The organism is Rhizobium sp. 10N414 (assembly GCF_056394785.1).
Genome location: NZ_JBFTIN010000039.1, coordinates 1 through 53232, shown reverse-complemented (window position 1 = coordinate 53232; position 53232 = coordinate 1). Strand labels below are relative to the sequence as shown.

The window sequence follows — 53232 nt, the reverse complement described above, 5'->3', positions numbered from 1 at the left end:
CAAGGAATCGATCCCGGCGCTGCGCCGCGTCGTTGCGGCGGCCCTGCAAGCCGGCCTGCCGGTTCCGGCGCTGACCTCGGCGCTGACCTATTTCGACGCCTATCGCCAAGGCCGCGGCACCGCGAACCTGATCCAGGCGCAGCGTGACTTCTTCGGCGCGCACGGCTTTGATCGCCTCGACAGCAAGGACTTCCACCACGGCCCGTGGGGTAGCGGTGCGGCGACGTTCTAGCTATCGGCGGGGGCAGGCGAGAGGGCGCAACAAGAGTGGCAACGGCGAAGACCTGCGCCAGCACGTGGTCAGATATGGAGGAATGGTTGAGCAGTTCCGCGAGGGTTCTGCCGGTGTTGCGCGCCTGCTTTGCGAATTCGGCCGCAACGTCATAGCCAAGCAGTGGAACGAGTGCGGTCGCCAATGCAGTGCCAGACATCAGATGTTTCTCGCACATATTGGCGTTCGCCGTGATACCTTCGATGCAGTTGATCCGCAACGCGATCCTCAGAGCCGATCGGGGGGATAGGCAAGCGTTGGCAAAGCCGCAGAGCCCCGTCGCCCGGATGATCGTATTGGCGACGCCTCGGCTCGTCAGAGTTCACCCAGAAAGAATTAAGTGACACCCACTCACGGATTTTGAGGTCGGAGCCGCCTGATCAACCGGGACGACGCATGCACCAACACAATGGTCATGCCGCCGATCAAAATCGCCAGCACTGCCTGAAGCGCGGATGTGGTCGTCCAATGCAGAACCCCCGTGAGATATGCCGACACGGCACCGACGCCGACTGCAATCGTGTCAATGAAATGTTCCGGTCCATGGAAGCCCAGTTGGGCCATTCCGTGGACGAGAATGCTGCCGCCCACCCAGAGCATGGCGGCGGTCCCAATCATTGCAAGGATGCTGAGAAACAAGGGGACGCCGATAACGAGGCCGCGGCCGAACGCTCTGACCAAGCCGACTGAGGAAGTAGCAAGCGCGAGCCCTATGTCGTCCGCCTTCACAATGAGGGCGACAACGCCGTAGACGGCCAAGGTGATGAGGATTCCGACGGACGCCAGGACAGCAGCTTGCGTGTAGATATTGGAAGCGGCGACGTTCGCGAGGGTTAGTGCCATGATTTCTGCTGAGAGTATGAAGTCCGTTCTGATTGCGCCCGCAACCTTCTGGTTTTCCAACGCGACCGGGTCGGATGTTCCCATCACTGCCGCCTCATGCTTGTGCGCATCGTGTGGGGCAATCGCTTCATAGAGCTTTTCGGCTCCCTCGTAGCAAAGATAAACGCCCCCGACCATCAGCAGCGGCGTGATCGCCCAAGGCGCAAAGTAGCCGAGAAAAATACACGCCGGCAGAAGAAAGAGAAGCTTGTTCTTCAAGGATCCGAGGGCTATCTTAGCGATAATTGGCAATTCTCGCGCGGGCGACAGGCCAACCGCGTATCTCGGTGTTACCGCTGCATCGTCGATCACGACTCCCGCCGCTTTCGCACCTGCTTTTGCTGTTTGAGCGGCGACATCATCCAGCGACGCAGCCGCAAGTTTCGCAATTGCCGCGACGTCATCGAGCAGTGCGAGAAGTCCAGTTGCCATAGGTGCTTTTCCATTCGTCCAGATACAGTGGGACTATCTAGGAGCAATTTCGGTTTGGATAGCCTACCGCAATGACTTTGTCGCAACGCGGCTTCGGAGGGGCTCCCGCCGCCGCAGAGGAGGCCAACGATTTGAAGTATTTCAGCTTTGTGGCGCCGGCGAAACCCGATACGTTAGCTGCCCATGGCGAAGTCAGACGAGACCCAAGTGTAATCGAGCCCCCGAGCAGCGTGTGGGAGACGCTGCCGGTATCGAACTGGCTCTCAAGCTGATTGTTGATCTGATAGGCGCGCATGTTCTCCGTCACCGCGGTCGTCGGCCAGCTGCCGTCCGTGTTGACGAGGATGCGATTGAGGGAATGTGCCTTCAGATCCGTACCGCGCGCGCATTCTGCCGGAATGTCAGACCATTGTCGCGGCGGGCCGCCGAGCCGAGATTGCTGAAAGGACCCCGCCTCTGGTCGCTTCACGAATACAATCAACTACCGATCTGCGGGACACTTGAATGATGCAAGCTTAAACTTAGTGGAGTATTTCTTCCGCTGGAGAGGGCGACCCCACCGTTTGTCTGATGAGGAAAGTCCGGCGGACTAGGGCCGTGGGCTCGCCCAGACACAAAATGTCGGGGAAGCCGACCTCCGCCGGTCGTTTGGGGAACGGGCACGGCGTGCGAGCATAGGTAAGGATTGCGAACGCACATTCCATGTTCGCAACGTGTAACGAGGCGCTCATGCCCTGGAACTTCAGACCTGACACCATTCGCTAACCGCTTACTCATGAGCGGTTTCCAGCTAACAGTCGGATGGGACAAATATCTTGAAATCGGAATCAGAAAGTAATACCTAATCAAAAAAAGGTATTACGAGGCTGCCCAGCATGACAACGACGGTAACAGCCAAGGGACAGGTGACAATCCCGAAAGCGGTGCGAGAACTGCTTGGCATTGTGCCCGGAAGCGAGGTCGACTTCCGTCGAGCTGCGGATGGTAGCATAGTGCTGACAAGGGCTGATAGACAGCAACCTGCCAGCCGCTTTCAAAAGCTTCGGGGGCATGCCGGAAAAGGGCTCGATACGGATGCGATCATGGCACTCACGCGTGGTGAAGCGTGACGCTTGTCGACACGAATGTCTTGCTCGACCTTGTGACCAATGACTCGACCTGGGCAGACTGGTCGGTCGAGCAACTTGAGACAGCCAGTCTTGCCGGTCCATTGTTGATCAATGATGTAGTCTATGCCGAACTTGCGGTTCGCTATGAGCGGATCGAGGAACTTGATGCGTTCATAGACGAAGCGGGACTGGTCGTCGCGCCTATTCCGCGAGCCGCGCTATTTCTCGCCGGAAAAGTATTCACACGGTATCGTCGAGCCGGTGGTTCTCGTACGGGAGTCCTGCCGGATTTTATCGTTGGCGCCCATGCAGCGGTTCAACAGCTCCCGCTGTTAACGCGAGATGTCGGTCGGTACCGATCTTATTTCCCAACTGTCGAGTTGATCACACCGGCTCAATGAGCCAAGTCCACGGCAGCGGAGGAACAACGCGTCTTCGAGCCCAAGTGAGGCGGCTCGGGCGTTCGTGAAATTGAGCTCAAATCCCAGCTGGTGAACTTCAAGCCGAATGCGGGCAGGGACCGCAGTTGACGCTCCTTCGCGGTCGACGCGATCCGAAGAATTGAGTGGATGCCTCCTAGGAACAGATGTGGCATCGCCCATCCAGCCCTCCTCTAGGCGCGCAAGCGGCGTGCCGATGGTATCGCAAGCGTCGGGCCGAAGGATGAAAAGGTCGGCGAGCCAACCGAAGTTGATTTCGCGAGCCTCATCGCCGACTGGAACAGCACCAGTCTGGCCCAAGCGATGTATGAATGTTGCCGACAGAGGCAGTGATTTCGACTTTCAACCCTCTGGAGCAGTGAAATAGAGGCTGTGTAACAACGGGGTCATCGGTTCGATCCCCTTCAAATTGGTTGCTCCGTTTTTTGGTCTCATTGCGGACGATGCCTGACAAGCCATGCTGTGCATAGATGCAACGCTGAGACTTCGTTTAGCCATACAGATAGGCTGGGAGCCAGAGCGTCATGCCCGGCCAGACATACATGATAACCATGCAGAGAATGACGATCAGCATATAAGGCATCATGCCTGCGAAGATCTGGTTGAGGGTGACGTGCGGCGGCGAGACACCCTTGAGGTAATAGGCCGACATCGCAACCGGCGGCGAAAGGAACGCCGCCTGCAGATTGACGAAGACGAGCACGCCCCAGAGGATCGGATCGATGCCGAAGTGTCGGAGCATCGGCAGGAAGATCGGTACGAAGATGATGATGATTTCGGTCCATTCCAGCGGCCAGCCGAGGATGAAGATGATCGCCTGCGACAGGATCATGAATTGGACGGGCGTCATGTTGAGCGACAGCACCCACTGCTCGATCAACGCCTGGCCGCCAAGAATGGCGAAGACTGCGGAGACGAGTGCCGAGCCGACGAAGAGCCAGCAGACCATGGCAGTGGTCTTCGCCGAGCCAGTCCCCGGTGCGGCGGTTCTCGTCGTACTCCTCGCCCCATCCCGCACCTTTCTCCATGATGAAGTAGCGAAAGACTTGCCCTTCACGGTAGTCGACGAGCGCGAAATGCGTGCCATTTGGAACGGGCTTGCCCGCCTTCACGGCCTCGATCGCTTCGCGCGTCGTCATGATGTGTTCGGTGACCTCGCCGCGCGTCACCGTGGTGTAGTGAACAAGCTTGCTGATATCAGGCATCGTGGCCTTGGTCGGTTCGGCATCCACCTGCCAGCCGATCATCACGATGCCGCAGGCTACGGCGACGAGAACGAGAAGACGTGGGGGAAGACGCGTCATTGCTGACCCTCCGCTGCTTGAGAGGAGTATTGGGCGTCGGTGACCAGCTCGAGCCAGTCGACGGACTTGCCATCCAAAGACTCCGAGAAGGCGATGTGCGTCATTCCATTCCTCGGAGATGCGCCGTGCCAGTGCTTCACGCCAGGCGGGATCCATACGGTATCGCCGGACCGCATCACCTGATGCGGCCCTTCCCACATCTGGACAACGCCCACTCCGCTCGTCACGATGAGCGTCTGGCCGAGAGGGTGGCTGTGCCACGCGGTGCGCGCGCCAGGTTCGAAGGTGACGGTCGCGCCGCCTACCGTAGCTGGCGGCGTTGCCTTGAAGTTGTCCTCCACTCGAACGGACCCGGTAAACCTATCAGAGGCGCCGACGGTCGCAGGCTGCGATCCGGCATGCGTGATGGTGATCGCTTCGCTTGCCAACGCGGGCGATGTCGACGCGAACGCCGCGGCCGCCACTGCAGAAGCCATTGTCATCTTCTTCTCGGTCATTCGGCGAAGACCTCCTTGGCGATAGCCACAGAAGACACCGCGCTCGGCCACCCGGAGTAGAACGCCATGTGCGTGATCGTCTCGACGATCTCGTCCTTGGTGAGTCCGTTCTGCAGGCCGAGCCGAATATGTGATTTGAGCTGATCAGGACGATTGAGCGCGATCAGGGCCGAAATGGTTACCAGGCTTCTGTCCCGCTTGGACAAACCGAGCCGCTCCCAGACGTCCTTGTAGAGTACGTCATCAGTCAGTTCGGCCAGTTTCGGGGCCGTGTCCCCCATCAGTTGCTGGGCACGAGAGGTCATTGGACTTTCCTTTGGTTCATTGACAGGCTGGGCGCAGACGACGCCGGGGAGCGCCGCCAGAACTATGCCGATGGTCAGAAACGCGTTCAGGAACAGGTGGCGCGTCATCGCTTCCTCCTCAGACCAGCGTCCGGTCGAAGAATGGCGCCAGCTTGCCCAGCGCCGCGTCCACGTACTCGGGAACCCAATAGGTCTCGATGTGCTTGGCACCCTCGATCTTGAAGAGTTCCTTGTCCTTCGTGCCCGTGGCCTTGGGGAACGCGTCTTCGGTCATGTAGAGGGTGTCGGCCGCAGTACCCGCGATCATCAGAAGCGAGACGTCGATGAGGCCGATTTCGTCGGTGGCATCCCAGCGCATCAGGTCCATCAGGCTGCTCATCGTGTACTTGAAGGTGGAGCCGGGATGAGCATTGGTGTGCCAGTAATAACGATAACCGTCCCTATAGAGGTCGAACGGAAGCGCATCGATCTGTGCGTCCGTCAGGTTGGCGTCGCCTGCATAGAGAACTTCGCCACCCGCGGCTTCCTGCGCACGGGCCGCCGAGGCCTGCTGCAGCCGTTTCTGGATCGTGTCCATTTGGGAATCCTGGAAGCCGTTCCGACGGACACGACCGGAATTGAACATGCTCAACGTCGCAACCGCCTTGAAACGCTTGTCGGTCTTGGCGGCAGCGAGAGAGTAGCCGCCCCCGCCACAGATCCCGAACAGCCCGAGGCGTGCAGTGTCCACGCCGGGGAAGACGCTGATGAAGTCCGCCATCCCGTGAATGTCCTCGATGCGGTACTGAGGCTTGTCGATGCTGCGGGGCGCGCCACCGCTTCCGCCCTGGTAAGCGGCGTCGGCCGTGATCGTGATGAAGCCGCGCTCCGCAAGTCGCTGCGCATAGAGACCAGTCGTCTGCTCCTTCACGCCACCGTTGGGATGGGCGAGTACGATCGTCGGATATTTTTTGCCAGGATCGTAGCCCGCGGGCGTATAGACGTTCGCCACGATATCGAGGTTGTTGAGCTTGTAGGTCACCGGGTGGATGTTCACCTTGCCTGGCTCATTCTTCGTGATCGCGCCGTCGTAGACCAGCGTGAATGGGTTCTGCCTGTAGTCGGCTGCCACAGCTTCGATGGTGGTCATTGCTGGAACTCCTATGATGGCACCTGAAATGATCAGCGCGGTCGCGCCCAGAAACTCGCGTCGTCTCCTGTCGATGACTTCCGTCATGTCGGGCTCCTGAAGGTCGGTGTTCGAAATGTTGGAGAAAAGATAGCCGCTCACAGCTTGGGCGATTAGACGGCTCGTGCCGCTAGAGCCTATTAGGGCTGCTTATTAATCACGATCACTTGATAAGCCTTGAAGGAATAAAGCCAGCGGAGCACGGAAGGCTCAAATTTCGTTTGCATTCGACAGCAACGAAGAACAGGGGGTATTTAGCCAAGGATTGGCTGAACGATGCTAGATGGACCCCAGGCCGATCGCGCAAGATCCGGTCACTCGCAATTCTTCGTCATTTCGACCATGGTCGCTTGGAAGCCCATTCGCTCGAACAATGCTTGGGCGCCTTTGTTCTTGTAGGCGGTCGACAGGACGATCCGCGGAGAGCCTCTTCCTGAAAGCATCGTGATGGCTTGTTCCAGCAAGCATCTGCCGACGCCTTCCCTTCGCCTCTGCGGATCGACGAAGATGACGTGGATAACCCCCGCAGGACCTCGGAGAGCCATGTAGTCGGCGCTCTCGATCGCACCGTAGACATAACCGATGATAGAATTCCGATGCTCGGCTACGAGGACGACGACGTCGTCGCGGGCGACCTGGCTCGCGAGCCACGAAGCATATTTGTCGGGTGTGGTTGGCCCGGCGGGAATGAACCGGGCTGGATCCCACTTGTTGTGCAGCGACATCAGCGCGGCGTCGTAGGATCCAAGGACTGCAGCGTCAGCGCGTACTGCGGGTCTTATGTTGATCGATTCGAGGTGCCGATCGGACATGTTGATACCGCGAGATAGGCACCGAAGGCCCGGCGATTGTCTTCGAGCTTCATAACGGTGCTCGCCGAGGGATCGTTCGTAATCTTGTGCGCCTGCTTGCCGTGATGCGGGGCGACGCGACGAGCGTCCTTCGTCGCGACAACCACGGGAGAGGTACCTCAACAGATCAATCGAGCTTCTTTTCAGTCAGGAACGTTGCGATTTGGTTGGCAATCTCGACGTTGTTCAGATCCGACATCAGGAAGTGGGTGCCGCCCTTGATGCCAATGTCAGGCAAGTGAATGAGCGTGGCGTCGCCGCCGTGCTCGTTTACCGCATCGACCCAGAGCTTCGCCATCGCGAGCCGAACACGCCAATTGTCCTGGCCGCGTTCGGCCGTCGGCTCCGTCGGGAAATTGTCACCGTAGTAGATGACGATCGGCAGCTTGGTGAGCTTCTCGAAATCGGCGAGGGGCACTGCGTCACCCTTGAGCGTTCCAGCGGCGCTCGGCATGCCGGCTGGAACCTCGCCTTCCGCAAAGATGAAACCGCTTCCCGGCTCAAGCGCGACGATGGCCTTCACGTTCGGATTCTTGATTGCGGTCAACCAGCCGGGGCCGCCAGCCTGTGAATGGGTGAAAAGGATCGCCGGACCGGTCTTGTCGAACAGCGCCGACATGGCATCGGAGATCACATTGGCGTCGAACGGCCCGGTGTTGGGCGTGACCGAACGGAAGAACTGGTCGAGTGCTGCGGGGTCGCGGGAGAACTGGGCGTTCGAGAAATACTCCGGCCATTTGCCGATGCGGAACTGGTCGAAGAAGAGCTGGTCGTATGGCGTCGGCTCGATCGTCGCCGCGACCGTGCTGTTGCCTGCTCGTCCGCGACGCGGTTGATCAACGAGATAGACTGGGTATCCGCGACGAAGGAAGATGGTCTGGAAACCTTCGCGGCCGTCGGGCGTCGTCTCCCAGCTTCGTGCGGACTGGAAGGCTCCGTGGAGCATCACGATCGGCAAAGGCTTGGGATTCGGCGGGATCTGATAGAACACGTAGGCGTGGTCGCCATGCAACGTCTGTCCTGCGGCGGTCGGAGCGTTGTTGTCGAAGGTTCCAGGCGTGCTGGATACGGTGCCGCCGACGGCGAAGCTTCCTTGCTCCTGAATTGTCAGCGGCTCCTGCTTCGAAGCGCCTTGCGCGCCGGCCACGCCCGACGACAGGAGCAGCACGGAAAGCGAAACGGCGGATAAGGTTCTGGCGAACATGTTCGGTACCTGCCTTGAAACGTTGAGCTGGCAGGAGATTACCCGAGCATCATTCAGATGATTAGGGACGTATTTCCGATTGAGGGTATAAGCGCTCCTTATCAATTCATCCTGTGGTGCTGCTTATCCTCTGTACCGAAGGGCATCCACGACGAGCTGAAATGCCGGGGAAGCGTGGCGGCGGTTCGGATAGTAGAGATGATATCCGGGAAACGGTGCGCACCAATCTTCGAGAACGCGTATCAGGCTGCCCCTGGCTAAATCCTCCGCCACAAGATCATCGGGCATGTAAGCCAAACCGAGACCGCGCCGAACCGCATCAAGACGCATGGCGATGTTGTTGAACACCATCTGTCCCTCGACCCGGACATTCAGTTCGTGGCCATCCTTCTCGAACTCCCACTGCAGGATGTTCCCATGCGTCGGCATGCGGATCTGGATGCAATTGTGTGCCGTAAGATCCTGGGGGACTTCCGGCCACGGGTGCTGGCGGAAGTAGGACGGAGCACCAACGACGGCCATGCGCATCACTGGCCCGATCTTGATCGCGATCATGTCCTTGGCAAGTTGCTCGCCAAGGCGGACGCCTGCGTCGTAACGCTCCGCAACGATATCGGTCAGACCGTAGTCGACGGTGATCTCGACATTGACGTCTGGATTGTCGGGAAGGAACTTGTCGAGGGAGGGCGCAAGGACCGAGATAGCGGCGTGCTCTCCCGCCGTGATCCTGACCGTCCCCGCTGGCTTGTCACGCATCTCGGTGAGGGCCGCAAGCTCCGCCTGTATCTCCTCGAAGCGCGGCCCGGCCGTCTGGAGAAGACGTTCGCCCGCTGCCGTCGGAGACACCCGGCGGGTCGTTCGTGTCAGCAAGCGGAGGCCCAACCGCTCTTCCAGTCCCCGGACGGTCTGGCTAAGCGCCGACTGCGAAACTCCGAGCTTCACCGCCGCCCGCGTGAAACTCTCCTCGCGCGCGACCGTCACGAAGGCGACCAGATCGTTGAAGTTTTCCTGCGGCATTCATTAGGCATCCTTATAGCTTCATCCCGATTACTGCCCCTAATCGATATGGTGAGCAAGAGCTATCTTTCCGTCATCGCAACGCAGCTTGCCGCGGAGGACGGTCGAGCAAACAGGTCAACGGGACTGAAATGTCTGACGTAAACAAAGCTACCTCGCCATCGAACAAGACAGCGATCCTTGCGATCATCCTCATCAGCTACGTGATGATCGTGCTCGACATCTCGGTCGTCCTCACAGGCCTGCCGAAGATCCATAACGAACTCGGCTTCACGGACGCCGGGCTTGCCTGGGTTCAGAGCGCCTACACGCTGACCTTCGGTGGCTTCCTACTGCTTGGCGCGCGTGCAGGGGACATACTCGGCCGCCGTCGGATGTTCGTCGTCGGCATGACGATCTTCACCGTCGCCTCCGTCGCCATCGGCGCCTCGCAATCGTCGGCATGGATGCTGTCGTGGCGTGCGATCCAGGGACTGGGATCCGCGATCCTCGCGCCAACGACGCTCGCTCTCCTGCAGACCACATTCGACGAAGGCGAAGAACGCGTCCGGGCTGTCTCGCTGTACAGCGCCGCAGCGGGGGTATCTGCGACAGTCGGTCTCGTCGTCGGCGGATTGCTTGCCGACTGGCTCTCCTGGCGCGTCGGGTTCCTGATCAATCTCCCGATCGGCATCGCCACGGTTATCGCGGCACGCATCTACATCCACGAGACAAATAAGCGGGCGGGAGTGTTCGATCTGCCCGGTGCGGTGACTTCGACATTGGGCATGGCCGCTTTCGTCTACGGATTCATCCGTTCCGCACAGGCGGGATGGAACGTTGTAACCCTGGCAACACTGTCGCCGCCGTCATCATGCTTTGCGCCTTCGTATTGATCGAGCGCCGTGCGAAGCAGCCGATCCTTCCACTTCGCCTGTTCGCTGACATCGAACGCTCGGGCGCCTATGGAGCCCGTGTCCTCTACATCAGCGCCATGGTCGGCTTCTTCTTTTTCACGACGCTCTATCTTCAGCAGGTCGCGGGTCTGCGCCCAGCACTGGCGGGCCTTGCCTTCGTCCCCGCCACGATGCTGCATGTCCCGGTCGCGGTGGTCGTGCCCCGTCTCATCAGGCGCTTCGGCCGGAATGCCGTCCTTATCGTGGGGATGCTGATCGGCATCGTCGCCATGGCCTGGCTCAGCCGGGCGGGAGTGGGTTCCAACTATTGGACGGCGGTGGCGTTGCCGATGGTGTTGATCGGCATCAGCCAGGGACTGACGCTCAGCCCACTGACATCGTCCGGCGTCGCTCGGGTCGATCATGCGGACGCAGGAGCAGCATCCGGGGCGGTCAACGTCGCGCATCAGATCGGCAGCTCGGTCGGCCTCAGCGTCCTCATCGCCATTGCCGCCATCGGATCCAATGGCCTCAACGGAGCCGGCCTGACAGCATACCGTGTTTCCCATGCGTTCGACGCAGGCACCGTCATGCTGCTGGCGACACTGGTGATCTCGCTTCTCACCATCGTTCCTGCCGCACGGCGGCAGTCCCAATCCCAGGAAGAAGTCGCGCCGACCGAATGCGCGGCCTGATCAAGGAGATGAAAATGAAGAAACGAATTATCGGAACGCTCGAGGTATCGACGCTCGGCCTCGGATGCATGGGCCTCAGTCACGGCTATGGAGCGGCGACCGATACGAAGGATGCCGTTGCGCTCATCCGGGCGGCTCATGACCGCGGTGTGACCTTCTTCGACACGGCACAGGTCTATGGCCCGTTCACCAACGAGGACGTCGTCGGCGAAGCTCTCCAGCCGATCCGGGACAAGGTCGTGATCGCTTCCAAGTTCGGCTTCGAACTCCCGAGCCTGGATGGTGGCCAGCACATGAACAGCCAGCCCGCCTACATCCGCCAGTCCGTCGAGGGATCTTTGAAGCGGCTGCGAACGGATGTGATCGATCTTCTCTATCAGCACCGCGTCGATCCGAACGTTCCGATCGAGGACGTCGCCGGAACCGTCAAGGATCTCATCGCGGAAGGCAAGGTCCGGCACTTCGGTCTATCCGAAGCCGGCGCGCAAACCATCCGCAAGGCGCATGCTGTTCAGCCAGTGACCGCGCTGCAGAGCGAGTACTCGCTGTTCTGGCGCGAACCGGAGAACGAGATCATCCCGACGCTTGAGGAACTCGGTATCGGGTTCGTACCGTTCAGCCCGCTCGGCAAGGGGTTCCTCACGGGCAAGATCGACGAAACGGCGACCTTCGGCCAAGGCGACTTCCGCAGCGTGGTTCCGCGCTTCCAGGCGGAGAACCTCAAGGCGAACATGGCACTCGTGGCGGCTCTGACGCAGATTGCCGAAGCCAAAGGCGTCACGCCCGCGCAGATCGCGCTCGCATGGCTGCTGGCCAAGAAGGAATGGATCGTGCCGATCCCCGGCACCACCAAGCTGCATCGCCTTGAGGAGAACCTGGGCGCCGCCTCGGTCGAACTCTCCGTCAGCGACGCTTCCGAAATCGCCGACGCCCTCGCGAAGATCGACATTGTCGGAGACAGATACCCCGCGCACCTTCAGGCACGCGTCGGAAAATAAGGCCAGCGAGCACAAGCTCCCAATTCAGACCAAGGATATGAAGATGACCACCACAGTACCCACCGTCACCCTCAACAACGGGGTCCAGATGCCGATCCTAGGTTTCGGCGTATTCCAGGTTCCCGATCCCGCCGAATGCGAGCGCAGCGTTCGCGACGCGATCGACGTCGGCTACCGGCTGCTCGATACCGCGACCTCCTACGGCAACGAAGAAGCGGTCGGCAAAGCTATCCGAAACCACGGGATTGATCGGAACGAGCTGTTTGTTACTACGAAGCTATGGATCGAGGATGCGACGTACGAGGGTGCCAAAGCTGCTTTCGAACGTTCGCTGAACAAGCTGCAGCTCGACTATCTCGACCTCTGGCTGATTCACCAACCCTACGGCGACGTCTACGGCGCCTGGCGCGCGATGGAAGAGTTGTACGAGGCGGGCCGCATCCGCGCGATCGGGGTCAGCAACTTCTATCCCGACCGTCTGGTGGACTTCGTCCTCCACAACAAGGTCGTCCCCGCGGTCAATCAGATCGAGATTCATCCATTTCATCACCAGGTTGACGCTCAGCAAATTCTCCAGGAATACGGCGTGCAGCCTGAAGCCTGGGGTCCATTTGCGGAAGGGAAGAACGGGCTGTTCACGAATGAGCTCCTGCACTCGATCGGCGAGAAGCACGGCAAGAGCGTTGCGCAGGTCGTGCTTCGGTGGCTGATTCAGCGCAATATTGTGGCGATCCCGAAGTCCGTGCGTAAAGAACGTATGGCCGAGAATTTTTCGGTCTTCGACTTTGAGCTCGATCAGGACGATGTCATCTCGATCAGTTCGCTCGACCAGAAGACCAGCAGCTTCTTTGATCATCGCGATCCGGAAAAAGTGAAGTGGCTCGGCACGCGCAAGCTCTAGGAGTTATCGGTTTTGCTAGTGTGTTGGCCCGGGAAGCCTGGCTCGAACGGCGGTTCGACTCCGTTCAAGACCTAGCGGTCTCGGGCTATGAAAGCTTTGTCACCGGCCTGCTACCTCCTGTCGCCCGCTGTTCGGCCAAGAGGCTGGCCTTCGGAGGTCGGGATATCCTGGAGCTGTCACGCCGCGAGCTCGAAGATCTCAGGGGCAAGGGCATCGGCCTGTGATCTTGCGCTTGGTGACGAAGGTGTGAAGGACATTTTCTTATGACTTCGTGGGGCGGGATGCCGCGATCATCGAGCACCTTCGAGAACTCGGCTTTGCGTCGATGCAGTGGTCGAGCGCCCCAATAGCCAGTGCGCATGCCAAGACCCTCTCAAGCCGTGGCCGCAACGCCGAGGCTGCCCAGAGGGTTCATGTTTCAGACTGAGCGTACCGGTCGTCGCTCAACAAGATGAAGCCGAATTTCCTGTCCAAGCCTAAGTGGCGAAGATCACCGCCATTCCCGCAAACACCGTTCCTGCGCCGAGCCAGGCGCCAAATGCGGGTCTCTCCCGCGTGACTGCCCATATCATCGGAAGCACGAGGATCGGCGAGGTCGCCGATAGGGTCGAGACAATACCCACGTTTCCACCTGATAGGGCAAAGAGCAACAGTGTCATGCCCAAAGCCATCGAAAGCAGCCCGGAACAGGCCGTCATAGCGACGTTTTGCCAACTGATTTTCACGCGTGACCTTGAGGGGAAAGGTAGTTGCGCAACGACGGTGAGGCAGGCCGCAGATACTCCGACACGCAACAGCGAGCCCAAGACGGGATCCATGCCAGCCTGCATCACTGGTCGTGCCAGGATTGATCCTGCCGCTTGCGCAAGCGCCGCCAAGAGGCCGAGACCAGCGGCAATCCACAGCGGCCCCTGGATTGCTTCCCAGGGGTGCTGCTGACTGGATCGCTTTCCATAGAGGATTGCGATCACCACCCCGATCGTCACGAGCACAATGCCTGTCATCGCCATCGGAGAGATGGTCTCGTCCAGAAGGGCCCAGCCAAGAACGCCGCTCATCGGCGCATTCATGGCAAACAACACGCCCGTGCGCCGCGGCCCCAGGCGGATGAGCACGCTGTAAAGGATCGTATCTCCGGCAAATATTCCGATCAGTCCCGAAAGCAGCAACGGGAAGGCGCTGTTCGCGTCGAGTTGCCTCCAGCTTCCGGTCACTAGAACCTGGGCCAGAAGCACGAGCGAGACAAAAATCAATTTGAGGCTATTAAAGCGCATCGCGCCAAAATATCGAGCTGGCCTTGCTGAAAAAAGACCGGCAAGCGCCCAGCATGCCGCGGCGCCAAATGCCGCAAATTCGTAAACTATCATGTGAACTTAAACCTGAAGAATTGTCGAAACATCGAACCCGAACGCTGCGTCAGCATTCTGCGCATGACTGTTCGAGCCAATCTGCAAACCCCTTGACCTTCTGTCGTGCATCCGCCCGGGCCGGCCACAGCGCGTAGTATCCGTAGCCGCTATCGATGACACGTTCGAAAGGTGCTACCAGCTCTCCGCTCTGGAGCTCCGGGCCGGCGAACGCAAAGTCACCGATCGTGACCCCGTAGCCACTGGCTGCCGCGGTGAGCGCAAAGTCCTGGGTGTCGAAGACCTGGTGGCGGGCCGCCTGGAAGGAGTAGGCCCCTTCCGCCTGCAGCCACAGCATCCAGTCGCTATGGCGAGGATTGGAATGCAGCAATACGCAATCCTGAAGCCGGGGGACCTCTGGTGGGTCGCCGAGTTTCGACAGAAGCTGAGGCGAGCACATCGGGGTCAGGCGCTCGCGAAGCAAAAGCAACACGTCCATGCCGGGCCAATTGCCGTTGCCATAGGTGATGAGCATGTCGATATCGCCAACCGAAAATGTGGGGCGCAGGAACCAGGCGGTGTCGATATTGATGTTCAGATCGCTGTGGTGGCTGTGCAGGTCGGGCAGGCGGGGAAGAAACCATTTCCGGGCAAAGGTAGGCGGCATGCGCACTGTCAGGGAACGCACGGTGGAGCGTGTTGCTTCAAACGACGTCCTCAACGAGGCGAGCATGCTGTCGACGATTGGAATGAGCGCCATACCGCGCTCGGTCAAGGCAACCTTGCGGGTGTGTCGTTCGAACAGGCTGCAGCCAAAATAATGCTCGAGCTGCTGGACCTGCCTGCTAATCGCGCTTTGGCTGAGATTGAGCTCGGCAGCGGCCGCCGTGAAGCTCCCCGTTTCCGCGACGACGGAAAAGGTCTGCAGGGTTTGCAGCGGCGGCAACCGGCCTTGATCGAATCTCGGTTCCATTCCCTCTTTTGCGTCCTCCCGGATTGGAAAGGCAACCAGCCTTAAAGCAAGCCGGTCCAATGGCAACAGGCCAGGCTAGGCAATCATCAACCGTGCGGCCACGGCCGCCTCCCTGACACGGCAGGGAGCCGTTCCTCCCTTGTGATCGCGGCTGGAAACCGATCCTTCCACCGTCAGGATGTCGAAGACGTCATCGCGGACAAGCGGCGCGAAGGCCTGCATTTCGGCAAGCGACAGATCGGAAAGAGTGGAGAGCGCCCTGTCGCGCGCAAGCCCGACGATCGCTGCAACCGCATGGTGCGCGTCACGGAACGACATCCCCAATCGCACCAGATAGTCGGCAAGGTCGGTCGCGGTCGAATAGCCCAGCTTTGCGGCCGAAAGCATCTTGTCGCGCTTGGCGGTGATGCTCGGAATCATCTGGGCGGTTACCCGGACCGCGCCCCGAACGGTCTCGAGTGTATCCGTCAGCGGGGGCTTCGATTCCTGCTGGTCCTTGTTGAAGGCCAGAGGCTGACTTTTCATGAGCGAGGCGGCGAATGTCAGGTTTCCGAGTGCGCGTGCTGCCTTGCCTCGCACCAGTTCGGCGAGATCCGGATTGCGCTTCTGCGGCATGATCGAGGATCCGGTGCAAAACTGGTCACCGACCTCGATGAAGTCGAACATCGGAGTGCACCACAGGATCACCTCCTCGCTGAACCGGGAAAGGTGCCCCATGATGATTGCACCGGCGCTGCAGATGTCGACGACATAGTCCCGGTCCGACACCGCATCGAGCGAATTTGCAAATGACGCCGCAAAGCCGAGCTCGGACGCGCTGTATCCGGGGTCAATCGGAAAGCCGGTTCCAGCCAGAGCGGCCGCGCCGAGTGGCGAGACGTTGAGGCGCGTGCGGGCAGCTTCGACCCGATCGAGATCGCGCAGGAACATCTCGACATAGGCCATCATGTGGTGACCGAAGGTGACAGGCTGGGCGATCTGCAGGTGCGTGAAGCCGGGCATGATGGCATCGGCTTGGCTCTCCGCAAGGTCGATAAAGGCGTTTAGCAGCACCTTCAGGTCGAGAGCCAGGAGGTCAAGTTGCTCTCGGGCATAAAGCCGGATATCCGTCGCGACCTGATCATTGCGGGACCTTGCGGTATGCAGCTTCTTGCCTGCCGGGCCAACGAGTTCAGTCAGCCGGTTTTCGACGTTGGTATGGACGTCTTCGAGCTCCGTCTTCCAATCGAACGAGCCGGAGCGCATCTCGGCGGCGATCTGGTCGAGACCACCCTGGATCTGACGGTTTTCATCCGGGCTGATGATCCCTGCCCGAGCGAGCATTCCGGCGTGAACCCTGGAGCCGGCGACATCATGCAGGGCGATGCGCTTGTCCTGGTCTAGACACTCATGGAAATCCTGGAAATCCTTGGACGTCGCTTCCTTGAAGAGCGGTGACCAGGTTGCGTCCTTCTGATTTTTCATCGCGATGTTCCGTTGGTTTGTCAAATGGTGCTCAGCGCCGTTTATTGGAGAAGCCCCAGCAGGATGCGGGCATCGGTCTGGTTCTCGAGATCGAGAACGACGTCCCGCAAGGAGGCTACCTTTTCAGGAGACAGGACACCGTCGGTAAGCGAGACGTACTTTTCGATCAGGCGTTCGTCGCTGAGCGGATTGCGGGGACCCCCTAGCGGGAATTCGACGACCAGCCGATGGCGTTCGCCATTCCGCGTCAGAATGGTGATGGCCGGCTCGTCTTCGTCATTCATGGCCGGATCGATGCGAACGACGATGCGCTCCATGATCGATGCGATCTCCGGTGCAGCAAAGGCCTCTCTCTCGAGCTCGGCAAGAAAGACCTTGCCGTAGTGCAGTCGTGCGGCCAGAGCATAGGGGAGGCTCATCTGCGCCTGGGCGCGGGAACTGAGGGTCTTTCCGCCGCACATCCCATATTGGAAACGGCTGATATCGACATCGAGCCTTTCGATCTCGTCGGCTCCGATGCGATGGGTTTGCATCAGCAGATCGAGGGCGTCGATTCCTGCATGCGTGCCACGGCAGGTCGCGTGTGGCTTGATGGAACACCGGTCGAGGCGCCAGTGCGTTCCGAAATCGTCAACCAGAGCCTGGGGATCGCCCTTGTTGCCGCCGAAGGTGGCGAAGAAACTTCCCCAGCTCGCTGCGTCGAACACGCTATCAGGTCCCTGAAAACCGTGCTTGGCCAGATAGGCAGACATGAGTCCCCCTTCTGCGGCACGACCAGCGTGAAGCTTCTTGGTCGAACTGCCATTGTGAATGAAAGCCCAGGTTCCGCCAGCGAAGGAACAGGCAGCGCCAAGCGCTGAGGTCATCGCACCTAAGTCGAGGTCGAGGACCGTGCCGACGGCGGCCGCGGCACCAAAGGCACCGCACGTCCCGGTCGAATGCCAGCCGAGACCATTATGCTCCTCATATCCGCCAACGGCTTCGAGGACACGTCGTCCTACCTCGTAGCCCAAGAGGACGCTGCGCAGCAGCTCGCGTCCACTGAGGGCTTCCTTGCGATCGCCGAGCGCGGCAAGCACTGAAGGCAGCACGACAGCACCGGAATGGTCGCATCCACCGCTGTCATCGAGTTCAAAGGCGTGTGCCGAAACACCGTTGATGAGGGCAGCAGTCCTTGGATCTGCCGACATCGGCCGTCCCCAGATCGGCGAACGCCCTCCCTCTACGCCAAGCATGTCGACGACCGCTCGGGTCTCGCCCGACGCCGAGCCGGCAAGTGCTGCGCCAAGAGTATCGAGGATATGCAGCTTGGCTTTGTGGATCGTTTCCACCGGGAATGCGTCGTAGTTCGTGAATCGCACGTGCTCGGCAAGGCTGCGTGTAAGGTTATCGCTCACCAGCCTGCTCCTCGTTGACGTAGGCATCGTAGACGTTGATGGGGTGGTCGAGTGGTGTTTTCGCGCCCTTTTGCCGGTGCCAACCGGCGACGTCGGCAGCTGTCGCCAGCCACACGTCGTCGTGACCGCGGATGTGGTTCAGCAGCTCTTCGACCATGGCGATCCGGCCGGGCGTACCCGTCCATTCCGGCCGAAGCTGGATGACGTAGCAAAGCCCATACTGTCGATAGGCGTCGAATTCGGAAATCCAGTTGCCAAGGACAGCGTCATAGGACGGGATGCGGCCGAGGCCCTTCGGGAAGGCGGGCGTGAAGTTGAACTGGAAGTAAGGCCGGTCTTCCAGCTCTATGTGGACTGGAATCTCGACAAGTCCGGAGCGATGGCAATAGGGCAGGTCGTCGCCATTCAGCGATGCCGACCAGGAGTAACCGGCCTGCACGAGGAGATGGTCGAAACTGCGCGGCCAGTTGCCGGTCGGAAGCCTGAAGCCTGTCGCTGGACGCGACGCGATCGTGCCTAATATGTCAGAGCCGCGCCGCAGCAACTCCACAGAAGCAGTCGGGTCCAGCTCGTCGTATCGCTCGAAATTCCAGCCATGGCTCTCGAGCTCGTGACCGCCCGACACGACGTCGCGCAAAAGCCGCTCATGTTTTTGTGCAACGACACCGGGGACGAACCAGCTTGTCGGAACACCGAAAGCTGCAAAAGTGTTGCAAAGGCGTTCGACGCCTCTGGCTGCGCCATACTGCCAGACCGACAAACTCTTGCCGCGATGCGCGAGATCAGGTGCTTCGGTCATGGCATCGAGCCCGTCGTCAAAAATCACGGACACGACAGCCGCAGATCGTTTGCCTTCCGGCCAGTAATGTTCTGATGCAGTGCTGGTCACGTGGGTTCCTCGGGATTTTGCTCGATCCACCACTTTGCGATGTCAGAGCAGGTGGTTGCCCAAACATTGGTTCCATGCGCCGAGATCGCCTTGAACAGTCCTTCCAGAATTGCCAGGCGGCCGGGTTTGGCGCAAACCTTTGGGTGAAGGATTGTCGTCCAGCACAGGCCCTCGCGGTGATAGCCCTCGAATTCTGCGCACCAGTTGCGCCGGGTATCGGCGTAACTGGAAATGCGGTCGAGACCGATCGGAAAGTCGGGGGCTTCGCTGTAGGCAAGGGCGGTATAGTCGTCGATGTCCCAACGCCCCGGAATTTCGACGAGACCGCGTCCACGCGGTGACGTGTGGAAATACGGTCGGTCGTCACCACGCATGGAACTCGAATAGATCACGCCGAACTCGTGAAGGATTTCAGCGGTCTCCGCTCCCCAATCTCCAGACGGCGTGCGGAAACCGACCGGTGTGACGCCAAGACGCGCGCGAAAGATCGCACGTGAGCGTTCCATGATGTCGATCTGCTGCTGTCGGCTGCACTCGATGAAAACCTCATGGTAGTGGCCGTGATAGGCAACCTCGTGCCCTTCCTTCAGAATGCGCTCGCACTGCGACGGCCAGTGCTCGACCACCCAGGTCGGAACGAAGAAGGTGGCGCGTAGTCCATATGCGGAAAGAAGGTCTAGGAGACGCGGCAGCGCCCGAAAGGGGCCATAGGCGCCCTGGGTGAAATAGCGGGGATTGGACAGCAGCGAGCGATCAATCATTGCATCGCCTGTCGGGCCATCGACGTCGAATGCAAGCGCAACCGCCGACTGCCGACCTTCCGGCCATCGCGGCTGCTGCTCAGCAAGGGTGGTTGCAGGCTTGCCAGTCATGTGAGGTCGAATTTCTCTTGGTTGTAGGTCGCAGCAATCCACCCGAGGCCGCCGATGCGCGCCGTCTGGGATCAGTGCTTCATGGAAGTCGGTCGTGCCGCGGTGTTAAGCGCGGAACGACCAGATGCGTTACTTGACGCCGTTCACGACAGCTTTCGGCACGGCATTATGGACGAGACCCCATTTCTTGAGGAGTTCGTCATAGGTGCCGTCCTTGATGAGTGCGTCGAGCGCGCCGGCGACGGCATCGCGCAGACCGGTGTTATCCTTCTTGAAGGCCATTCCGAACACATCGTTGCTCAAGAGCGGGTCGCCGACGAGCGTGTAGGTGTTCGGTTCGATCTTCATCTGGTAGGCGATCGTCTCGATCCCCTGGACGACGGCATCGTAGCGGCCCTGCTTCATGCCGAGGCGGGCAGCGTTCGAATCTTCCGTGCCGTCAAACTTGATCGCCGGCTTTCCCTTGGCTTCGCAGTTTGCTGCGCTCCAGTCCTTGACGTTTTCGCCGAAGGTCGTGCTGCGGCTGCCGGCAACCGCCTTGCCACACAGATCAGCCGCCTGCTTGTACTTGTCGGCGCTGGCATTGACGGTGAACAGGATCGGGCCGCTGGTCAGATAGTCGACGAAGTCCATGCTCGCCTGGCGCTTCGTATTGTCGCTCATGCCGGAAATGATCATGTCGGCGCGACCGGTCTGAAGCCCGCTCTGCAACTGCTGGAACGCTGCCGGAACAAAAACGGTGGTGAGGTTCAGCTTCTTGGCGATTGCGTTGGCAAGGTCGACATCGAAACCATCGATCACGCCAGTTTCAGGATTGACGTATTCCATCGGCGGGTAGATCGGGTTGCTGAGGATGCGGATCTCCCCGTCCTTGAGCAGCTTTAGGTTCGATTCTGCGGACGCCGCCGTTGCGACGAGCGACAGAAGAGCAGCCGAGATGACGAGATGCATGTGTTTCATGAGTTTCTCCTCCAAGGGTTTCTTCACGTTTGACTATTGTTAGAGCACCGCAGAGATGAAGTTCTTCACTCTGGGATTTCTGGGATCTTCGAGAATTTCCGCCGGTGTACCCGTGTCGACGATCATTCCCGCGTCCATGAAGAGGACGCGGTCAGCCACTTCTCTGCAGAAGCCGATCTCGTGCGTGACGACGATCATTGTCGTCCCCGCTGCCGCGAGTTCTTTCATGACGCCGAGCACCTCGCCGACAAGCTCGGGATCGAGCGCCGATGTCGGTTCGTCGAAAAGCATCGCTTTCGGCTTCATGGCGAGCGCTCTTGCGATTGCAATGCGCTGCTGCTGGCCGCCAGACAATTCGCCCGGATAGGACTCCGCCTTGTCCGCCAGGCCAACCCGTTTGAGAAGCGCGCGCGCTTCTGCAATGCATTCCTGCCTTGGGCGCTTCTGGACACCGACGGGACCTTCGATGATGTTCTGGAGGACCGTTCTGTGAGGAAAGAGGTGGAATTTCTGGAACACCATCCCGACGGCCTGGCGCTGCCGGGCAATCTCATGGTCCGGCAGCGGAAAAAGGCGATTGCCCTCCCGGCGATAACCAGCGATCTCTCCGTCGATCGCGATATAGCCGGCATCGATCTGCTCGAGCTGGTTTATGCAGCGCAGGAAGGTGCTCTTTCCCGAGCCCGAAGGCCCGATGATGCAGACGACCTCACCCTTCTTGATCTCGAATTCGATGTTCTTCAAAACGTGGAACGTGCCGAAGTATTTCTGAACGCCACGGGCCTTGATGATCGCGTCCATCAGCTTGCCTCCCCGACTAGAGCCTGATTATCCGCCTGCTGGGCGGTCGGGGTGCGTCTGCCCCAGCCCTTCGAAAAGTAGCGCTCGATGTAGAACTGGATAATGCTGAGGACTGTTACGACGATCAGATACCATGCGGTCGCGACGATCAGCAGTTCGATGACGCGCGAATTCGCATAGTAGACGTCTTCGACACTCCTCAGCACCTCGGAATATTGGATGACGCTCGCCAGAGATGTCAGCTTCACCATGCCAATCGTTTCGTTGCCGATCGGCGGAACGATGACACGCATGGCCTGTGGAAGAACGATCTTCAGGGTCGCACGCAGCTTCGTCATGCCGATGGACTGGGCAGCCTCCATCTGGCCCTTGTCGATCGACAGGATGCCGGCGCGCACAACCTCTGCCGTATAAGCGCCCTGCTGGATGCCAAGGCCGAGGACCGCCGCAACGAATGGTGTCATCACATCGACGGTCTGGACCGAAAACACGCCGGGTATTCCGAGTGTCGGAAATATGAGCGCGAGATTAAACCACAGCAGAAGCTGCAGGAGAGCGGGGGTTCCGCGGAAGAGCCAGACATAGCCGATGGCAATGTTACGCAGGACGGTATTGTCCGACATCCGCATGATGGCGGCGAGGACCCCCAGTACAATGCCGACCAACATGGCGCAGACCGTCATGATGATCGTGTTGCCTACACCCGAAAGAATTGGGCCAGCAAACAGATAGTCCGAGACCACGCTCCAGGCGATATCACCCTGCCAGAAGGCTCTGGCCAACAGCAGCAGCAGGACAATGCAGACACCCGCCATGATCTTGGTGCCGATTTTCTTGGGCCTTACGATCTCGAGCGAATCCACGTCCAGAGACGGTGATTTATTCATATCCGATCCCCTGAGCTCTTTGTGAGCTTCGATTTCTGCCTCGCAGATAAGGTTGTTTTGGAAATAACAGCAAACGACAATCAAACATGCAATTCATGCAGAAAACGCATAAATTCCCTGTTTAGTGACGCAAATCGTGAGAACGCCGCATGGATTGACGGCGTGATCGAAGGCGTCCTGTCAGTAGGTGGGCGGATCGTTGGTATTACTGGCGTGCAGGACATGATGCCAGGTTCGAAGGGAGGCCTCATTCAGGTCCTCCTGGGCGAGGGACAAGGATATGCCACACTTGTAAACTCGGTCTCCCAAAAGGAGGGTCGACAACGTTAAGGTCAGTTTGCCAGGGCAAAAGCCGAATGGAGCGTTGCTCTATGCGGAACGGGCATAACTTGAGGATCGCAATTTCAATTGAAGCGCGCCGCGCAATCATCGCTAAGGCGTTTGATCGAACCAGGAAAATTGGGTTTCCCGTCGAGACTTCGGCAGAGTTTGAAGGCTGGCTTGAGGAATGGGCGAGGGGCAGATTGTCGCCATCGTGACCCCGTTTGGCCGACAGGTTCGCGAAATTCGGGAAGCCTGTGCCGGTCGAAGGATCGCTGTCGAAGGGCGCGAAGGCATGACCATCGGAACGGTGCACGCGCTGCAAGGCGCCGAACGACCTGTGGTGATCTTCTCGCCCGTCTACTCGAAACACGCAGACGGCGGTTTCATCGACGCGTCGCCCAGCATGCTGAACGTGATGGTCTCACGGGCAAAGGATAGTTGCCTTGTGTTTGGCGATATGGATGCTATGGCGGCCGCAAAAGCCGGGTCACCAAGGGCAATCCTCGCCGACTTCCTGTTCGCGTCAGAGAAGAATGCGCTTGAGTTTGCGGTCGAGCCTCGCGACGACCTGAGGCAGGGGGACAGTCAGATTCAGATGCTGCGGGATGCTGCGGGGCACGATGCTTTCCTTCTGGATGCGCTGTCCGGCGGTGGTCGCCGCTTCACTATCGTCAGCCCATGGGTGATCGCATCCACAATGGAACGCGTTGGGCTTCTGGCCGCCTTCGAAGCCGCTGTGCAGCGAGGCGCCGAGATCGACGTGTTCGCCGATCCATTGCTCAACTCGGGCAATGCTGCCGATGGACTGACTCAGATGGAAGCGGTCGAGAAGGCTTTCTCAAAAATCGGGGTTCGGCTGCACAAGCTTCCGAAGCTGCACAGCAAGATAGTGGCGATCGACTCGGACCTTCTTTGCATTGGCTCTTACAACTGGCTCAGCGCCGATCGACACGGCCAATACGCACGCCACGAAACGTCGTTCGTTTATCGAGGGCGACATCTGGAGGAAGAGATCAGCACTATCGTTGGCAGCCTGCGGCGCAGAGAGGCATAATGGTTAGAGGCTCGGCGGACCGCCGTAACTCCAGATAACGGCTAGTCAATTGCCTGAGTAGGCGACGGCAGTCGGCAAATGCAGCTCGAATGAGGAGGTAGGGCGGTATTTCCTTGGTTCGGAGCTGCACGATATGGGTATCGTGCAAATGCGAACGTGACCACCCGGTCGACGTGCCACCTTGGGGGAGAGAATCATGACGGCCTACGACGAACTTCGCAAAGCGCCTTTCAACCTCGATGAGCCTGCGATCCTTTGGGTTCGTGACGTTTATGCGTCGCTCGACGTCGACGATAAGATAGGACAACTCTTCATCTTGATCATGATCGGGACCGATGAGGAGGAGTTCAAACGCATTGGTACGCTAAAACCCGGCGGCGTAACCCGCTTCTTTACGCCCGATCTTGACTTCGAGCGGCGTGTCATTTCCGACCTCGTGTCAAGGAGCAAAGTTCCCCCTATCATCAGCGCCGACCTCGAAGGCAGCCGACATTCATTTGCATTCGGCACCCCGGTGCTCGGCCAACTTGGGCTTGCGGCTGTTGACGATGTCGAGGCAACAGAGAGAAGTTCGGAAATCCTGGCACGCGAAGGGCGCGCAATGGGTGTTCGTTGGTCGTTCACGCCAGTTATTGACATTAATGCCGCCTTCCGATCACCGATCGTCGGTACCCGTTCTTATGGCTCCGATGTCGACAAGATCGAGCGTCATGCGGTTGCCCATGTTCGTAGTCTCCAACGAAATGGTGTGGCTGCCACCGCGAAGCATTGGCCTGGCGAGGGATACGACGACCGCGATCAGCACCTTGTTACCACGACAAATCCGCTTTCGGTGGAGGCATGGAAGAAAACCTTCGGTCGCCTCTACAAAACCCTGATCAACGAAGGCGTGCTGGCTGTAATGAGCGGGCATATTTCGTTTCCGGCCTATGTCCGGTCGAAAGTGCCGGATGCCGATCTTGAAGCCTTCCGACCGGCCTCGGTTTCTCGGTTGTTGAACGTTGACCTCCTGCGGAACGAACTCGGCTTCAATGGCCTCATCGTCTCCGACGCGACACCCATGGGAGGTCTTTCAGCTTGGGGCCACCATACAGAGACAATGCCCGACATCATTGCCAATGGCTGTGATATGATCCTCTTCAGCGATGCGCCTGAGAAGGATATGGCTGCGGTCAAGGCCGCCGTTGAAGACGGCCGAATTACCTCTGAGCGGCTCGAGGCAGCCGTACTGCGCGTGCTGGCGCTCAAGGCGCACCTCAGGCTTTTTCAGTCGTCGGATGTTCTACCTGAGGCCGCCGAAGCGCGCCGCCTGCTTGCGCATCCGGACAACGTGGCCGCATCGAGGGAGTTCATCGGACGATCGCCGACGCTCGTGAAGGATGTTCAAGGCATCTTCCCACTCCATCCGACCAAGACGAAGCGTGTGCTGCTCGTAGACGGGGGTATCATCCATCCGCTCATCCCGCAGCCTCTGAAATTTGTGCTTCCCGAGCTTTTGGAGAAGGAGGGTTTCGAAGTCACGATTGACCGGCCCGACATTGTGCCATCACCTGATGATTTCGATCTCGTGGTCTATGCGCTGGGCGATGAGTCGCTGCTCGTGCGGGGCAGGATATTTGTCGACTGGCATCGCATGGGGGGCGGGGGTCTCTTCAAGGCGATGTATCGGCCTTGGACGAATATTCCGTCAATAATGATCTCCTTCGGGCATCCATATCATCTCTACGATGCGCCACGGGTACCGGCCTACATCAACGCATATTCCACAATGGACAGCGTCCAGGAAGCCGTCGTTGATTGCATGCTTGGTCGAAAGCCCTTCGTGGGCGTGAACCCTGTGGATCCATTCTGCGGCCTTGAGGACGCGCACTTTTGAGCCTGCGCCGGACGCTCAATAAACACATGCTATCGGCAGGATCGCGTTCCGATCAAAGTGCTCTTGTGGCGGCGACTTCCGGATCGGGCGTGGTATTGCCTGGAATAGAGAAGATCCGACCGCTGGCTGTGACGATATCGTCGACATCGCACGGTCACTGGCCAGGGCAGGGCGGTAAGGAGCGAAGTTTCCGCAAGAAACCGCTCGCGCAAATGAGACATGCCGGATAGCTTAAAGCGGCCCGCAAGTCGCGGTTCTGCATGACATCACAAATGAATAAAGTGTTGAAATCACCGATGATCATTGAGATCGGCGACCTGGTCCAGCGCTCGGATTTCTGAGCTCGCACGCCACCTTACTATACCGCCAAGGTATGAAAACAAACCAAATCGGTGTTGGACGCAGATTGGATGGCCGGACAAACTGTACTCATGAAAACGTCATCGACCCATCTCGCTCTGTCCGCCAGCCTTCACCCTCTTGTCGAGCGGGTTGAAACAATACTGGTCGATTTGCCGACCATACGACCGCACAAGCTATCAGTGACCACCCTGAACGGCCAGACGCTGATGCTGGTCAAAGTTCACTGCAGCGACGGCGTCGTCGGTATAGGTGAAGGAACGACGATCGGAGGTCTCGCCTACGGGGGCGAGAGCCCCGAAGGTATGAAGCTGGCGATCGATACCTATTTTGCTCCGGTGATGGTCGGACAGGACGCAACTCGCATCCGCGCTCTGATGACCCGCGTCGGCAAGATGGTGAAGGATAATCGCTTCGCCAAGAATGCCATCGAGACGGCGCTGCTCGATGCGCATGGAAAGCGTATCGGCCAGCCGGTGAGTGAACTCCTGGGCGGCCGGCTGCGGGACCGTCTGCCGGTCGCGTGGACGCTCGCATCCGGCGACACCGCGCGGGACATTGCCGAAGCCGAAAAGATGCTTGATCTCAAGCGCCACAAGATCTTCAAGCTCAAGATAGGCGCAAAGAGCCTCTCCGCCGATATTGCTCATGTATCTGCTATCAAGCGCGCCCTTGGTGACCGCGGGGCGGTCCGTGTCGACGTCAACATGGCGTGGAGTGAAACGGAAGCAGTCTACGGCATGGCCGCATTGGCCGCCGCAGGATGCGAACTGGTCGAACAGCCGGTGGCATCTTCGCAGGCGCTGTCGCGCTTAATGCATCGCTTCCAGGTGGCTTTGATGGCCGATGAATCCTTGAAAGGTCCCGAGTCCGCATTTGAGTTGGCGAAAATCCACGGCGCGGATGTATTCGCGGTGAAGATTGCGCAGAGCGGCGGGCTCTTCAACGCACAGAGAGTTGCGTCGATCGCCGATGCTGCCGGCATCGAACTCTATGGTGGAACGATGCTCGAGGGTGCCTTCGGCACCATCGCATCGGCACATGCCTTTTCTACGTTCGAGAAGCTGCAATGGGGAACCGAGCTCTTCGGTCCGTTGCTCCTGACGGAGGAGATCCTGATCCGCCCCCTTGATTACAGCGACTTTGAGCTGACGGTTCCGGATGGACCGGGATTGGGCATCGAGCTTGACGAGGAGCGTGTCGCATTCTTTGCCCGAGATGGGCTTCGCAAGACAATCAGCATCGTGGGCTGAGTGGAGGTATCCAATGCTTTTTCACGTCCGTATGCACGTAAACCTCCCCCATGATCTTCCCGCTACCGAGGCCGAAGCGATCATAGCCAGAGAGAAGGCTTACTCGCAGGAACTGCAACGCATTGGAAAATGGCGGCATATCTGGCGTATCGCCGGCGAGTACGCGAACTACAGCGTCTTCGACGTAAAAGACAACGCAGAGCTTCACGAGGTCCTGTCGGGGCTTCCGCTCTTCAAGTTCATGAAGATCGGAGTCTCGCCGCTCCTTCGACATCCATCATCCATACGCGAAGACGATAGCTGATCGCTTCGCTGGCGGCGTCTCAGGAGGAGACGGCGCTCAAAGTTCACATCACCCAAGTGGAGGAAAAGACATGAGTGTAAAGATCTTCGACAAGCCGGAAGTCCAGGACTTCCTGACCAAGGTTGCCGGTCTCGACAAGCCGGACGGCAATCCACGGGTCAAGCAGATCGTTCACCGATTGCTGTCCGACATCTACAAGGCGATCGACGAACTCGACATCACGCCGGACGAATACTGGACAGGGATTGCCTGGCTGAACGAGATCGGTGCGGCCGGACAGGCAGGCCTGATTTCGCCCGGCCTCGGCATCGATCATTTTTTGGATGAGCGGCTCGACGCGATCGACGAAGCATTGGGGATCAAGAACGAGACCCCTCGCACCATCGAGGGCCCCCTCTACGTCGCCGGCGCTCCTGTCGCACATGGCTTTGCCCGTCTTGACGATGGCACGGACACCAATGGCCATACGCTCATCATGCACGGCACTGTCTACGGCGACGACGGAAAGCCGCTGCCGGATGCCACCGTCGAAGTCTGGCACTGCGATACCCGCGGCTTCTACTCCCACTTCGACCCGACAGGCAAACAGGCGCCCTTCAACATGCGGCGCACGATCGTCACCGACGATAAGGGCTGTTACAAGTTCCAGAGCATCGTTCCGAAGGGATATGGCGTTCCTCCGGGCAGCCCGACCGAGCAGGCGCTCTCCGCTCTTGGTCGCCATGGCCAGCGCCCGGCTCATATCCACTTGTTCATCAGCGGCGACGGTCATCGCAAGCTGACCACCCAGATCAACATCGCCGGCGATCCGCTTGTCAACGACGACTTCGCCTACGCCACCCGAGACGGGCTCGTTCCCGAGATCGTCGAGCATACCGACGAGGTCAGCATCAAGGCAAATAGTCTTTCCGGCCCCTTCGCCGAGATCAAGTTCGATATTCATCTGACCGCGCTGGTGGATGGCGTCGACAACCAGATCAACGAACTGCGCAAGCGCGCCGCGGCCTAGGAGCCACGCGGCGGCCCCGGCCGCCGCTTCCCGCCCCAAAACCGAAATTGTCGCTACGGCGGACCTTGAAGGGCGTCGCAGCGGGAGGAGAAGCCATGTCCACGATTATCGAGAAGGCACGAGATCTTGACCAACTGCTGGCAACCGCAGTTGAAGACGACAAGGAAGCTGGCGTGTTCCGTTGCCGCCGCGACATCTTCACCAATGCCGACCTGTTCGAACTGGAGATGAAGTACATCTTCGAGAGCAACTGGGTCTATCTCGCACATGAGAGCCAGGTTCCTGATAACAACGACTACTACACGACCTATATCGGTCGCCAACCGGTCGTCATCACCCGCGACAAGACCGGCGAACTGCATGCCGTGATCAATGCCTGCGCGCACCGAGGCGCGATGCTGTGCCGGCGCAAGCATGGAAACAAGGGCAGCTTTACCTGTCCGTTCCATGGCTGGACGTTCTCGAACTCAGGCAAGCTCCTGAAGGTAAAGGACGAAAAATCCAGCCAGTATCCAGCTCAATTCGCCAAGGACGGCTCGCACGACCTGAAGCGCGTGGCCCGCTTCGAGAGCTACCGAGGCTTTCTGTTCGGCAGCCTTAACGCCGATGTCGCCGAGCTTGAGGACTATCTCGGCGAGACCAAAGTCATCATCGACCAGATCGTCGATCAGGCCCCCAACGGTCTTGAGGTCCTGCGTGGCAACTCGTCCTACATTTACGACGGAAACTGGAAGCTGCAGATGGAGAATGGCTGCGACGGATACCACGTCAGCTCCGTTCATTGGAACTACTCCGCCACCATGGGTCGCCGCACGGAAGAAGGTACCAAGGCGGTCGACGCCAACGGGTGGAGCAAGTCTGTAGCCGGCGTCTACGGCTTCGAAAACGGGCACATCCTTCTGTGGACAAACACGATGAACCCCGAGGTGCGGCCAGTCTTCAGCGGTCGCGACGAGATTGTCGCACGCGTTGGAAAAGAGAAGGCTGACTTCATCGTCAACCAGACACGCAATCTCTGCCTTTACCCCAACGTGTTCCTGATGGACCAGTTCAGCACGCAGATCCGCGTGACCCGTCCTATCAGCGTCGACAAGACCGAGATCAGCATCTTCTGCTTTGCGCCGAGAGGCGAAAGCGAAGCCGACCGGACGCTGCGGATCCGCCAGTACGAGGACTTTTTCAACGTGTCCGGAATGGGCACGGCTGACGATCTTGAGGAATTTCGCGCGTGCCAGGCCGGCTATGCCGGCATCTCTGCGCTCTGGAATGACCTGTCGAGAGGCGCACCGCTTTGGATCGATGGCCCGGATGAGAATGCGAAGCGGATGGGCATCGAGCCGTTGCTTTCTGGAGAACGCAGTGAAGATGAAGGCCTGTTCGTTCGCCAGCACGAATACTGGGCCAAGGTCATGCGTGACGCCCTCTCGATGGAAAAGAGCGGAGGTGCGGCATGACCATTTCGTTTCCTGAAATCACCACGTCTTCGTACCAGGACATCTGTGCCTTCCTCTATCGTGAGGCAAGGCTACTGGATGATCGGCAGTGGGATGAATGGCTGACCTGTTACACACCCGACGTGACCTACTGGATGCCGGCATGGGATGACGACGACCAGATCACCGACGATCCGCAGACCCAGATATCGCTGATCTACTATCCGAGCCGGGATGGTCTGGAAGATCGCGTCTTCCGGATCAAGACGGAGCGCTCCGGCGCTTCGACCCCGGAACCGCGCACCAGCCACAATGTCACGAACGTCGAGATCCTAAAGGACCGTGGTGAGGAGGTCGATGTCCGCTACAACTTCCACACGCTGAACCATCGCTACAAGGTCACCGACCAGTTTTTCGGAACCATGTTCGTCACCCTTCGAAGGGCCGGCGGCGGGCTGCTGATCTCGGACAAGAAGATCGTGCTGAAGAACGACTACATCCGCCAGGTCATCGACATCTATCACATCTGAGGACCGGCCCGTGCAACCGCGGCCCGGAGGAGGAGCCATGTGCTATAAGATCGCATTGAATTTTGAGGACGGCGTTACCCGTTTCATCGGATGCAACAGCGGCGAGAAGGTCCTCGACGCTGCCTATCGCGCCAAGATCAACCTGCCGATGGATTGTTCCGACGGCGTGTGCGGCACCTGCAAGTGCCGGGCTGAAAGCGGCAGCTACGACCTCGGTGACGATTATATCGAGGACGCCCTGACCGCGGACGAGGCGGAGAGCGGTTTGGTGCTCACCTGCCAGATGAGAGCGACATCGGATTGCATTCTTTCAGTGCCGACGACCTCGCTCGCCTGCAAGACCGGCCATCAGAAGTTTGCGGCGACCGTTACTGCCGTGACGCCACACCAAGATGCTGCGATTGTCCTTGAACTGGAAGTGGATAAGGCATCCTCGCCGGCCTTCCTGCCCGGCCAGTACGTCAATATCGACGTTCCCGGCTATGGTCAGAGCCGCTCCTACTCCTTCTCTTCGGCGCCGGGCGACCAGCGTCTCGCCTTTCTCATCAAGCGGATTCCCGATGGTGCGATGAGCGGCTGGCTCGCCGGGGCAAAGCCAGGCGACAAGCTTGACCTGACTGGTCCGCTGGGAAGTTTCTATCTGCGTGAAGTGAAGCGCCCGCTGCTGTTTCTGGCCGGCGGCACCGGGCTTGCTCCCTTCCTCTCGATGCTTGAAACGCTCGCCCGCGCTGAATCTGACCAGACGATCCACATGATCTACGGCGTGACGCGCGATCTCGATCTCGTTCTCGTCGATGAGATCGAGGCTTATGCCGCCCGTCTGGCGAATTTCAGCTTCACGACCGTCGTGGCCGAGAATGCCTCCAGCCACCCGCGCAAGGGCTGGGTGACGCAGCATATGCCGGAAGAGGTTCTTCATGGTGGTGATGTCGACGTCTATCTTTGCGGCCCTCCGCCCATGGTCGATGCGGTGCGCAGGCACTTCGACGACAATGGTGTGAGCCCCAACAGCTTCTACTATGAGAAGTTTACGCCGAATGCGGTCGCGAAAGAGGCGGCATGACGATGACCAGCTATCGGGAACGCTTTGCTGGCAAGGTGATCGTTGTGACGGGGGCCGCGCAAGGAATTGGCCGCGCCGTGGCGCTGCGCGCCGCCGACGAAGGCGCTCGCGTAGTTCTGGTGGATCGTGCTGAGCTTGTGAGGGACGTGGCCCGCGAGGCGGGCGCCAATGCGGCCTCGTTTCTCGCTGATCTCGAGACCTACGACGGCGCGTTGGAAGCCATGCGCTTCGCCGCGGAAACCTTCGGCGGAATCGACATATTGATCAACAATGTCGGCGGTGCGATCCGAATGCGTCCCTTCGAGGCATTCGAGCCGGTGCAGATCGACGCGGAAATACGTCGATCCCTGATGCCGACACTCTACGGATGCCACGCCGTCATTCCACATCTGCTGGCGCGTGGCGGCGGCACCATCGTCAACGTGTCGTCGAACGCAACGCGAGGCATTCACCGCGTGCCCTACTCGGCGGCGAAAGGTGGGGTCAATGCTGTCACCCAGTCGCTCGCAATGGAGTTGGCCGAACGGAACATCCGCGTCGTGGCGACAGCGCCGGGCGGCACGGAGGCCCCTGCAAGGTCTATCCCTCGGAACGCCGAAGGCGACACCAACGAGGAAAGGACCTGGATGGGCGAGGTCGTCGCGCAGGTAAAGCAATCGAGCTTCATGAAACGCTACGGCAGCATCGCCGAGCAGGCTGCGCCAATCCTGTTTCTGGCGTCCGACGAGGCCTCATACATCACTGGAAGCATACTGCCGGTCGCCGGAGGTGATCTCGGCTGACCACTTGTTCTTGAAAAATGCGTAGCAACTCGGGGAGGAGAAAATGCGCAACATCGATGTGAATGACGCAATAGACAATGCGCCCTTTGGAGCGTTTCAGTGGGCGGTCGTGGCGCTCTGCGCCCTTTTGCTTGTTGTCGACGGTTACGACGTCTTCGTGGCAGGCACCGTCCTGCCGACCTTGATCGCGGAGTGGGGCCTCTCAAAACCGCAGGCAGGTGCACTGCAGGCGTGGGCACTGTTTGGAATGATGTTCGGCGCGCTGGTCTTCGGGCCACTCGCCGACCGGATCGGTCGCAAGAAGGGCATTGCCATCAGTTTCATCCTGTTCACCTCGTCAACGCTTTTGACGGGATTTGCGAGTTCACCGTTCGAGTTTCAGATCTTCCGCTTCATCGCGGGATTTGGGTGCGGTGGACTGATGCCAAACGCGGTTGCCCTCATGAACGAATATGCGCCTAAGCGGCTTCGGGGGACGATGGTCGCCCTGATGTTCTCCGGCTATTCCGTCGGCGGAATGGTCGCGGCGGGGCTCGGTATCGAGATGATCCCGCATTATGGCTGGAAGCCGATGTTCTTTGTCGCTGCGGTTCCACTCGTCGTATTGCCGATCATTCTATGGAAGCTTCCTGAATCGCTTGGTTTCCTCATTCGCCAAGGGCGCCAGGAACAGGCCAGGACGATTTACGCGAAGGTGGTGCCGACGGCGTCGCTTTCACCTGCAGATCGGCTGGTCTTTTCGGAACACAAAGGCGCGTCCGCATCGGTTTCCGAACTGTTCAGGCATCAGCGTACGCTTCGCACTCTGATGCTGTGGGTGTCGTTCTTCTGCTGCCTGCTGCTTGTATACCTGCTTTCGTCGTGGCTCCCGAAGGTGCTCCAGGAGGCCGGCTATGCAGAGAAGGCGAGCCTGCTTAGCCTGTTTTCGCTGAACTTCGGCGGCATGGTCGGCGCAATAGCGGGCGGCTGGCTAGGCGACCGGTTCGGCCTCGCCAAGGTTGTCATCGGTTTCTTTGCGGCCGCGTCAGCGTCCATCGCCCTGATCGGGTTCAACCTGCCGCCGGCGCTTCTTTTCCTGATGGTGTTCGTCGCGGGCGCCACGACGATCGGCACCCAGATCCTGCTTTATGCAAGCGTCGCCCAGCTTTACAATCTTTCCGTCCGCTCGACCGGCCTCGGATGGGCGTCAGCGGTCGGCCGCATCGGAGCCATCGTTGGCCCGACCTTGGGCGGCGTCCTGCTCGGACAGAACCTGCCGCTACAGCAGAATTTCCTGATTTTCGCCCTTCCCGCTGCTGTCTCGGCCGTGGCGATGGTGGTGTTCGCCCTCAGCAACAGCCGAAGAACCGCTTCAGTTCCGGCTGTCGCAGCTTAAGTAGACGTCGCGCGGCGTTCTTCCGCGCGACCCCTTGGCCCGGATCTCGGGCCGTCGTCACCGCCTTGATCGGAATCTTGATCGAATGCCATTTCTCGACCTACCCACCCACCGCCTCCATTTTCGGCTCGATGGCACTGATGACACTGCCTCCAGCAAGGAATGGCTGGTGTTTTGCAACTCGCTCGGCACGGACTTGCACATGTGGGACGAACAGGTCAGCGAACTCGCCGACGATTTCAGGATCCTGCGTTATGACCGTCGAGGTCACGGATTGTCATCGCCACCACCTGCGCCCTACGCACTCGATGATCTCGGCAGCGATGTGATCTCCCTTCTGGACGCCCTCAACATCTCCCGCGCTCACTTTTGCGGTCTCTCCATCGGCGGCCTCACCGGACAATGGCTTGGGGTCCATCACGGACCTCGATTTGGAAAGATGGTGCTGTGTGCCACCGCCTCCAGAATCGGAACGGCCGAGGGGTGGACCGCAAGGATCGGTGACGTCAGGACAAACGGTCTCGCCGCCTTGGTGCCCGCTACGGCCGAGCGGTGGTTTACACCGGATTTTGCCGCCGCCAACCCAGGCGTGGTGACAGGCGTGCTCGACAGCTTCTCGAGGACTTCAGAAGAAGGCTACCTCGGCTGTTGTGAAGCACTGAGGGATGCAGATTTGAGAGAGGAGATTGCCTCGATTTCCAACCCGATCCTTGCCCTGTCTGGTGCCGACGACGCCGTATGCCCGCCCACCGATCTCGAGAGCATCGCGCACGGGGTGCGCGACGGCAGGCATGTTTCTTTACCCGGCCGCCATATCGTCAACGTGGAAACTCCACACCCTTTCAATTCGGCAGTTCATGACTTTCTGCGCCGGTAGAAGCCGGGTTGCGCCATCTCACTGGACGGCTCGGCGACGGGCGGCGATAGTCCCAAACAATGTGTTGGGAGGCTGGCAGATGGATCTTCGACAACTGAGATATTTCGTGACGGTCGCCCGCGAACGGAATTTTTCACGGGCTGCCGAACTGCTCCACATCGCCCAGCCGCCGCTTAGCCGGCAGATCCAACAGCTTGAGGACGAACTCGGCGTAGTGCTTGTCGATCGTAGCCAGCGGCCGATCGCCTTGACGGAGGCGGGCCGCTTTCTCTACGAACAGGCGACTCACATTCTTTTGCGAACTGAACATATCATCGAGCAGACGCGCAAGATCGGCAGTTCGAAGCGGGAGCGATTTGTTATCGGTTGCGTCGGCTCCACGCTATACGGCGGCATCCCGGACCTGGTTCGCCGCATGCGGCATCTCTGGCCCGACCTTGACATAGAAATCCGGGAGATGATGTCGACGGAGCAGGTCAGCGCCTTGAAAGAGCGGCGTATCGATCTCGGTTTTGGTCGCGTCAGATTCAACGATCGCGAGGTGGAGCGTCTGACGCTTCGTGAGGAGCGCCTTGTCGTAGCGCTTCCAAAGCATCACCCGTTGTCTGCGTCTGAAGAGCCTATAGACCTCGCATCACTGGCTCACGAAACGGTCATCCTTTACCCGTCCGTGCCGAGGCCGAGTTTCGCGGACGAAGTTATGTCACTTTTCGCCGAGCTCGGAATTGCGCATTCGCAGATCGAGGAAGTTCGCGAAATCCAAACCGCCCTGGGAATGGTCGCAGCCGGCGCAGGGGTTTGCATCATCCCGTCAGCGTCCCAACGACAGCGGCCGGACGACGTGTCATATCGCACAATTCGGGACGAGAAGGCAACCTCACCAGTAATCATGAGCTATCGGTACGATGAGCCAAATTCCAAGGTGGAACAGATTAAGAATTTGATCCGCGAGATGTACGCCGACAATCCTCCGTGGCTTCGGCTCTCGAATGTAAAACTCCCGAATAAACCCTGAGGCGTTCAGTCCCCGTGGCGCACGCTGTATTGAACGATGTGCCCATTTTTTGAGCCGCTCTTGGAACGCGGAACATAGAGTTCGATACGCATACCAATTGTCCGCACCAATAATGGGCGGCAGGTTGCTCGGAAAGAAATGTCCACGATTGCAAAATGTTCCTGCAGGTTGCCTTGAGCCGGTTGGAGTTGGTTTACAAGCGTGACGGCAGATTGCTTCCGTTCTGGGGACGCCACAAACTCGACGCGATCGAACGCCAGACTGTTCGAGCCACACTTGCGCAAATGAAACCGGGACGATCGCGGTGATGCAGCGCGATTGCGGAAGTCTCGATTTCGAAACGAGGTCGAACGCAGTTCGAGCCTGGTACCGATACTACGAGGTTCGCCCTGACGAGCGTGCGTCCACGGTCCTTTGCAATGCGGCCGTTCAGTTGTTCAACGAGGGCCATTCTACCGCGGACGACATCGCCGCGATGTTGATCGGCGCCTATGTTGGACTGTACTCCACCAGAGTGAACGCTCTGAGTTCGCATGCTATGGTCGGCTCACTGGAGCAAGATCGGGTTCTAGTCGAGCAGGTCGGGCGGCACCTTTCCGCCATTCGCGGACAACCGTTTCATCAGCGTCTTGTGCAGAAACGTGTTCATAGCCGCGCTATCGCTCTTGTCGCCCGAGTAGCCCAGCTCGGATGCCAGTTCCTTGCGCTCCTGCATGCTTGCGTCCATCCCCACGGCCTTCATCAGGTCGACGATCGAATGTCTCCAATCGAGTTTCTGTCCTGAACTCCTTGCGGCTTGATCGAGCACGTCCGCGATATCGATCGCGGGGGCCTGAGGCGGCGGAGGCGCACCAGTGGCCGGGTCGGTGACGATCGGCGGACGCTCGGCGATCTGATCCGACTGGGGTGCTCCTGGCCCCAGAGGCGGCACTGGATCAGCATCGGGCGCCGCTGGCGGTGTCAACGGGGAAGCGGAAGCCGCTTGAGCGGGCGTTGCTGCGTTGGCGTCGCCCAAAATCGCGTTGCGTATGCGTTCGAAAATGCTCATCGACTGACTCCTTATTCGCGGTGAAACAAAAACACGATCGGAGGCATTCTGTTCCGTTGGAGGAGTGCGAGACGCCGAGACGACAGAGCGTCGGCAGCCCTGCGAAAGGGCCGCCATTTCGAAAGAAGGTCCGGCTAGAGGTTCCGCAACAGCAAGCCGAGACCCCGCTTACCTTCATGAGGAAAGGTTGCTGACGAGCGTCCACGACTGTAATCCGCCTTCCGTCGACATCGCTGTGGAGGACGTGCCTAGAGTCCGATTTCCTGCGTTATCGCGTGGATCGACGCAACGCGCGTCTTCGCGGCCATCAGGATGTCCAGTTCAATCGATGACGGCCCGAAGCGATAGAACAGGTCCTCGGCCACGTCCGGATGAAGGCCGTATCGGCTCCGAAACTCCTCAAGGGTATAGGCGTTGCCACGCAACACCCGCCGGCGTTCAAAATGACGATCTGAATGCATTTCCCAGCTCCTCCTTTTCCTCGCGTCGAAATGATTGCGACGGCGGTTTGTTCCGCCAGATCTGGAGGTTGCGGGATTGAACTCACCGGATAGCCAAGGTTTCGCGCGCGTGCTACGACCTTGGGTCTGAGTGGGGGGCCACATGAAGCTGAAGCTTGTAGCGGTCGCAGCGGCGGCCCTCGCGCCCGTTGTCGCTATGCTCGTGTATAACGAGGTCGCGCTGCGTGCCCAGCGGAACGAAGAGGTGAGAGCCAACGCTGCGCAAGCCGCTCGTCAGGCTTCGTCAGAGGTCGACCGGATCATCGAAGGCGTCCGCGCCATGCTTGTCTCGGTGTCCGCCATGCCCGCCGTTCGTCATCTCGACGCCGCGAGTTGCAACGAGAGCTTGAAGTCTGTAGCGGAAAACGTTCCAAACGTCAGAACGATCTTCGTCCTCGATACAACCGGGAGCCCTGTCTGCAGCAGTCAGCAGATACCGGCCGGCACGACGTTCGCCGACCGTGATTATTTGAAGGGAGTCATCGTTTCTCGGCAGACGGTCGTTGGCACCTACACGATGAGCAGGATCTCGGATACGGCCGTGTTGCCGATCGCAATGCCGTTGATGGAAGGCGACAATCTAAAGGGAGTCGTGGTCACCGGCGTCCGGCTGGACTGGCTTCAGAACAGGATCACCGAGCGCGGCGTCTCCCCCGGCAATGCCGTGACGATAGCTGATGGAAAGGGGACGATCCTTGCGCGGGTGCCGTTTCCCGAACGGTTCGTCGGCACCGTCATTCCGGACAAATTCCAGTCGCTCATTCATGCCGACGAGCCTGGCGTCATCGATGTCACGAGCCAGGATGGTACCGAGCGGATCCTCGGATTCCGCCCGATCGCTCTGCCGGGCAGCCCGCTTTACGTCAGTGCAGGCTTCTCAAAGGAGGAGGCCTTCGCTCAGATTAACAGGTCGACACTCGCGAACATGCTTGGCATTGCGGGGGGAGTGCTGCTTGCTTTCGTCGCCGCGTTCTTCATCGGCAACAAGTTCCTGCTCGCGCCAATCGAACGCATCGCGGCGACGATGGACAGCTGGCGCAACGGCGAGACGAAGGCAAGGACAGGCATGAAGGGGTCCGATGAATTGTCCGCGGTCGGAGCGACGCTCGATGGCCTGCTGGAAGAACTCGACCGTCGCCGCCTCGAGAGCGAGCAGGTGGTTGAGGAGCGTGCTCTGCTGATGAGGGAGCTGGCGCACCGCGTCAAGAACGGCTTCACGCTCGTACAGGCGATATCCCGTCAGACCTTCTCGAAGGTGGAACCCGAACGCTACCGCTCCTTCTCCGAGCGCCTGACCGCGCTCGCCCGGACCTATGATTTGCTACTTTCGAAGGAGACCACGTCGTCGTCGGTGCGTGAAGTCATTGTGGCCGCAATGGAGGCTCATCTTGATGGCGGTTGCGAGCGCATTCGGCTCGAAGGACCCGACGTTGTCCTTGCCGCCGATCTCGCACTGCCGCTTTCACTCGTGGTGCACGAACTGGCAACCAACGCCACGAAGTACGGAAGCCTCTCGAACGAGACAGGAAAGGTTTCGATCGCCTGGCGCAAGGAGCGCGAACGGCTCGACCTCACCTGGACCGAAAGCGGTGGTCCTCCTGTCGGCGCGCCTGCCCGGAAGGGCTTCGGCTCCGTCCTGATCGAGCGAGCTTTCCCGTCGAGGGCGCGCTCGGTGTGCCGGACTGACTATCGCCCCGACGGACTCGTCTTCGAACTTTCGTTTACAACAACGGAACCAGAGCCGCGTTTGCAAGTTTCGACAAATGGAGCTGCGGAGCAGAGGACGTGAGAAAGAAGCCGAAGGTACCGATCGTCGAGGATCATTCGCCAACGAGGTGAGGAGCCGGTCTGATGACTGCGTTGCAATGTCGGTCGGAAGAGAAACTCGGGAGCGTTGCCTCCGGAGAGTCCCCAGTTTCTCTTCCTCTGGCGTTCGAGCAAGGCCAAATGGCTGCTCGGTCCCCGCGGCCCGCCATTTCGGGTCAGGTCGCGAGCCAGCCATGAATTGAATATTAGGCAAGAGCGAATTGATGGAAACGTATTCTTCGGCAATGGGTTAACGCCGGAGCGCAATCACGGGCTCAATGTCTTGCTTCCAGTTGGACTTGGGCTTGCGAATCCAGGGCGGATAACTAGTTACCTCGAGAAACACGCAATCGGAATTCCGCATGACCATCGACCTTTTAGAGCGTAGGCAGACCGAAGATCCGAACCGAAGCGAGGAGCAGTTTCGCGTGCTGGTCGAAGGCGTGATCGACTATGCCATCTACATGCTCGATCCGAACGGTCACGTATCGAGTTGGAATGCGGGCGCCCGCCGCATCAAGGGATACGAACCCGAAGAGATCATTGGTAGGCATTTCTCGCAGTTCTATACCGACGAGGACAAGGCCGACGATCTGCCAAGAAGAGCGCTAGAAATCGCCGCATCCGAGGGCCGGTTCGAAAGAGAAGGCTGGCGGGTCAGAAAGGATGGGACGCGCTTTTGGGCAGATGTCATCATCGACCCTATTCGGGCAGAAGACGGCACGCTCATCGGCTTTGCCAAGATTACGCGCGACATTACGGAGAGGTGACAGACGCAGGAAGCACGAGCGAGCACAGCTCGAACTCTTCCAGGCCCAAAAGATGGAAGCCGTAGGCCAGCTCATGGGCGGCGTCGCGCACGACTTCAACAATCTACTGATGGCCATTCTAGGCAGTCTCGAGATCGCGAAGAAACGGGCTCTCGCCGGTCAGGATCTGATCGAGAACGCCATCCAAGGGGCAAAACGGGGCGCGGCCGTGACACAGCGGCTGCTTGCCTTCTCCCGCAAGCAGGAACTCAAGCTTGAGCCGGTCGACGTGTCCGACCTCGTGAAGGGAATGGCGGGCCTGCTTCAGCGGTCGATCGGCCCGTCGATCGAAATTGTCACGAGTTTCCCGCTGGCTCTGCCGAAAGTTCAGGCCGACGCCAACCAGTCGGAGACCGCACTCCTGAACCTGGTCGTAAACGCACGCGACGCCATGCCTCTCGGGGGCGTCATCACGCTCTCGACGGCCGCGTAGGGATGACAATCGGAACAGTCCACGCGCTTCAAGGCGCTGAGCGATCCGTCGTGATCTTCTCGCCCGTCTACTAGATACATGCTGACGGTGGTTTCGTCGACGCTTCGCCAAGTATGCTGAACGTGATGGTCTCGCGGGCAAAGGACAGTTGTCTGGTATTTGCCGATATGGACGTTATGGCGGCCGCGAAAGCCGGGTCGCCAAGGGCTCTCTTCGCGGACTTCCTGTTCGCGTCAGAGCGGAACGCGCTTGAGTTTGCGGTCGAGCCGCGCGAGGACCTGAAGCAGGGGAGCGGTCAGATTCAAATGCTTCGAGATGCAGCTGGGCATCATGCCTTCCTGCTGAATGCGCTGTCTGAGGGTCGACGCCGCTACACCATCGTCAGCCCGTGGGTGATCGCTTCAACGATGGAACGAGTTGGAATCCTTGCGGCCTTCAACGCCGCCGTCCAGCGGGGCGCCGAAGTCGACGTGTTCGCTGATCCGCTGCTCAACCTCGGCCTAATCTATGAGCATGCCTTTTCGACCGCTTCCATCTGGGTCAATCCATCGGCAGCAGGGGGTTCGGCTGCACAAGCTCCCGAAGCTGCATAGCAAGATCGTAGCGATCGACACTGACCTTCTTTGCGTCGGGTCATACAACTGGCTCAGCGCCGATCGAGATGGTCAATACGCGCGCCACGAAACGTCGTTCGTTTATCGCGGACGGCATTTGGAGGAAGAGATCAGCACCATTGTTGGCAGCCTTCGCCGAAGAGAGGGGTAAAGGCCAGAACCTTGTTTATGGTGCAGCCATCCAGTTGAAACCGCGATGAGCGCTGCTCAAGATCCAGATCTGCGTAATGTAGGGGTCGCGGGTTCGTATCCGCTCAAGAACACCAAGCAAACTCGTACATGTATCCCTGTCCACGTCTAATGCCGATCCTGCGATCGAAGGCGGACGCCTATTCCTCCATCGGTAATCTCACCTTCACTCTGAAAGGTTATGCCTGCGGCCTCGAAGGTGAGCGTCAGACAGCGCGACGCCTAAAATCCAGGGCCGGGGATAAGGTGTAGCAAGGAGCCAAATTCCAAGACTTGGCTCCGAGTTGTTGTCGCTCGTTAAGGTGTGCTGTCAGAAGGTCAGCGAGTAGATGAAGGTCAACGCCTGCTGATGTCGGGCGCCGGTGAACCCGTCCTCTCGGGAATAAGCCACATTGAAGTATCCCGAGTTGCCAAAGCGGCGGCCGAAGCCAACTTTGGTGGCGAGGTAGTTTTCTTCGCCAGTATAGCTACCATAGGTGTTTTCGAATTCATGCTCGATGCCCACCTCGAACTGCGGCGACCAGGCACCCGGGTGGAAGACCGGTTTCTCGATCCGCAGCGAAGCGCCGGCCATGGCGTAGTTTATCGTATCGGCTTCCACCGCCGCGCCTAAGCTGTTCGTGGTGTCCTGTCTGTTCGTGAGGGGTCTTATCAGAGCTCTTCCTGTAGATCTTGAACATACAGCAAGACCCATTGGCCTTACCTTGCGGAAGGATTGGATTCCGACAGTCGCACAGGCTTATTTTCTGGAGCTTGTCGAGGTGCTCCGAGGTCAATCGGATGGTGATCTCGCTTCTGCTGCGCTCGCGCCTTGACCTGAACCAACTGCAAGCGACTACCGGGGCTTGATACAAAGCTTAATGGGTGGCGCTCATCGCACGAAGGGCGCCGCGGTTTCAATTCTCCTCGCTCAGAACAACCAGGCGCGCTCCTTTTTCGTCAACGTCACTTGTGATCGCGATGCGTTTCCCATCCGGGGACAGGAAGGCGGCGTTGAAACCTGATTTGACCTTTTCGTTGGGGAGCTCGATGACGCCGTCGTTTGAAACGGATGTATCGAGGCCGCCGTCTGACTTGAGAACGACTGCCGCTGGAGCGCCGCCATAATGCCCCACATTGACGGAGCGGCCATCCGGAAGCATTACGGCGTCGGCAATTGGGTCCTTCGCTCCTGTGCCCTCGCTCTGGATCGCCTGGCCTTATGCGTGCCATGGACTAAAAATGCCTTTACCAACTTGACGAACTTATCCATCTTTGCCATATAAGTACTTCTGTATGGAGGCAAGTTATGGCATCTCCCAAGGCAAAACCCAGCATCAAGGGCGGCTCGACCCGCAGGGATGGACCAGATAGGTCCATGGCTTTTTTCCTGGCGACAGGCGCCGGTGCGCTGCCGGAAGGCATGAGCGGCTTCAAAATCAAAGTTCCGGATAGTGCGACCAAAGTCCTGTCCGACAAGCCGAAGCGCGTGCAGACACTGCTGCAGCAATATGGTCAGGCCATTTCAAGGAGTCGAACCGCCGGCAGACGTGTAAGCTTCCGCGTTGACGTCGATCCAGAAGGCGAGATGGTCGTAACCCCGGTCGAAGACGACGCATTGGCCGCCCCTGCGCCATCTGAGGAGGACAACACCGCAGATGCTGGCCTTGAGCAAGCTCTTGCCGCAGCCCGGGCACGCGGACGCTCGAAAGCAGCAGAAATCCTCGAGCGCGCCGAAATGCTCAGCGCTGACGACTTTGCTCGCCTGCTCGGCACGACGCGGGTGACAATCAATACCAAGCGGCAAAACGGTCTTGTGCTCGGCCTCGACGGGGCCAAGCGTGGGTATCGCTTCCCCGATTGGCAGCTCGATTCCGATGGCAAGCCATTTGCTGCACTCCCTATCCTTCACGAAATGCTCGGTGGAGCCTGGGCAGTCTATCGCTTCCTGGTCCAGCCGCATGGTGAACTGGATGGTCTGACGGGTCGTGAAGCACTGGAGCGTGGACGGACTAAGCAGGTGATCGCGGTAGCGGAAAGCGTTGGGCGAGATTTCCGGTAAATGGGAAGTGCACTGCCGCCCGTCGGCTTCGAAACAGCACGCCTGCATCTACACGTCGTCGCGCCCGGCTCACGGTTCGGCCGCATCTACCTCGATAGATACCCTGATCCGCTCGGCTTCGGAAAGACACCGAGCCGCTTCAGCGATCCGCGGCGCCGCAAGCCCGCCAATCGCTTTGGGGTCCTCTACATGGGCGGCACCATCAAAGTATGCTTTCTCGAAGCCGTACTGCGAGACCAACGCGATGGCTCGATCGGCGATCTCCCCATTTCCGAGTCAGCGCTTCACAACCGACAGTACGCGCAGATCGAGGTGATCGACCCACTGACGATGATTGATCTGCGCGACGACGGAGCGATCAAGATGGGTGTGCCGACGGATGTGGCAAAATCCTCCAAGCAATCCCTTGCTCGCAAATGGGCTGTTGCATTCCATGAACATCGAGATCAGGTCGACGGCATCATTTATCCGTCAAGGCTAAACGGGCACACGAATCTTGCGGTGTTTGATCGAGCCATCGGGAAGCTGAAGGCAGTCGGCGCAACAAAGCTGATACGGGCGCCGGGTCTCGCGAATGTACTCGATGACCTGAACGTTGCGATTGTCGATCCCTGATTCATCGCCGCGTTTAGCGTTGCTCGATAAGTCATTTCTGACAGCCCATCCTCGACAGATCAATCCTGATACCCGCCGCTTCGATATCGTTTGCATTTTGAAGGCTCGGCCTCGCTTTCAGCCGGCGCGGCATCGGCAGGCTCTGGCTCCACTACCTTCGCCGTGTCGCTCGTGTCGGCGATAGCACCACCCGGGTCTTGAGCTTGAAACACGCCTTGGCCCTCGAACTGGCCTGTGTTCAAGGCGTAGGCCGCAAGTTTTTTTCCGGGATTAACTCGATCCGCGCGCTACGATGACGTGGCGGGCCAGCGTTCGAACCCGTCTAGCGCATGAGCGATCGGGATCCGCCCTCTGACGCTCCTGATCAGCAGGGAAAATTTGATGGATGCGGCTAGAGAACGTCCCCCCGAACGAGTCCCTGATTTCTGGATGCATGCTTCGAACGCATTTGGGGTTTCCTGACGCATCCAGAAAACCGGGATGATGCGAGCGCCGCAACCTTTAGGCCGTTCCGTCGTTCGGTGGGGAGGAGGATCTCCCCATGCTGGATATGGCCTACTCACGCGATCTCATGGTTGAACGGCATTTGCGTGGTCGTGGCCTTCGCGATGAGCGGTTGCTGGCGGCAATGGGAGGGATGGCACCGACCCGATCTTCCTCCGATCCGTAGTCGCCCGGCGTTGCCGGCGTTGATCAAAGAGGCAGCGGAACCGTTTAGCCAATTTCACGATCCGCACTTCGGCGATCTGTTCGACCGTTTCGCTGACAAGCACGTTGTCCTCTTGGGCGAGGCAAGCCACGGAGTGCCGCCCTGATGTGAGGCTTCTTGCATCGGATCCCGTAGTAAGAGGTACGTCTATCGACTCTTTACGTTTGACATCCATGTTTCAAACGGATTGCTTTTCTGACTACCTATGTTCGCGCGACCATTTAGCTCCACTCCATCCTGGAGGCCGTGCAGGATGGCGATCAGCCGTGGCGCCATCTCGCGAATCTCGCTCAGATGAATAGCCGTCAGCCGTTTGAGGACCGCTTCGGCCTTCTGGGTCAGCGCAAGCGTGTGGCGTCGCTTGTCGTTGGGATCGACTGTGCGCGACACATATCCCGCCGCCACCAGCCGGCCGACGAGTTCGGTTGTCGAATGCGGCGCGATCAGCAGCCGCTCGGCAAGCAGGCCGACCGACATCGCTTCCTCGCCGTTGTGGCCCTTGATGGCGAGCAGGGCCTGATGCTGCTGCGCCGGCAATCCTTCTTCGTGGGCGGCCGAGGCGCTGAAATCCATGAACTGGCGCAGTGCATGGCGCAGGTTGGACAGCGCCTCGTAATCGGCATCCGACAGATCGTCCATCTGCTTCCTGGCCATCAATCTCCTGCCGTTATTGGCTTGCCACCTGCAAGATCACTGCATCCATGCCGCCATCTCCATCCGCCGGTGATCCTGCAGCGCGCGCAGCGCCTGCATCAACTCCGGCGCCATTTCCCGGATCTCATAAAGATGGGCAGGCGTCAGTCGACGCAATAGCTCTTCCGCCTGATCTGTCAATCGAACAACGATGCGGCGCTTCGGCTTGATGACGACGGTCAGAAAGCCGCGGGCTTTCAATCCTTCCGTCAGTTCCGTGGCCGCGGCAGGCGCCAGAAACAGCTTCTCCGCGAGGCTGGAAACGCTCATTTCGCCACGGATCCCCAACCCCTTGATGGCGAGAAGCGCCTGATGCTCCGGTGGTGAAAGGCCGAGACGGCTGGCCGCCCCGGCGCTGAACTGGCGGAATTTGCGGATCCGGTATCTCAGATTGGCAAGTGCCTCATATTCGGTCTCTGACAGGGCTTCCTTGGGCATCGGCCTGCTCCTCAAAGCATGACTTGCATTAGATCGTAATACGATATATCTGGGCCTTCATTGCCAGCCTGTCAACAGGAACCCCCATGTCCCCACAAAATACCCACCGGCCGCATGATTTCATGGGCGGCCTTTCGCGGCGTGAAGCCGGAGACTTCACCACCGACAAGCGCGTCATCGCTCTGATCGGCATGGCGCTGATCGTCGGCACCGGCGGCGCTTTTGCCGCCTGGGTCCTGGTCAGCCTCATTTCGCTAGTGACCAACCTTGTCTGGTTCGGCCGCCTTAGTACCCATGCCGTCTCGTTGGCAGCGGCCCCGCGCTCGGTCTGGATGGTGGTAATCCCGGTTCTAGGCGGTCTTGTCATTGGCTTGATGGCTCGTTTCGGCTCGGAGAAGATCCGCGGCCACGGCATTCCTGAAGCAATCGAGGCGATCCTGATCGGCGGCAGCCGGATGTCGCCAAAGGTGGCGATCTTGAAGCCGATTTCCTCGGCAATCTCGATCGGAACGGGCGGCCCTTTCGGCGCTGAAGGCCCGATCATCATGACTGGCGGCGCGATTGGTTCGCTCTTTGCCCAATGCTTTCACCTGAGTTCGGCAGAGCGCAAGACGCTGCTGGTCGCCGGTGCCGCGGCAGGCATGACTGCGATCTTTGGTTCGCCGATCGCCGCGATCATGCTGGCCGTTGAACTGCTGCTGTTCGAATGGAAGCCGCGCAGCTTCATTCCTGTCGCCGTCGCCGCCTGCGTGTCGATCTGCTGGCGCCCTTTCCTGTTCGAAGCCGGTCCTCTCTTTCCAAGACAATTCCACATGGATCTGCCCTGGTGGGGTATCCTGCTCTGCGCCGGAATGGGCATCCTCTCCGGCCTACAGTCGGGCATCCTGACAACGCTTCTTTACAAGATTGAAGACCTGTTCGAAGCGCTGCCCATCCATTGGATGTGGTGCCCGGCGCTGGGCGGGCTGATCATCGGGTTTGGCGGGCTCATAGAACCGCGAGTTCTCGGCGTCGGCTACGATATCATCGATGGTCTCCTGAACAGCAGCCTGCTGCCGCAAGCGGTGCTGACAATCCTGCTGGTCAAGGCGGCGATCTGGCTCGTGGCGCTGTCATCGGGCACCTCGGGCGGCGTGCTGGCGCCGCTCCTGATTTTCGGCGGTGCGCTCGGCTGGCTTGTCGGACTTGTTCTGCCGGGCGATCCGGGCTTCTGGGCGCTGCTCGGCATGGCGGCGATGATGGGCGGCACGATGCGGGCGCCGCTGACTGGCACTTTCTTCGCCGTCGAACTGACCGGCGATGTCCAGGCGCTGCTGCCGCTGCTGGCGGCAACGGTGGCGGCCTACGCGGTCACCGTTCTCCTGCTGCGCCGCTCGATCCTGACGGAAAAGATCGCCCGCCGTGGCCAGCACATCACCCGCGAATATGGCATCGATCCCTTCGAGTTTGCCCGCGCCCGTGACATCATGATCTCCAAGGTCGATAGCCTCAGGGCCGATATGACCGCCGGGGAGGCGATCGATTTCTTTACCACGCGATCGAAGACACACCGGGTCTATCCGGTAGTCGATGACCTAGGCATCCTCAAGGGTCTGATGTCGCGCGGTGACGCTCTGCGCTGGCAGCAGGAACGTGTGGAGCGCAGTCAGCCGCTCGCCGATCTGGTGTCCGATAATTCCGTGCCGCTTGCTCACCCCGATGACACGGTCGGTTACGTTGCCGATCTGATGCTGGTAACCGATGCCGGCCGCATTCCAATCGTCGATCCCGATAACGGCCAGCTCGTCGGCCTCGTAGCCCGCAAGGACCTGTTGAGGCTCCGTCATTCCCTAAGAACAAGCGAAACGGAGCGGCGGCCGTATTTCGGACGCGCCGTCGGTTCGGGACGCGAGGTGCCTACGAGATGATCAGCTCTGACGTTAAAAGGGGCGATTTCCATCCACCATTTAACAAGGTTCTTCGGTTGTCGCGGCCATCGCCTGGTTCTTCAGAACGTGGCTGTGACAATTATATAGGTCGTCTAGGAATCTCCCGGCCTGGTGACACTCTACCGCATTCACGGTGTGCGTTGATGTTGTCGCCGAACGCGCTTCGTCTGAGAATTTCGGACCTGTGGCAAACTTCCGCGTCAGTCAGCCGCCGCGTCAATTGTCTTTCCGTTGGTAAACGCGCTCGTGCCGGGTGGCGGAATGTCATCCTTGAGAAAGGCGATGCCGGACCGAAGCCCGCGTTGCCGTTGGCGCGAGACGCGACCGGAGGACGATCAGATCGATTACTTGGAGTAGTAGTCTGTGATCAGCACCAGGTACCGTGCGAAATAATGGTTTCACTCTCCCCTGACGTGTGGCATTCTGCAGCTTATATCAATTACTCAACGAGTGGTTGATAATCCCGCTTCGGCAACATATTTCGATCTCGGAGAGCCCATGACTTCAGTTCCCCTTTCGCCTGACGCAACAGATACGAGGCGACGCGTTTTTGCAATCATGGCGAGTGCTTCGGGCAACCTTGTTGAATGGTATGATTTCTATGTCTACTCGTTCCTAGCACTCTATTTCGCGTCGGAGTTTTTCCCGGAAGGCGACGCGACCAGTCAATTACTGAATGCTGCTGCTATCTTTGCTGCGGGCTTTCTCATGCGGCCGATCGGGGGGTGGTTGTTTGGACGCATTGCGGACCGGGTGGGCCGCAAGCGTGCGATGCTGATTTCGGTTACGATGATGTGCGGCGGATCCTTTGTTATCGCCATTTTGCCAACCTACAGCTCGATCGGCGTCTTCGCGCCGCTTCTGCTCCTTCTCATGCGCCTCATCCAGGGGCTTTCTGTGGGCGGCGAGTATGGCACGACCGCGACCTATATGAGTGAGGTAGCGCTTGCCGGTCGCCGCGGCTTCTTCGGCTCATTTCAATATGTCACCCTGATCGGCGGCCAGCTGCTCGCCGTGCTCGTCCTTGTCATCCTGCAGCAGTTCCTTGACGAAGCGCAGCTGCGTGCGTGGGGTTGGCGCATTCCCTTTGCCATCGGCGGTGTGGCAGCCGTGATCGCGCTCTATCTGCGAAGCTCGCTTCAGGAGACGTCGACTGAAGAGACCCGCACCATGCAGGAGGCGGGAACGCTGAGTGGCCTCCTGCGCAACCATTTGCGCGCGTTTCTCATCGTCGTCGGCTACACTGCCGGGGGATCGCTGATTTTCTACACGTTCACCACCTACATGCAAAAATACCTCGTCAATACCGCCGGCTTCGACAAGGAGGTCGCAAGCCTGACGATGACGACGGTCCTTTTCGTCTACATGCTGATGCAGCCGCTCTTCGGCGCCATGTCTGACAGGATCGGCAGGCGCAATTCCATGCTTCTATGGGCCGGCCTTTCCATTCTGACGACCGTTCCATTTCTAACCGTCATCGGGCGCACCACAAACGCATTCAGCGCCTTTTTCCTCGTGACGGGCGCCCTTGCAGTCGTCAGTCTCTACACGTCCATCAGCGGTATCGTGAAATCGGAAATGTTCCCGGCACAGGTAAGAGCACTCGGTGTCGGCTTCGCCTATGCGATCGGCAATGCGCTCTTCGGCGGAACGGCGGAGTATTTCGCGCTTTGGTTCAAGTCAATCGGTCACGAGAGTTGGTTCTTCTGGTACGTGACCGCAATGATGGTCATTGCGCTCGTCGCCGCTATTCTCATGCCCGATCCCCGGAAGAAAGGCTACCTTCAGGGTGAAGGGATGATAGATTGATCTTGACCGCGCGACATCGCCTATACCTTCTCGTCGTCGAGAAAAGTGAAGTCGATCGTAGGCGCCGTTTGCCTCGCTCGCGCGCGTCTTGCCATTTCGAGTAATACCGCCGTGACACAGATGCCAACAATGCGCCTTTGCAGTCATTGAAGAAAACAATCTATCCTGTATCGTCGCTGGTACAGGAAAAAGTGTCACTTTCAGCGATGCCTTCGATACCTTTGCCATTTGTCATATCCCTTCTTCTTTGCCTCATCCTCTTTCGGACGATGCGGCAGGCGGAATATAAACTCGGTCTGTTTTCTCTGCTCATTGCAACGTTTGCCGCTCAGGCGATCCTGTCGGGGTTGAATTGGAACCTCGGTTGGTATCCTGCGCGTCTCATTCAGCCGGTCGTGGCGGCGATCCTCCCAGCTCTATGCTTTGCCGCGTTCAATCAGCTGCGACGCGATAGGCTCGCAACGTCCAACGATATCCTGCCACACCTGCTGCCTGCGATCCTCGTTGCCATTCTGGTCACCCTATGGCGTGCTCCAATCGATATCGTTCTTTTTGCCACTTACCTCGGCTACGGCCTTGCACTTCTCAAGATTGCCAAAGAGGGGCCGGACGCGCTTTCTTCTGTACGCGTCGCTGATGAGTGGACTGCTCACAAGGCGCTTGTCGCAGTGGCGGTTATGCTGGTCGTGACGTCCTTCATCGACGCCGTTGTGGCGGTTGATTTTTTCCTTGGAAAGGGCGAGCAGGGCCGAATGGTTCTTACGGTTGCGAGCGTTTTATGGCTGGCCATTGCCGGTTACGCCGCCACTGTTGCGGACAATGCCCGTCCCGGTGATGAGGGGAATGCGCTTTCGGAGGATTTCGACCATTCCTCATCCGCACAGCAGGTTCCTTCGGACGCTATGGAGGATAAAGCGATAGCAAATCACATCGATGCATTGATGCGGGAACAACATCTTTATCGTGACCCAGACCTGACCTTACAGCGTCTCGCAAGGCGCTCAGGTATTCCAGCACGCCAGATTTCCGGCGCTTTGAACAGAACCTACGGTCGGAACGTTTCGCAGGTGGTGAATGAATATCGAGTGAGTGATGCCAAACAGCGGCTGGTGACCACACGCGATCAGATAACGGCAATCATGCTGGAGGCGGGGTTTGGTACAAAATCAAATTTCAATAGAGAATTCCTACGGGTCACGGGCATGACCCCGAGCCGCTATCGGAACACTGGTGGCGAGACGTCTGCCGCGCCCGAACTGCCCAAAGAAGCTTCCATTCGATAGCCCCGCGTGAGTTCAAACGCCGATGCGCGATACGTCCTAAATCGTGATCTTGGACGTGCGAAATCGTGATCTTGGGCGCGTCGCTCTTCAATCCGCGACAAGTTCCGACATAACCCACGGCTATGAGGAGCTTCGAGGAAAATGCTGATCAAAATCGTTGCAATGTTCTGCGCCAGCGTCCTTTCAATGGCGATAGCGCAGCACTCAGCCGCAGACAGTGCACTCGTCGGCGTCCGGCAGATCACAGCGCCCTCCAAGGAGCGAGGCACTGAATTTCCCGTGACCGTTTGGTATCCGGCCGACGCTGGTGGCAAGCCTGTCACGCTCGGCGAAAGTCAGTTCTTTTACGGAACGGAAGCCATGCTCGATGCCCCTATTGCGCACGGAAGACACCCTTTGATTTTGCTATCTCATGGCGCAGGTTTGGGGGGAACTCCCCAAGCGATGAGTTGGATTGCAGCGCCCTTGGCCAAGCAAGGGTTCATCGTGGCAGCTCCTCTTCATTTCGGGAACGGAGGAGCCAACAGGTCAGCAGCCGAAACGGTGAAGCTTTGGCTTAGGCCTGCGGATATCAGCGCAACGCTCGACGCTTTGGAAAAGCAACCGGTTTTCGAAGATCACCTTGAGCCCAAAAAGACGGGTGTGCTTGGGCTTTCGATGGGCGGGAATACAGCCTTGGCTTTGGCTGGTGGTCGTATCGATCCAATCCGTCTGGGGAGTTACTGTGACACCGATGCTCTCAATCCTTCACTTTGCGGATGGGTAAAACAAAGTGGCGTTGACCTTCATGCGATGGACATGAAACTTGCTGATCGCGACAATCGCGACAGGCGGATTGAGTTTGCTATGGCAATCGACCCTGCTCCGGTAGATGTCTTTCAGATCGAGTCTTTTTTGAAGGTTTCGATCCCCGTCGAGATAATAAACCTTGGCCAACCTGGAACGATCCCCCGGACGTTGCTCGCCTCGGGAATCGCAAGGGTCATTCCCGAAGGCGGGTATTTCATGTTAAAGGATGCAAGCCACTATAGCATGTTCGGAGTGTGTATGCCGGATGCGGCCGAGATGGCCAAGTCCGCAGACATCGAGGAGCCCATTTGCACGGACGGCGATGGGCACTCACGCCGCGAAATCCATCAGGAACTGGTAAATTTGGTCATTGAGGCTTTCGATCAAAGGCTCAAAACGGAGCGCTAAAACGCGTCGTCCGTTGTTTGATCCAGGTTCTCGAATCGGCTGATTTGTGATTCATGGCTGGAAGGAGACCGATCATGGGCAATTCCCACCCGATCAAGTTGCGTTCCCGTGTTATTGCATTCGTTGAAGAGGGCAACACTCATCGCGGACGTCCCCTCATTTGCGGGTGTCGGCTCGATTTGTGAATAGCCTTGCTGTTCTGAAGCGAGAGACGAGCTCTCTGTCGCCGAGACGACAGGTCATATTGGCGGCGGCACGTTGGGCGACCACGGTTCGTAGTTTCGGGAACGTGTGGCTGAGAAGGGTGATTTGACGATTGACGAATTGTGCATGGAGCTAGCCGAGCGCGGCATCATGCTTCTCGGGACGTCGGTTCGGACGGGCACCCGAACTTTGAAAGGTCGCGCTGTTGGATTATCCCGGAGGTCGATTGTGGAGAATACAACGCACCCGAATTCCCTGCATATAGTCGCCTCCTTTGTGAGGCCGACTCCCATCAAGGTGACAAATATCGTTACCGCGAGCCGAATGTGCCGTTTGCTTTCGCCAGCGCTTCGATCATGACAACTAATCTGGCAAGGTCCTCTTGATGCAGTGCTTTTAATGCTGCCGATATCCGTTCTTGAAAAACCTCGTCGGCGCTTCGAACGCGTTCCTCGTTACCAAGCCCGAGCAGTTCGTCCACGGAACTCCCCAAAATAGTCGCGATCCGGACAAGCGTTGCAAGATCGGGCTCGCGTGCCCCACTGACGTAGTTCCCGTACCGTCGGTCGCTCAGGCCAGTTCGCCTTGCTACTTCAGCATTTGAGATTCCGAGCTGTTCGGCACGTCGTTTAAGATTCGCGGAAAATGGTTCCATACCACATTTTGTTCATGACAAGCCCAACGGGTCCATGTACGATACGTTGATATACAATAGAACAATGTGTGGATTTAGTTCCATGGAACTACGCCAACTCTCTTACTTCAAAGCGGTGGCCGAGGAACTGCATTTCGGCCGGGCGGCAGCCAGGATGTGCATTGCCCAGCCGGCACTCAGCAATCATGTGATGTCGCTGGAAAGGGAGCTTGGCTGTCCGCTGTTCATCCGCTCGACCAGACGGGTGGAACTGACCAGGGCAGGGGAAACCTTTTATGATCGCTGTGTGCGGATCCTGAGCGACATCGATCTGACCACCGAACTGACCCGGGCAGCCGGCGGCAGTCGCATCCGCCAGATCAGGATCGGCAGCATCTATCCGGCCACCATGGGCATGCTGCCAACCTTCCTTGCCAAGATCGCCCGCAAGTATCCCGATGTCCGCATCCATATCGCGTCGGGCAATAC

The 53232-nt window shown here is 58.9% G+C and carries 51 protein-coding genes and 7 pseudogenes; 30 read left to right on the top strand and 28 right to left on the bottom strand.

Annotated features, from left to right (window positions below; genetic code table 11):
* A pseudogene (locus tag AC1DE4_RS26000) lies at nucleotides 1-232 on the top strand (NADP-dependent phosphogluconate dehydrogenase); the annotation flags it as partial.
* A gap of 49 nt (nucleotides 233-281) precedes the next feature.
* Here the strand turns inward: AC1DE4_RS26000 and aspA are convergent.
* The 3 genes and pseudogenes from aspA to AC1DE4_RS25985 form a co-directional block, all read right to left on the bottom strand.
* Nucleotides 282-431: pseudogene (gene aspA / locus AC1DE4_RS25995) on the bottom strand (aspartate ammonia-lyase); the annotation flags it as partial.
* 191 nt (nucleotides 432-622) lie between these two features.
* On the bottom strand, nucleotides 623-1585 hold the full coding sequence (locus AC1DE4_RS25990) for a DUF808 domain-containing protein (RefSeq protein WP_477883723.1): 963 nt from the start codon (nucleotides 1583-1585) through the stop codon (nucleotides 623-625).
* A 37-nt stretch (nucleotides 1586-1622) separates the two neighbouring features.
* On the bottom strand, nucleotides 1623-2054 hold the full coding sequence (locus AC1DE4_RS25985; protein WP_477883722.1) for a hypothetical protein: 432 nt from the start codon (nucleotides 2052-2054) through the stop codon (nucleotides 1623-1625).
* Between the two features lie 406 nt (nucleotides 2055-2460).
* Here AC1DE4_RS25985 and AC1DE4_RS25980 point away from each other — a divergent pair, with 406 nt between their 5' ends.
* Nucleotides 2461-2694 carry an AbrB/MazE/SpoVT family DNA-binding domain-containing protein gene (locus tag AC1DE4_RS25980; RefSeq protein ID WP_018858730.1) on the top strand — a complete coding sequence of 78 codons (234 nt, stop codon included), beginning with the start codon at nucleotides 2461-2463 and terminating at the stop codon, nucleotides 2692-2694.
* Nucleotides 2691-3095, top strand: a complete 405-nt coding sequence (locus AC1DE4_RS25975; protein WP_477883720.1) for a type II toxin-antitoxin system VapC family toxin — start codon at nucleotides 2691-2693, stop codon at nucleotides 3093-3095. The genes AC1DE4_RS25980 and AC1DE4_RS25975 overlap by 4 nt, the downstream gene beginning before the upstream one ends.
* 529 nt (nucleotides 3096-3624) lie before the next feature.
* Here the strand turns inward: AC1DE4_RS25975 and AC1DE4_RS25970 are convergent.
* The 8 genes and pseudogenes from AC1DE4_RS25970 to AC1DE4_RS25935 all read right to left on the bottom strand — a co-directional run.
* Nucleotides 3625-4101 (bottom strand): annotated as a pseudogene (locus AC1DE4_RS25970) (TRAP transporter large permease subunit); the annotation flags it as partial.
* 1 nt (nucleotide 4102) lies between these two features.
* A pseudogene (locus tag AC1DE4_RS25965) lies at nucleotides 4103-4438 on the bottom strand (cytochrome P460 family protein); the annotation flags it as partial.
* The gene (locus AC1DE4_RS25960) at nucleotides 4435-4935 is read right to left on the bottom strand and encodes a (R)-mandelonitrile lyase (protein WP_477883718.1); all 501 of its coding nucleotides are present in this window, start codon (nucleotides 4933-4935) and stop codon (nucleotides 4435-4437) included. The gene AC1DE4_RS25960 and the pseudogene AC1DE4_RS25965, both read right to left, overlap by 4 nt.
* Nucleotides 4932-5348: a carboxymuconolactone decarboxylase family protein gene (locus tag AC1DE4_RS25955; RefSeq protein WP_477883716.1), complete on the bottom strand. Its 417-nt coding sequence runs from the start codon at nucleotides 5346-5348 to the stop codon at nucleotides 4932-4934. Before AC1DE4_RS25955 ends, AC1DE4_RS25960 begins: the two co-directional genes overlap by 4 nt.
* Nucleotides 5349-5358: 10 nt before the next feature.
* The gene (locus tag AC1DE4_RS25950; protein ID WP_477883726.1) at nucleotides 5359-6369 is read right to left on the bottom strand and encodes an alpha/beta hydrolase; all 1011 of its coding nucleotides are present in this window, start codon (nucleotides 6367-6369) and stop codon (nucleotides 5359-5361) included.
* A gap of 353 nt (nucleotides 6370-6722) precedes the next feature.
* Nucleotides 6723-7220 (bottom strand): N-acetyltransferase family protein, encoded by a 498-nt coding sequence (locus AC1DE4_RS25945; protein ID WP_477883714.1) that lies wholly within the window; start codon nucleotides 7218-7220, stop codon nucleotides 6723-6725.
* A 166-nt stretch (nucleotides 7221-7386) separates the two neighbouring features.
* The gene (locus AC1DE4_RS25940) at nucleotides 7387-8463 is read right to left on the bottom strand and encodes an alpha/beta hydrolase (RefSeq protein ID WP_477883712.1); all 1077 of its coding nucleotides are present in this window, start codon (nucleotides 8461-8463) and stop codon (nucleotides 7387-7389) included.
* Nucleotides 8464-8586: 123 nt separating this feature from the next.
* Nucleotides 8587-9480, bottom strand: coding sequence for a LysR family transcriptional regulator (locus AC1DE4_RS25935; RefSeq protein ID WP_477883710.1), 894 nt, complete (start codon nucleotides 9478-9480; stop codon nucleotides 8587-8589).
* A 131-nt stretch (nucleotides 9481-9611) separates the two neighbouring features.
* Here AC1DE4_RS25935 and AC1DE4_RS25930 point away from each other — a divergent pair, with 131 nt between their 5' ends.
* The 4 genes from AC1DE4_RS25930 to AC1DE4_RS25915 are packed head-to-tail and all read left to right on the top strand — an operon-like array spanning nucleotide 9612 to nucleotide 12949.
* Entirely contained in the window at nucleotides 9612-10355 is a 744-nt protein-coding gene (locus AC1DE4_RS25930) for an MFS transporter (protein ID WP_477883708.1), read from the top strand.
* Nucleotides 10292-11050 carry an MFS transporter gene (locus tag AC1DE4_RS25925; RefSeq protein WP_477883706.1) on the top strand — a complete coding sequence of 253 codons (759 nt, stop codon included), beginning with the start codon at nucleotides 10292-10294 and terminating at the stop codon, nucleotides 11048-11050. Before AC1DE4_RS25930 ends, AC1DE4_RS25925 begins: the two co-directional genes overlap by 64 nt.
* A 14-nt stretch (nucleotides 11051-11064) precedes the next feature.
* The gene (locus AC1DE4_RS25920) at nucleotides 11065-12048 is read left to right on the top strand and encodes an aldo/keto reductase (RefSeq protein WP_477883704.1); all 984 of its coding nucleotides are present in this window, start codon (nucleotides 11065-11067) and stop codon (nucleotides 12046-12048) included.
* 43 nt (nucleotides 12049-12091) lie between these two features.
* Nucleotides 12092-12949: an aldo/keto reductase gene (locus AC1DE4_RS25915; protein WP_477883702.1), complete on the top strand. Its 858-nt coding sequence runs from the start codon at nucleotides 12092-12094 to the stop codon at nucleotides 12947-12949.
* A gap of 476 nt (nucleotides 12950-13425) precedes the next feature.
* On the opposite strand, the gene AC1DE4_RS25910 is transcribed toward AC1DE4_RS25915, so the two are convergent.
* The 9 genes from AC1DE4_RS25910 to AC1DE4_RS25870 all read right to left on the bottom strand — a co-directional run bounded on the left by AC1DE4_RS25910 (nucleotide 13426) and on the right by AC1DE4_RS25870 (nucleotide 22538).
* On the bottom strand, nucleotides 13426-14316 hold the full coding sequence (locus tag AC1DE4_RS25910; protein ID WP_477883700.1) for an EamA family transporter: 891 nt from the start codon (nucleotides 14314-14316) through the stop codon (nucleotides 13426-13428).
* Between the two features lie 49 nt (nucleotides 14317-14365).
* Nucleotides 14366-15268 (bottom strand): LysR substrate-binding domain-containing protein, encoded by a 903-nt coding sequence (locus AC1DE4_RS25905; RefSeq protein WP_477883698.1) that lies wholly within the window; start codon nucleotides 15266-15268, stop codon nucleotides 14366-14368.
* A gap of 75 nt (nucleotides 15269-15343) precedes the next feature.
* A complete protein-coding gene (argH, locus tag AC1DE4_RS25900) occupies nucleotides 15344-16732 on the bottom strand; it encodes an argininosuccinate lyase (protein ID WP_477883696.1) in 1389 nt (462 codons plus the stop codon).
* Between the two features lie 41 nt (nucleotides 16733-16773).
* Nucleotides 16774-18129 carry an MmgE/PrpD family protein gene (locus tag AC1DE4_RS25895; protein ID WP_477883694.1) on the bottom strand — a complete coding sequence of 452 codons (1356 nt, stop codon included), beginning with the start codon at nucleotides 18127-18129 and terminating at the stop codon, nucleotides 16774-16776.
* Nucleotides 18119-19018, bottom strand: a complete 900-nt coding sequence (locus AC1DE4_RS25890; protein ID WP_477883692.1) for a polysaccharide deacetylase family protein — start codon at nucleotides 19016-19018, stop codon at nucleotides 18119-18121. The genes AC1DE4_RS25895 and AC1DE4_RS25890 overlap by 11 nt, the downstream gene beginning before the upstream one ends.
* The gene (locus AC1DE4_RS25885) at nucleotides 19015-19890 is read right to left on the bottom strand and encodes a polysaccharide deacetylase family protein (RefSeq protein ID WP_477883690.1); all 876 of its coding nucleotides are present in this window, start codon (nucleotides 19888-19890) and stop codon (nucleotides 19015-19017) included. The genes AC1DE4_RS25890 and AC1DE4_RS25885 overlap by 4 nt, the downstream gene beginning before the upstream one ends.
* Before the next feature lie 129 nt (nucleotides 19891-20019).
* On the bottom strand, nucleotides 20020-20850 hold the full coding sequence (locus tag AC1DE4_RS25880; RefSeq protein WP_477883688.1) for an ABC transporter substrate-binding protein: 831 nt from the start codon (nucleotides 20848-20850) through the stop codon (nucleotides 20020-20022).
* Between the two features lie 39 nt (nucleotides 20851-20889).
* On the bottom strand, nucleotides 20890-21651 hold the full coding sequence (locus AC1DE4_RS25875; protein ID WP_477883686.1) for an amino acid ABC transporter ATP-binding protein: 762 nt from the start codon (nucleotides 21649-21651) through the stop codon (nucleotides 20890-20892).
* Nucleotides 21651-22538: an amino acid ABC transporter permease gene (locus AC1DE4_RS25870; RefSeq protein ID WP_477883684.1), complete on the bottom strand. Its 888-nt coding sequence runs from the start codon at nucleotides 22536-22538 to the stop codon at nucleotides 21651-21653. The genes AC1DE4_RS25875 and AC1DE4_RS25870 overlap by 1 nt, the downstream gene beginning before the upstream one ends.
* A 508-nt stretch (nucleotides 22539-23046) precedes the next feature.
* Between AC1DE4_RS25870 and AC1DE4_RS25865 the strand changes: the two genes are divergently transcribed.
* From AC1DE4_RS25865 to AC1DE4_RS25805, 13 genes and pseudogenes are all read left to right on the top strand, one after another.
* Complete coding sequence (locus AC1DE4_RS25865) at nucleotides 23047-23916, top strand: AAA domain-containing protein (protein ID WP_477883682.1); 870 nt, start codon at nucleotides 23047-23049, stop codon at nucleotides 23914-23916.
* Between the two features lie 196 nt (nucleotides 23917-24112).
* Nucleotides 24113-25792: a glycoside hydrolase family 3 protein gene (locus AC1DE4_RS25860; RefSeq protein ID WP_477883680.1), complete on the top strand. Its 1680-nt coding sequence runs from the start codon at nucleotides 24113-24115 to the stop codon at nucleotides 25790-25792.
* A 64-nt stretch (nucleotides 25793-25856) separates the two neighbouring features.
* A pseudogene (locus AC1DE4_RS25855) lies at nucleotides 25857-25970 on the top strand (LysR substrate-binding domain-containing protein); the annotation flags it as partial.
* Nucleotides 25971-26223: 253 nt separating this feature from the next.
* Nucleotides 26224-27405: a muconate/chloromuconate family cycloisomerase gene (locus tag AC1DE4_RS25850; RefSeq protein WP_477883678.1), complete on the top strand. Its 1182-nt coding sequence runs from the start codon at nucleotides 26224-26226 to the stop codon at nucleotides 27403-27405.
* Between the two features lie 13 nt (nucleotides 27406-27418).
* A complete protein-coding gene (catC, locus tag AC1DE4_RS25845) occupies nucleotides 27419-27709 on the top strand; it encodes a muconolactone Delta-isomerase (protein ID WP_477883676.1) in 291 nt (96 codons plus the stop codon).
* A gap of 70 nt (nucleotides 27710-27779) precedes the next feature.
* Entirely contained in the window at nucleotides 27780-28718 is a 939-nt protein-coding gene (gene catA / locus AC1DE4_RS25840; protein WP_477883674.1) for a catechol 1,2-dioxygenase, read from the top strand.
* 95 nt (nucleotides 28719-28813) lie between these two features.
* Nucleotides 28814-30172, top strand: coding sequence for a Rieske 2Fe-2S domain-containing protein (locus AC1DE4_RS25835; protein ID WP_192241603.1), 1359 nt, complete (start codon nucleotides 28814-28816; stop codon nucleotides 30170-30172).
* Complete coding sequence (gene benB / locus AC1DE4_RS25830) at nucleotides 30169-30681, top strand: benzoate 1,2-dioxygenase small subunit (RefSeq protein WP_477883672.1); 513 nt, start codon at nucleotides 30169-30171, stop codon at nucleotides 30679-30681. Before AC1DE4_RS25835 ends, benB begins: the two co-directional genes overlap by 4 nt.
* A 37-nt stretch (nucleotides 30682-30718) precedes the next feature.
* Entirely contained in the window at nucleotides 30719-31744 is a 1026-nt protein-coding gene (benC, locus tag AC1DE4_RS25825) for a benzoate 1,2-dioxygenase electron transfer component BenC (RefSeq protein ID WP_477883670.1), read from the top strand.
* The gene (gene benD / locus AC1DE4_RS25820) at nucleotides 31741-32526 is read left to right on the top strand and encodes a benzoate diol dehydrogenase BenD (protein WP_477883668.1); all 786 of its coding nucleotides are present in this window, start codon (nucleotides 31741-31743) and stop codon (nucleotides 32524-32526) included. Before benC ends, benD begins: the two co-directional genes overlap by 4 nt.
* Before the next feature lie 43 nt (nucleotides 32527-32569).
* Nucleotides 32570-33901 carry an MFS transporter gene (locus AC1DE4_RS25815; RefSeq protein WP_477883666.1) on the top strand — a complete coding sequence of 444 codons (1332 nt, stop codon included), beginning with the start codon at nucleotides 32570-32572 and terminating at the stop codon, nucleotides 33899-33901.
* An 85-nt stretch (nucleotides 33902-33986) separates the two neighbouring features.
* Entirely contained in the window at nucleotides 33987-34778 is a 792-nt protein-coding gene (gene pcaD / locus AC1DE4_RS25810) for a 3-oxoadipate enol-lactonase (protein ID WP_169681621.1), read from the top strand.
* Between the two features lie 79 nt (nucleotides 34779-34857).
* Nucleotides 34858-35793, top strand: coding sequence for a LysR family transcriptional regulator (locus tag AC1DE4_RS25805; protein WP_169681619.1), 936 nt, complete (start codon nucleotides 34858-34860; stop codon nucleotides 35791-35793).
* Between the two features lie 568 nt (nucleotides 35794-36361).
* Here AC1DE4_RS25805 and AC1DE4_RS25800 read toward each other — a convergent pair.
* On the bottom strand, nucleotides 36362-36841 hold the full coding sequence (locus AC1DE4_RS25800; protein WP_169681617.1) for a DUF3597 domain-containing protein: 480 nt from the start codon (nucleotides 36839-36841) through the stop codon (nucleotides 36362-36364).
* A 248-nt stretch (nucleotides 36842-37089) separates the two neighbouring features.
* Nucleotides 37090-37302 (bottom strand): hypothetical protein, encoded by a 213-nt coding sequence (locus AC1DE4_RS25795; RefSeq protein WP_169681616.1) that lies wholly within the window; start codon nucleotides 37300-37302, stop codon nucleotides 37090-37092.
* 142 nt (nucleotides 37303-37444) lie between these two features.
* Here AC1DE4_RS25795 and AC1DE4_RS25790 point away from each other — a divergent pair, with 142 nt between their 5' ends.
* The 3 genes and pseudogenes from AC1DE4_RS25790 (at nucleotide 37445) to AC1DE4_RS25780 (ending at nucleotide 40982) form a co-directional block, all read left to right on the top strand.
* Complete coding sequence (locus tag AC1DE4_RS25790) at nucleotides 37445-39130, top strand: sensor histidine kinase (protein ID WP_169681614.1); 1686 nt, start codon at nucleotides 37445-37447, stop codon at nucleotides 39128-39130.
* A gap of 376 nt (nucleotides 39131-39506) precedes the next feature.
* Nucleotides 39507-40374: pseudogene (locus AC1DE4_RS25785) on the top strand (two-component system sensor histidine kinase NtrB); the annotation flags it as partial.
* Nucleotides 40375-40502: 128 nt separating this feature from the next.
* Nucleotides 40503-40982 (top strand): phospholipase D-like domain-containing protein, encoded by a 480-nt coding sequence (locus AC1DE4_RS25780; protein WP_169681612.1) that lies wholly within the window; start codon nucleotides 40503-40505, stop codon nucleotides 40980-40982.
* Between the two features lie 520 nt (nucleotides 40983-41502).
* Here the strand turns inward: AC1DE4_RS25780 and AC1DE4_RS25775 are convergent.
* Both AC1DE4_RS25775 and AC1DE4_RS25770 read right to left on the bottom strand, forming a co-directional pair.
* A complete protein-coding gene (locus tag AC1DE4_RS25775) occupies nucleotides 41503-41793 on the bottom strand; it encodes a hypothetical protein (RefSeq protein ID WP_169681611.1) in 291 nt (96 codons plus the stop codon).
* 295 nt (nucleotides 41794-42088) lie between these two features.
* A complete protein-coding gene (locus tag AC1DE4_RS25770) occupies nucleotides 42089-42334 on the bottom strand; it encodes a PD40 domain-containing protein (protein WP_169681609.1) in 246 nt (81 codons plus the stop codon).
* Between the two features lie 260 nt (nucleotides 42335-42594).
* Here AC1DE4_RS25770 and AC1DE4_RS25765 point away from each other — a divergent pair, with 260 nt between their 5' ends.
* Both AC1DE4_RS25765 and AC1DE4_RS25760 read left to right on the top strand, forming a co-directional pair.
* Nucleotides 42595-43233 (top strand): XRE family transcriptional regulator, encoded by a 639-nt coding sequence (locus AC1DE4_RS25765; protein WP_169681768.1) that lies wholly within the window; start codon nucleotides 42595-42597, stop codon nucleotides 43231-43233.
* The gene (locus AC1DE4_RS25760; protein WP_169681607.1) at nucleotides 43234-43848 is read left to right on the top strand and encodes an RES family NAD+ phosphorylase; all 615 of its coding nucleotides are present in this window, start codon (nucleotides 43234-43236) and stop codon (nucleotides 43846-43848) included.
* 856 nt (nucleotides 43849-44704) lie between these two features.
* Here AC1DE4_RS25760 and AC1DE4_RS25755 read toward each other — a convergent pair.
* Together AC1DE4_RS25755 and AC1DE4_RS25750 are read right to left on the bottom strand one after the other, a co-directional pair.
* Entirely contained in the window at nucleotides 44705-45196 is a 492-nt protein-coding gene (locus AC1DE4_RS25755; protein ID WP_246733649.1) for a MarR family winged helix-turn-helix transcriptional regulator, read from the bottom strand.
* Between the two features lie 51 nt (nucleotides 45197-45247).
* The gene (locus AC1DE4_RS25750) at nucleotides 45248-45688 is read right to left on the bottom strand and encodes a MarR family winged helix-turn-helix transcriptional regulator (protein WP_169681603.1); all 441 of its coding nucleotides are present in this window, start codon (nucleotides 45686-45688) and stop codon (nucleotides 45248-45250) included.
* Nucleotides 45689-45774: 86 nt separating this feature from the next.
* On the opposite strand from AC1DE4_RS25750, the gene AC1DE4_RS25745 reads away from it, so the two are divergent.
* The 4 genes from AC1DE4_RS25745 to AC1DE4_RS25730 all read left to right on the top strand — a co-directional run bounded on the left by AC1DE4_RS25745 (nucleotide 45775) and on the right by AC1DE4_RS25730 (nucleotide 51905).
* Nucleotides 45775-47595: a chloride channel protein gene (locus AC1DE4_RS25745; RefSeq protein ID WP_169681601.1), complete on the top strand. Its 1821-nt coding sequence runs from the start codon at nucleotides 45775-45777 to the stop codon at nucleotides 47593-47595.
* 519 nt (nucleotides 47596-48114) lie between these two features.
* Nucleotides 48115-49425 (top strand): MFS family transporter, encoded by a 1311-nt coding sequence (locus AC1DE4_RS25740; protein WP_169681599.1) that lies wholly within the window; start codon nucleotides 48115-48117, stop codon nucleotides 49423-49425.
* A 146-nt stretch (nucleotides 49426-49571) separates the two neighbouring features.
* The gene (locus AC1DE4_RS25735; protein WP_477883659.1) at nucleotides 49572-50708 is read left to right on the top strand and encodes a helix-turn-helix domain-containing protein; all 1137 of its coding nucleotides are present in this window, start codon (nucleotides 49572-49574) and stop codon (nucleotides 50706-50708) included.
* Between the two features lie 141 nt (nucleotides 50709-50849).
* Nucleotides 50850-51905 carry an alpha/beta hydrolase family protein gene (locus tag AC1DE4_RS25730; protein ID WP_169681597.1) on the top strand — a complete coding sequence of 352 codons (1056 nt, stop codon included), beginning with the start codon at nucleotides 50850-50852 and terminating at the stop codon, nucleotides 51903-51905.
* Nucleotides 51906-52419: 514 nt separating this feature from the next.
* On the opposite strand, the gene AC1DE4_RS25725 is transcribed toward AC1DE4_RS25730, so the two are convergent.
* Nucleotides 52420-52590, bottom strand: a complete 171-nt coding sequence (locus tag AC1DE4_RS25725) for a hypothetical protein (RefSeq protein ID WP_409564082.1) — start codon at nucleotides 52588-52590, stop codon at nucleotides 52420-52422.
* Between the two features lie 39 nt (nucleotides 52591-52629).
* Nucleotides 52630-52764, bottom strand: a pseudogene (locus AC1DE4_RS25720) (helix-turn-helix domain-containing protein); the annotation flags it as partial.
* 82 nt (nucleotides 52765-52846) lie between these two features.
* Here AC1DE4_RS25720 and AC1DE4_RS25715 point away from each other — a divergent pair.
* A partial coding sequence (locus AC1DE4_RS25715) for a LysR family transcriptional regulator (RefSeq protein WP_477817738.1) occupies nucleotides 52847-53232 on the top strand: 386 nt, incomplete at its 3' end.

Coding starts and splice junctions, on each gene's coding strand:
- AC1DE4_RS25780 (WP_169681612.1), top strand. CDS start 40,503: ATGCTGAACGTGATGGTCTCGCGGGCAAAGGACAGTTGTCTGGTATTT.
- AC1DE4_RS25915 (WP_477883702.1), top strand. CDS start 12,092: ATGACCACCACAGTACCCACCGTCACCCTCAACAACGGGGTCCAGATG.
- AC1DE4_RS25835 (WP_192241603.1), top strand. CDS start 28,814: ATGTCCACGATTATCGAGAAGGCACGAGATCTTGACCAACTGCTGGCA.
- AC1DE4_RS25750 (WP_169681603.1), bottom strand. CDS start 45,688: ATGCCCAAGGAAGCCCTGTCAGAGACCGAATATGAGGCACTTGCCAAT.
- AC1DE4_RS25755 (WP_246733649.1), bottom strand. CDS start 45,196: ATGGACGATCTGTCGGATGCCGATTACGAGGCGCTGTCCAACCTGCGC.
- AC1DE4_RS25945 (WP_477883714.1), bottom strand. CDS start 7,220: ATGTCCGATCGGCACCTCGAATCGATCAACATAAGACCCGCAGTACGC.
- argH (WP_477883696.1), bottom strand. CDS start 16,732: ATGAAAAATCAGAAGGACGCAACCTGGTCACCGCTCTTCAAGGAAGCG.
- AC1DE4_RS25865 (WP_477883682.1), top strand. CDS start 23,047: ATGGGCGAGGGGCAGATTGTCGCCATCGTGACCCCGTTTGGCCGACAG.
- AC1DE4_RS25990 (WP_477883723.1), bottom strand. CDS start 1,585: ATGGCAACTGGACTTCTCGCACTGCTCGATGACGTCGCGGCAATTGCG.
- AC1DE4_RS25850 (WP_477883678.1), top strand. CDS start 26,224: ATGAAAACGTCATCGACCCATCTCGCTCTGTCCGCCAGCCTTCACCCT.
- AC1DE4_RS25920 (WP_477883704.1), top strand. CDS start 11,065: ATGAAGAAACGAATTATCGGAACGCTCGAGGTATCGACGCTCGGCCTC.
- AC1DE4_RS25980 (WP_018858730.1), top strand. CDS start 2,461: ATGACAACGACGGTAACAGCCAAGGGACAGGTGACAATCCCGAAAGCG.
- AC1DE4_RS25745 (WP_169681601.1), top strand. CDS start 45,775: ATGTCCCCACAAAATACCCACCGGCCGCATGATTTCATGGGCGGCCTT.
- AC1DE4_RS25935 (WP_477883710.1), bottom strand. CDS start 9,480: ATGCCGCAGGAAAACTTCAACGATCTGGTCGCCTTCGTGACGGTCGCG.
- AC1DE4_RS25955 (WP_477883716.1), bottom strand. CDS start 5,348: ATGACGCGCCACCTGTTCCTGAACGCGTTTCTGACCATCGGCATAGTT.
- benC (WP_477883670.1), top strand. CDS start 30,719: ATGTGCTATAAGATCGCATTGAATTTTGAGGACGGCGTTACCCGTTTC.
- benB (WP_477883672.1), top strand. CDS start 30,169: ATGACCATTTCGTTTCCTGAAATCACCACGTCTTCGTACCAGGACATC.
- AC1DE4_RS25880 (WP_477883688.1), bottom strand. CDS start 20,850: ATGAAACACATGCATCTCGTCATCTCGGCTGCTCTTCTGTCGCTCGTC.
- AC1DE4_RS25800 (WP_169681617.1), bottom strand. CDS start 36,841: ATGAGCATTTTCGAACGCATACGCAACGCGATTTTGGGCGACGCCAAC.
- AC1DE4_RS25885 (WP_477883690.1), bottom strand. CDS start 19,890: ATGACTGGCAAGCCTGCAACCACCCTTGCTGAGCAGCAGCCGCGATGG.
- AC1DE4_RS25770 (WP_169681609.1), bottom strand. CDS start 42,334: ATGCTTCCGGATGGCCGCTCCGTCAATGTGGGGCATTATGGCGGCGCT.
- AC1DE4_RS25870 (WP_477883684.1), bottom strand. CDS start 22,538: ATGAATAAATCACCGTCTCTGGACGTGGATTCGCTCGAGATCGTAAGG.
- AC1DE4_RS25875 (WP_477883686.1), bottom strand. CDS start 21,651: ATGGACGCGATCATCAAGGCCCGTGGCGTTCAGAAATACTTCGGCACG.
- AC1DE4_RS25815 (WP_477883666.1), top strand. CDS start 32,570: ATGCGCAACATCGATGTGAATGACGCAATAGACAATGCGCCCTTTGGA.
- AC1DE4_RS25740 (WP_169681599.1), top strand. CDS start 48,115: ATGACTTCAGTTCCCCTTTCGCCTGACGCAACAGATACGAGGCGACGC.
- pcaD (WP_169681621.1), top strand. CDS start 33,987: ATGCCATTTCTCGACCTACCCACCCACCGCCTCCATTTTCGGCTCGAT.
- AC1DE4_RS25940 (WP_477883712.1), bottom strand. CDS start 8,463: ATGTTCGCCAGAACCTTATCCGCCGTTTCGCTTTCCGTGCTGCTCCTG.
- AC1DE4_RS25730 (WP_169681597.1), top strand. CDS start 50,850: ATGCTGATCAAAATCGTTGCAATGTTCTGCGCCAGCGTCCTTTCAATG.
- AC1DE4_RS25925 (WP_477883706.1), top strand. CDS start 10,292: ATGGAACGTTGTAACCCTGGCAACACTGTCGCCGCCGTCATCATGCTT.
- AC1DE4_RS25860 (WP_477883680.1), top strand. CDS start 24,113: ATGACGGCCTACGACGAACTTCGCAAAGCGCCTTTCAACCTCGATGAG.
- AC1DE4_RS25930 (WP_477883708.1), top strand. CDS start 9,612: ATGTCTGACGTAAACAAAGCTACCTCGCCATCGAACAAGACAGCGATC.
- AC1DE4_RS25910 (WP_477883700.1), bottom strand. CDS start 14,316: ATGATAGTTTACGAATTTGCGGCATTTGGCGCCGCGGCATGCTGGGCG.
- benD (WP_477883668.1), top strand. CDS start 31,741: ATGACGATGACCAGCTATCGGGAACGCTTTGCTGGCAAGGTGATCGTT.
- catA (WP_477883674.1), top strand. CDS start 27,780: ATGAGTGTAAAGATCTTCGACAAGCCGGAAGTCCAGGACTTCCTGACC.
- AC1DE4_RS25960 (WP_477883718.1), bottom strand. CDS start 4,935: ATGACCGAGAAGAAGATGACAATGGCTTCTGCAGTGGCGGCCGCGGCG.
- AC1DE4_RS25950 (WP_477883726.1), bottom strand. CDS start 6,369: ATGACCACCATCGAAGCTGTGGCAGCCGACTACAGGCAGAACCCATTC.
- AC1DE4_RS25765 (WP_169681768.1), top strand. CDS start 42,595: ATGAGCGGCTTCAAAATCAAAGTTCCGGATAGTGCGACCAAAGTCCTG.
- AC1DE4_RS25760 (WP_169681607.1), top strand. CDS start 43,234: ATGGGAAGTGCACTGCCGCCCGTCGGCTTCGAAACAGCACGCCTGCAT.
- AC1DE4_RS25805 (WP_169681619.1), top strand. CDS start 34,858: ATGGATCTTCGACAACTGAGATATTTCGTGACGGTCGCCCGCGAACGG.
- AC1DE4_RS25790 (WP_169681614.1), top strand. CDS start 37,445: ATGAAGCTGAAGCTTGTAGCGGTCGCAGCGGCGGCCCTCGCGCCCGTT.
- AC1DE4_RS25795 (WP_169681616.1), bottom strand. CDS start 37,302: ATGCATTCAGATCGTCATTTTGAACGCCGGCGGGTGTTGCGTGGCAAC.
- catC (WP_477883676.1), top strand. CDS start 27,419: ATGCTTTTTCACGTCCGTATGCACGTAAACCTCCCCCATGATCTTCCC.
- AC1DE4_RS25905 (WP_477883698.1), bottom strand. CDS start 15,268: ATGGAACCGAGATTCGATCAAGGCCGGTTGCCGCCGCTGCAAACCCTG.